The organism is Anabaena sp. EIM26 (genome assembly GCF_057568715.1).
This window is the reverse complement of sequence record NZ_CM172472.1, coordinates 2,816,544-2,874,214: the sequence shown is the minus strand read 5'-3', so window position 1 is coordinate 2,874,214 and position 57,671 is coordinate 2,816,544. Positions and strand designations below refer to the sequence as shown.

The window sequence follows — 57,671 nt, the reverse complement described above, 5'->3', positions numbered from 1 at the left end:
AAGATTGTATTGCTTTTTCGCCGTTCCCCTGATATCCACATCTCCCGGTTTAATAGGTAAAGTTGCCCGTAATTGCAGACATCCATTTGATTCTCGAATAGTTACTCTGGTCTTTGCAGACTTCAAACGCAGATTTACCTGTTCTAATTCCCATAATAGTTGTTGTTTCATAATCCTTAATGTTGCCGAGGAAGAAATTATTTCACGCAGAGACGCAGAGTCACAGAGAGTAAGAGTTTGGAATTTCATACTTTAATTCAGCAACGCCTATATTCTTTCTCCCCTTCCTTTGCGTGAGACTTAATCCTTTAGACTATATTTAGACTAAAAATAAATGAGTTAACTGCAAACATAGTTTATCGCTGACATTGCTCACCGCAAACATAGCGGGACTAAAAGCTATTAAACCAGAAATATAAATACTCCGGTCCTTATCACGGTTACGACGGATTCGCAATCTTTGCTCGTGACATGGATTTGGCGCTAAACAGCCCAACCTGGGGATTAATCGGCGCTCCCTGGAACAAAAAAGCTCAAGCTAAAGCTAAGGCTAAAGCTTCCGTCTAGAAACACCAGAGAGTAGGGGCAACCCTGCCCGTACAGGGATAGCCTGGGGTGTTCACCCCAGGGGGGAGTTGGAAATTCAAAATTCAAAATTAAAAATTCAAAGTTTCGGATTTTGGATTTTGCATTCTGAATTTTGAGCCAAATTCCCGACTTCCCCTAAAGGTAGAGAAACCCTGCCCCAACAGCAAACACAACACACAGCAATCTTGGAGATACACAAAATGCCTCAGAATCCAGAAAATATTAAGGATCACGTTGAGTTATTCCACCAGCCAGAATACAAACAACTGTTTGAAAACAAGAGACAGTTTGAGAACGGTCACACTCCCGAAGAAGTAACACGGGTTGCAGAATGGACAAAAAGCTGGGAATATCGTGAAAAGAACTTTGAACGTACAGCTTTAACTGTTAACCCAGCTAAGGGTTGCCAACCTTTAGGTGCTATGTTTGCGGCTGTAGGTTTTGAAGGTACTCTTCCCTTCGTTCAAGGTTCTCAAGGTTGCGTGGCTTACTTCCGTACCCACTTAACCCGTCACTACAAAGAACCATTCTCCGGCGTTTCTTCTTCTATGACTGAAGACGCTGCTGTGTTCGGTGGTCTGCAAAACATGATTGATGGCTTGGCTAACTCCTACAAGCTTTATAAGCCAAAAATGATTGCTGTCTGCACCACCTGTATGGCAGAAGTTATCGGTGATGACTTACAGTCATTCATTGGTAACGCGAAAGAAGCTGGTTCTGTTCCTCAAGATTTCCCAGTACCTTTTGCTCACACACCTAGCTTCGTTGGTTCCCACATCACTGGTTACGACAACATGATGAAGGGAATTCTTTCTACCTTGACCGAAGGTAAGAAGAAAGCTAAGAGCAATGGTAAAATCAACTTCATTCCTGGTTTTGATACCTACGTAGAAAACAACCGCGAAATTAAGCGGATTGCTAACTTGATGGGTATTGACTACACTGTTTTATCTGATAACAGTGACTATGTTGATTCACCTAACACTGGTGAATTCGATATGTACCCAGGTGGTACTAAGTTAGAAGATGCAGCAGATGCCATCAATGGTAAGGCTACTGTTGCTCTGCAAGCTTACTCCACTATTAAAACCCGTGAGTACATTGCTAAGGAATGGAAGCAAGATGTCTCCGTTTCTCGTCCTTGGGGTATCAAGGGAACTGATGAGTTCTTGATGAAACTCAGCGAATTGACTGGTAAGGCTATTCCTGAAGAGTTGGAAATTGAACGTGGTCGTGCTGTTGACGCAATGACCGATTCCCACTCATGGTTGCATGGTAAGCGCTTTGCTATCTACGGTGATCCTGACTTAGTTTACAGCGTAGTTGGTTTCATGTTGGAAATGGGTGCTGAACCTGTACATATCTTGGTTCACAACACCAACGACGTATTCGAGAAAGAATTGCAAGCGTTGTTAGATTCTAGCGTCTTCGGTAAGGGAGCTAAAATCTGGGGTGGTAAGGACTTGTGGCACATGAGATCATTGTTGTTCACAGAACCCGTAGATTTGTTAATTGGTAATTCCTACGGTAAGTACCTGTGGCGTGATTGTAAGGTTCCCCTGGTAAGAATTGGTTATCCTATCATGGATCGTCACCACTACCACCGTTATGCTACTGTTGGTTACAAAGGTATTATCAACCTCCTCAACTGGATTGTTAACACAATCTTTGAAGATATCGACCAACACACCAATATTCCTTCTAAGACAGATATTTCCTACGACTTGATTCGTTAAGAATGTCCTTGGGGATGGGGTTTCTCCCACCCCTGCAAAGAATTGTAGTAATTATCACTTGTCAATTAAGGGTCAGGAAAAGACAAATCAATTCAAATATCAAAATTCAAAGTTATGAGTTTTGCAAATTGAATTAATTCAAACTTTTCCTTTTCCCTTTTCTTTTTTTTCATTGCATTTACCTTCATTATGTATTATGGAAACAACTCACTCTCACACTCATCCACATCCTCAGCCTAATTACCATCCACCTAATTCTAAAGGTTCTGGTTCTTTCGGTATTCTTAAGCCTTTACGGCGATGGGTGGATGGAATTGAAGTTAAAAACTATCGTTTTGCTCATGTTCTTTGTCAAGTAATTCCTTGCTGTTGTCCTTTTGAGCGAGATGTTAATTTATTCGGGTGGATTTTACATATTCCGCCATTGTGCAAACTCAATCCGTTGTATGATGAGTTTGTTTATTTAAGATTTCGGGCTTTGTCTTACCTTGCTGATGAATGTGGTGAAGATATCACAAGGTACATTTGCTAGTATTGATTACTTATTTCATCTAAGAAAAATATCACGCAGAGGCGCAAAGAGAAATATGGAGTTTTTGTACTTACAGCAATTTTCATGAAAATGTGCCACATCTTGATGAATATTTCGCACCAAGGCAGAAATAAATTAATTCAGATTGTAGGTTAAATGCATGAAAACTGCTGTAAGTTCAGCAATGCCAATAATGATATAGGAAATTGTACTTGATGATTTCTTGTGAATTTAAGTTTATATGTTTATTGGCAATATTCAATGCCAGAAAAATTCGGCGACAGCTAAATAGATATCTTTTCTGAAACTTTATCTGTGTAAATATTGTGTAAAGAGGAATTTTGCGGGAAGTCTATTCAGGTTTGCTCACATTTCAATTAACAACTTCCATTCAACGCGAGACGAGAGATGAAAATTACCCAAGGCAAAATTAACGAGTTACTTAGTGAGTCAGGATGCGAACATAATCAAAAGAAACAAGAAAAGAAAAACAAGTCTTGTACACAACAAGCTCAACCAGGTGCGGCTCAAGGGGGTTGTGCTTTTGATGGGGCGATGATTGCTTTAGTACCTATTACTGATGCTGCTCATTTGGTTCACGGGCCTATTGCTTGTGCTGGTAATTCTTGGGGTAGTCGTGGTAGTCTCTCTTCTGGCCCTATGCTTTATAAGACTGGTTTTACCACTGATATTGGTGAAAATGATGTTATTTTCGGTGGTGAGAAAAAGCTCTATAAGGCAATTTTGGAATTAAAGGAACGCTATACACCAGCAGCAATTTTTGTTTATGCTACTTGCGTAACTGCTCTGATTGGTGATGATGTTGATGCAGTTTGTAAGGTTGCGGCTGAGAAGATTGGTATTCCTGTGATTCCTGTTATTGCTCCGGGTTTTATTGGTAGTAAAAATCTGGGTAATCGTTTTGGTGGTGAAGCTTTACTAGAATATGTAGTGGGAACTGCTGAACCAGAATATACTACTCCTTATGATATTAATTTAATTGGTGAGTACAATATTGCTGGCGAAATGTGGGGCGTTTTGCCTTTATTTGAAAAGTTAGGTATTCGCGTTTTATCGAAAATTACTGGTGATGCTCGTTATGAAGAAATTCGTTATGCTCACCGGGCTAAGTTAAATGTGATGATTTGCTCACGGGCGCTGTTAAATATGGCGCGGAAAATGGAGGAACGTTATAACATTCCTTTCATTGAAGAGTCTTTTTATGGTATTGATGATATTAACCGTTGTCTGAGAACTGTTGCTAAAAAATTAGGTGATGCTGATTTAATGGCACGGACAGAAAAGTTAATTGCTGAAGAGACTGCGGCTTTGGATATTGCACTTGCTCCTTATAGAGAACGCCTGAAAGGTAAACGGGTGGTTTTATATACTGGTGGTGTGAAAAGTTGGTCAATTATTTCGGCAGCTAATGATTTAGGAATTGAAGTTGTTGCTACTAGTACTCGCAAAAGTACAGAGGAAGATAAGGCCAAAATTAAGAAGTTGTTGGGCAATGATGGCATTATGCTAGAGAAAGGTAACGCCCAAGAATTATTAAAGTTGGTGCGAGATACTAACGCAGATATGCTTATTGCTGGGGGACGGAATCAGTATACGGCTTTGAAGGCGCGGATTCCTTTTCTGGATATTAACCAAGAACGTCATCATCCTTATGCGGGTTATGTGGGGATGGTGGAAATGGCGCGGGAGTTGTATGAGGCTTTATACAGTCCTGTCTGGGAACAAATACGTAAGCCGGCTCCTTGGGATGAAGAGGAAGTTTAATGGGGGTTTCCAGGAGGCTTTGCTTCTAAGGTAGATGAGGCAGAGCCTCACTCTAGGCATTCCCTGCCAGAGTCAGGGAACGAGAGGAAAGTTTAAAATTTATGAAAGAATAATTTATGGCAATTGTTAATACTCCAAACAAGTCTCTTACGGTTAATCCGCTGAAACAAAGTCAGGCTTTGGGTGCATCTTTGGCTTTTTTGGGGTTGAAGGGGGCTATGCCTCTGTTTCACGGTTCTCAAGGTTGTACTGCTTTTGCTAAGGTGGTTTTGGTGCGGCATTTTCGGGAAGCGATTCCTCTGGCTACTACGGCTATGACGGAAGTCACTACTATTTTGGGTGGTGAGGAAAATGTTGAGCAAGCTATTTTGACTTTGGTGGAAAAGGCTAAACCGGAAATTATCGGTTTGTGTACGACTGGGTTAACGGAAACGAGGGGGGATGATATTGAAGGTTTTTTGAAGGAAATCCGCAAACGTCATCCTGAACTTGACTATTTAGCGATCGCATTTGCACCTACTCCAGATTTTAAAGGTGCGCTACAAGATGGTTTTGCAGCAGCTGTAGAAAGCATTGTTAAGGAGATTCCCAAAGCTGGGGGAATTAAACCGGAACAAATCACCATTTTGGCTGGTTCTGCTTTCACTCCTGGAGATGTGCAGGAAGTTCGGGAAATTGTCACCGCTTTTGGATTTGAACCCATTTTTGTACCCGATTTGGGTGCTTCTCTAGATGGACATCTGGAGGATGAATATAGTGCGGTGACGGTTAGCGGGACAACTCTTAAACAGCTGCGTTCTTTGGGTAGTTCGGCTTTTACCTTAGCTTTGGGTGAAAGTATGCGGGGTGCTGCCAAGATTCTCCAAGAGCGTTTTGGCACAGATTACGAAGTATTTAAGGATTTGACGGGTTTAGAACCTGTGGATGAGTTCCTGCAAGCGTTGGCGGTTTTGAGTGGTAATCCCGTACCAGAAAAATATCGCCGTCAGCGTCGTCAGTTGCAAGATGCAATGTTGGATACTCACTTTTACTTCGGTGCAAAACGGATTTCTTTAGCGCTAGAACCGGATTTACTTTGGTCTATGGTGCATTTCTTGCAGTCAATGGGGACTTCTATTCACGCTGTCGTGACAACCACGCGATCGCATTTATTAGAACATCTCCCCGTCAAAAGCGTGACTATCGGCGACTTGGAAGACTTGGAAGAGTTAGCAGTAGGTTCAGATTTGCTGATTGGTAACTCCAACGTGAATGCGATCGCTAAACGTCTCAAAATCCCCTTCTACCGTCTCGGAATTCCCATCTATGACCGATTAGGAAATGGCTTATTCACCAAAGTAGGCTATCGCGGCACAATGGAAGTTTTATTTGGGATGGGAAACCTCTTTTTAGAACACGAAGAGTCATTAATGATCAATCATTGGTCATCAGTAATTAATAGGGAATAGGTGACAGGGAACAGGTGACAGGTGACAGTCAAGAAGTAAGTAGATAAAAGTTGATTGTTGACTTCTTCCTTCGTTCTTCCCTTCTTAACTCTTCACTGTAATTTGTCACCTATAACCTGTCATCTTCTTAACCATTCACTGTAACCTGTCACCTTCTTAGGAGTATGAACGTGAAAATTGCCTTCACCACAACAGACAGAATTCATGTTAATGCTCACTTTGGTTGGGCTAAAGAAATTGATGTTTATGAAATTTCAGATGATGGATATGAATTCCTCGAAACTCTGAAATTTGAAGGCGACCTCAAAGAAGATGGTAACGAAGATAAAATCACACTTAAACTTGAGGCATTAAATGATTGCACAATCGTTTATGTAGTCGCCATTGGTGGTAGCGCCGCCGCTCGTTTAATCAAAAAAGGTGTAACACCAGTCAAGGCTAAATCAGAAGAAGAAAAAATCGAAGAAATTCTGAGTAAATTAGTCACAACCCTCAAAGGCAACCCCCCACCTTGGTTGCGTAAAGCCTTGAATAAAACCAAGTCAAATTTTGCAGAAGAAGTAGAAAACGAAGCAGCCGTATGAGTGAAAATAACAGCGTCAATGGAACCGCTACAAGCACACCAATAACTTCACCATTTCTCAAAGCATTAGTTCAACAAATCCGGGCGCAAGATACCTATGGAACTTACCGTAACTGGGCTGATGAACTAATCCTTAAACCTTTTGTTGTCACCAAACAAAAGAAACGAGAAATTTCCATTGAAGGTGAAGTTGACCTAGCAACAATATCACGAATCAACGCCTTCTTCAGGGCTGTAGCCTCCAGCATCGAGAAAGAAACAGGATTAATTTCTCATGTTGTAGTTGATTTAGGTCATGAAGGATTCGGTTGGGCATTAGTCTTTTCAGGTCGTTTATTATTAACTGTAAAAACCTTACGCGATGCCCATCGCTATGGGTTTGATTCCCTAGAAAAACTGGAAGAAGAAGGAACATCATTTGTCAACAAAGGCATTGACTTAGCCAAACGTTTCCCCGAAGTAGGAAATATTTAACAAATTGGTCAGGAGTCAGGAGTCAGGAGAGAGAAGAAGAATATTTTTCTCTTCTGTTAAGAGTTCCCTGCTATATCAAACATTCTGTATCCTGAATCCTTACGAATTATCCTACTTCCTTCCTTCTTCCCTCTTACCTTCGCGTCCTATGCCTACGGCACACTTCGTGAACGCGCCTTAGCGGTTCAATAAATCCATATTCCTCCGTGGAAAGAAGTAGTATTCCCAATCAGCCATGACAATTGAGGAACTAACCACAAAAATCAGAAAGCTAAATAGCAAAGCAGGTCAAATGAAAATGGATCTGCACGACTTAGCAGAAGGACTACCAACAGACTACAAAACACTGATGGACGTTGCCGCCGAGACATACGAAATCTATCGACAACTAGATGAACTCAAGCAGCAACTAAAACAAATGGAGAGTGCCAAATGACCGGGACTATTCAAGAATTCAACAAACTAGTAGATGCAGAAGAATATTTTATCTTCTTTCAACTGCCCTACGACCAAAAATTTGTAAACGTAAATCGTCTCCATATATTGAAAAAATTCTCTCAATATATGCAAGAGATTGATAATAGTTCTCCTAACTTAAGTGATACCGAAAAATTAACTCAATATTCCTTAGCTTTGCAAAAAGCTTATGAAGTTTTTATTGAATCAACACCCCATGAACAAAAGCTGTTCAAAGTGTTTAACGATAAGCCAAAGAATGTAGTCACGCTGACAGAAATCACTTCTGATTAGGAGGTATAAATTGATCAACCTAACGCCTACCGAATTAGAACGCTATAGTCGCCAAATGATGCTCCCAAATTTTGGCGAAGCGGCTCAAAAGCGCCTCAAGTCAGCGACTGTTCTGGTATCGGGTGTGGGAGGATTAGGCGGTACGGCGGCGCTTTACTTAGCAGTAGCAGGCGTTGGGCGGCTAATTCTAGTCCGGGGTGGTGATTTGCGGCTGGATGATATGAATCGTCAGATTTTGATGACTGACGACTGGGTGGGTAAACCTAGAGTATTCAAAGCCCAAGAAACACTCAAAGCCATCAATCCTGATGTGGAAGTGGACGTAGTTCACGATTACATTACCGCAGAAAACGTGGATTCATTGGTGCAATCGGCGGATATGGCTTTGGATTGCGCTCACAATTTCACAGAACGCAATTTGTTAAATGAAGCTTGTGTGCGATCGCGTAAGCCAATGGTAGAGGCCGCTATGGACGGGATGGAGGCTTACCTCACCACGATTATTCCTGGTGTCACCCCTTGTTTATCCTGTCTGTTTCCAGAAAAGCCTGATTGGGATCGGCGCGGTTTTTCAGTTCTAGGGGCTGTGTCTGGGACTTTGGCTTGTTTAACGGCATTGGAAGCCGTGAAGCTAATTACCGGTTTTAGTCAACCGCTATTGTCAGAACTGCTGACGATTGACTTGAACAGAATGGAATTTGCTAAACGTCGTTCTCACCGCGATCGCAATTGTCCCGTCTGCGGTAACACTGCACCTTGGCGATACTCCCAATCCCAACCGTTAACGGTGTAAAGTTCCGTTCCGCCAAAAAAGCAATTTCCCACATCTCAAAATCAGAATAATCGCTACAGAACAGGAAACAAAATGGCTGTTACTTTAACAGAAAAAGCAGAATTTCGTCTGTGGGCATTTTTAAGAGGTTCAGCAACCGACGAATCTAATAAAGCCACAAAAGGTGTCCGCATCTCTGTCAAAGATGGGGGTTGTAGTGGCTATGAATATGGAATTGACATTACAAGTCAGCCTCAACCAGATGATATCGTAACCCAACAAGGAAATGTGTTGCTTTACGTAGACGCTAAAAGTGCGCCCTTATTAGAAGGTGTGGTAATTGATTTTGTTGAGGGAGTAATGGACAGCGGTTTCAAGTTCACTAATCCCAATGCAACTGATACCTGCGGTTGTGGAAAATCTTTTAAAGCAGGTGATTGTTCACCTGAAGGTGTACCTTGCAGCTAAGAAATTCAAAGTTCAAAAATTCGATCCTTTATTTTGAATTTTGAATTACACCAGGGAGACTTAAGCAAGTCAGCAAAACTAACTTTATTCACGTTTGAGGAGAATCGAACAATGGCTTATCAAGTACGATTGATGAACAAAAAGGACAACCTTGACACCACAATTGAATGTGATGAAGAAACTACAATTCTAGACGCAGCAGAAGAAGCCGGTATTGAATTGCCCTTCTCTTGTCATTCCGGTTCTTGCTCTAGCTGTGTAGGTAAGGTTGTAGAAGGTGAAGTTGATCAATCTGACCAAATCTTCCTAGATGACGATCAAATGGCCAAAGGATTCGCTCTATTGTGCGTTACATATCCTCGCTCTAACTGCACAATTAAAACCCATCAAGAGCCTTATCTAGTCTAAAATTTTAATGTCTTAGCTTTTACAAAGATGAAGGATGTTAATCATCCTTCATTCTTTATAATTTTAACCTTTCATTTTTATTCCGCAATGTTTACTCCTTTTAGTTTTACAGGTTGCTCTTTAGAATTGCTCAAGCCAGGAGAAAAAGGAATTATCATTTCCTGTAAAACTCAGGATGAAAGCATTCGTAAAAAAATTATTTCAATGGGTATATCAACAGGAAATAGTATAATTTTAGAACAGCAGTTTCCTTCCCTAATAGTTAAATTTAATAATATATCTATGACAATAGATCGGCAAACAGCCCGTGCTATTTATGTTCGTGTAGTCAATATTTAAGAAAATTCATATAACTAGTAGGATGCGTCAGACAAATAACCTAGTAATAAAATTATTAAATTAAAAATCTGACGCACCATTACCATTTGAGGGGATTATTCATATCCAATATGTATTTGCACTTTTACCCTTCTATTTCAAATCTAACGCCTTCATAAAGCATTTCAATAAACTATATACAGAAAAAGCGATACCTGCGGTGAACTACGCAATAGTGTATGGCGTGACCTAGGAATCGCATTACCCATCCTACACTTTAGAAGATGTTTGAAAAGTCTAATTTATTACTAGCCCTGGCGACTAGAAGTCACCGGAAACTTTTCAAACATCCTCTTACAAGTCGCTGAATTTTTTAGTCAACAGCAACAAGTACATCCGATGACTTAATCACAGCATAAGCTTCTTTACCTTCAACTAAACCCAGCTTTTCTGCTGATGATTTAGTGATGACAGATACTACTTCCACACCAGGTGCTAATTCTAAAGTTACCTCTGTATTAATTGAACCAGGAGTAACTTTTTTCACAGTTGCTTTAAAGGTATTTCTGGCGCTGATTTCCATTATTTTTATTTTCCTTTTAGTTATTTACACTGAATAAACTAACAAACTTTATATATCAATGGTAAATTTTTAGATTTTTTTAACAAGCTCGTTGAGTAGAATAACACAATATTCAGAAAATTGTAGGCTGAGTTAAGCGACAGCGCAACCCAACAAAGTTTTAGGAATGTTGCATTTCCTTATGTCAATCCAACCTACACAATAAAATTTTTGGATCTTTATAAATGATTTATAATTCAACTTTATCAAAGTGATAATATATAAATAAGCTAAATTGTTGGTGGTGAACCAAATTTCCACTAAAAGCGATTACAGAGTTATCAAAGATGTTCTTACTTTATTCTTGTTGCAACTAAAACAAAGGTAGATAGAAAGCAAGTTAGAGAAAAATATAGAAAAACTGCGTAAATATTAATCTTCAACAAATTATTTTTTGCAAACGATTTGCTGCTGATCTATAAACTATAAATTGTTCATCAGCTACTAATCGTTCGTGAAAATTGAAATAGTGTTTTTAGATATGGTGAGCATTGCTCACCATTACATTTTTAGTTGTGTTCATTGTTCATAGTCATAATTATGAGTCAAACAAATCAGCCAAAATTGAGCTTGGAAACTAGCCATTGGTTAATAGCAAATGGTTACAATGCTGAAGATTTAAATCAGCATGGTGAAAACGGTGATACAGCTTTAATGAAAGCCACAAGAGAGGGAGTCTACCCAGTTGTCAAAGAACTGATAGATGCGGGTGCAGATATCAACGCTAGAAACAATGATCGCAATAATGCTTTATGGTTCGCTTGTTTTGGTAATCACTACGATTTAATGAATTTGTTGTTGTCAGTCAACATTGATATTAACAATCAAAATGATAATGGCGCAACTGTCCTGATGTATGGTGCATCGGCTGGAAAGACAGAAGTAGTGAGGTTGCTATTACAACATAATCCTAACATGAATTTACAAAATTTGGACGATTATAAAGCAATTGACTTTGCCAGCAATGTAGAAGTTTTAAGGTTACTGAAAAATGCCACACAGTAAGCTTTCTAAAGAAGCCTGTCACGAGTCTACCAAGCATTCTTACCTATCAGTGCAGATGAATCCCAATTATGTGGATGCATCAACTCAACCTCGCACCTTTAAAGTTTATCCAAAATTTTATCGGCGAGTGAAATTAATTGTCGATAATCCAATTCATGCTTTTATCAGGTTAACAAGCGCCATTACTTTTGAGAAGATTTATAAGGATGGCGCTTATAAACTCCGGGTAAATCCCTCAGCAGGCGCGTTATACCCGACGGAGGTTTATGTTCAAATACGTGGTGTTGAGGGATTTATAGATGGTATCTATCATCTGGAAGTTGAGAATAATTGTCTAACACTGATCTATGAATTAATTGATGATGGGTTGGAGAGTTATGTTATACCAAATAAACGTATCAATGGATTCATTTTTTTAGTTAGTTGTGTTTATTATAGGTCTAGCTGGAAATATCAAGACAGGAGCATGAGGTATTGCTTTTTGGATAGCGGACACCATTTGGGTGCGATCGCATCTTCAGCATATCTTCACGAAAAAAACATCCAATTAATCTTTGACTTTGATAAACTCTCTCTCAATGCTGATTTAGGATTTGAGAATAAGGAGTTTATTACTAGTTGTGTGATATCGGGAGAAACGCAAGAAAAGTCAGTCAGACGCTTAAGACTACCAATTCCTTTTGTTTGTGGTACTGATTATTTTCAAGCTAATCAATTCATTGAAGATGCCTATCAAGCAACATCATGGCAACCTAGTCACCAGCAACATCTAGAACATCCTCAATTTAATTTTCACCGAGAAAGGTTTTCTGAGAACGTTTGGAATAGGCGTTCTATTCGACGTTTTCAAAAGCAATCTATTTCCCAACAAACCTATTGGCAAATTTTGCAAGATGTTCAACAACCAATACCAAGTGAGAATTTTGAGGAAATAGAAATTTACTCGGTGGTGCATCGTGTCGAGGGAATGACACCCGGTTTATATAACGGTAGGAATCTCATAAATTCGGGTGATTTTAGCGAAAAAACAGGTTACTTGTGTATTAATCAGGCGCTGGCTAAAGACTGCGCTGTAACTTTGTTTTTTGTGTCCGATTATCTCAGCTATCAAACTGCGATGCAATTAGCTGGTTTTGTCGGACAAAGAGTGTATCTATTTAGCAATTATTGGGGCATAGATTGTAGTGGAATTGGTGCTTTTTATGATGATGAAGCCCAAGAGTTTCTAGGAACCAATAAGGATGTGCTTTATGTAATGGCAATTGGTAAATAAAATAGGAAAATCAAGAGAAATGGCTAGAAGACAATTTGATTCCCATGCTGATGATAAGCACCCTATGCAGCCAACATCAGCAGATATTATTTTGCGGCAACAATTAGAGTATTCTATTAGTAGGTACTTTTATGACGGGTGCGATCGCACTATTCAAGGTCTACTATCCGATTGTCGTTGGTATGTGACAACCCATGCTAGTGCTTTGACATTAGTAATTGAATGCCCTGATCAAGTTACTAACTGGCGAGTTTTGCAAAAAATCGTGCCAATGGGAAGTTTACTCTACAGCATTGTCAGCAGTGCTAAAATTCGCGTATGTCCCCCAGAAACTAATGGCATACCATTTGAAATGAGGGTAGATGAATTATCAGTTTATCGTGATTGGGCATAAGCTAAATTTGGGACTTTGGATTATTAATTAAGCCATAACATTCTGGCTGAGAATTGTGATTAGTTCTGCAAAAACTAAATCGGCTGAATGTTGGACAACTGGACTTAATTCTAAGCCTAAATCAAGGTTAGCAGCTTCAATTAAATAAACTGTCACCTGTTGAGGAAAATCATCTGCAAAGATTTTTCTCCCGGCTGCTAAAGCATGATCCCAACGAAAATCATGCAGGTTGTAACTAGGTTCTGGCAGTGCTTCTAGTTCTTTACCTGGGACTTTAAATATAGCACCTGGTTCGGAACCTGTGCAACTGGCATCCAAAATAATTAATTTTTCACTTCCTCTCGCTTGAAACATCACTTCCATTCCCGCAGTACCACAATCAAAAACGCGGATGTTGGGGTGAGGGTTTTGGGCGAGATATTGCTGTAAACGTTGGGCGATGATTACGCCTACAGCATCGTCATTACGATTGAGATTTCCACATCCAATGATAGTTAGCATGGGATATTTATAATAACATGATTTTTATTATATCGGCGCGGAAAAATTAATATTTACGGAAATTTTGACTATATCTTTGATTATTAACTTTATAGTGGCTATAGCAGCCGTAAATCATGCACTAAAATCTTTATTCTCTCTGCGTTTGGCGTGATTAGTCCTACACAATATTTTTCACCCATCAGACAGAATTGTATATGCTAGTATTTCGTGATACAGACTCTAAAGGTAGAGGTATATTTGCTCAGAAGAGTTTTGCTAAAGGAGAGGTAATTGAAAAAGCAGCGGTGATAGTTATCCCTAAGCAACAAGTTAAATTAATTGTCAAAACGGTTTTATTAAATTATTATTTTGGTTGGCATGGGGAAAGTGGCGCTATAGCTTTGGGCTTTGCGTCACTTTTTAATCATTCTTATCATCCCAATGCGCTTTATGTTAAGAATTTTTCTAAAAATGTAATTGAAATTATTGCTCATAAAGATATTCGAGCAGGTGAGGAAATTACTGTTAATTATAATGGGCAAGTTGATGATTTATCGCCTGTTTGGTTTGATGTGGTGGAATGAGTCTCACGCAAAGGCGCAGAAGCGCAAAGAGCAAGAAACTGGAGGGAGTTATTGTTCAAGTAAAGTAGGTTGGGTTGACGAAAGGAAACCCAACAGGTACATTTATAAATGTTGGGTTGCAACTGTCTATACCAAACTAAAATCACTCATTATTATTTATAATATTTAAACCAAGGATAGTACACAAAGCTATTTCTAACTCAACTAAATAATTATCATCTAACTGACCAATCAATTTGATAATTCTTGATTTATCAACAACTCGAATTTGCTCGCAAAGTACTACAGAGTCTTGGCTTAAACCACCAATACCAGAAGGCACAAATACATGAGATGCTAAAATAGCACGTCTAATTTTAGAGGTGAATGGTGCAATAATGGTATGAGGGCTAACTGCATTTGCTCGATCAATTTGCACCACTAAAACAGGTCTAATTCCTGCTTGTTCTGTACCAATAACAGGATTAAGATCACATAAAACCACATCTCCCCTTTTGAGATTTACCACTTAATTTCTCCATTTGCCAAGCGTTCTTCATATTTTTCTAAATTAGATAAGTAATCAGAAAAATCAGATTCTGACATATCTAGCGATTCACTAAACTGAAGCCACAAGTCTCCGTTATCACTGCTATGTTTCATGAATAGAAAGTCTATAAAATCACTGACTTCCTGAAGTAAAGAAGGTGGCATTTGCTGTATTTGAGCAATGGTTTTCTCTTGTAGATTCATACTAATATTTTCGCTGGGTTGCTTGTGTCTCTGTTCTGATTTTAACCTGTCAGTGGGTTGAATTGAGCATTTTCCTGTTCCCTAAAATGAAAAAACTTTGTACCTCACGAGCATGGGAACGGCTATATCTTAGAGGTTGTTTGAAAAGTCTCCTTCCATGTCATGCTGAGGAACGTAGCATCTCAGTATGTGGGCTAAACTCCAGATTCTTCGTTGCGTAAGACTCCACATGGCTAACGCCACGCTATGCCTACGGCACACTACGTGAACGCGAACAGAATGACAAATTATACGTCCCTAAACTTTTAAAACATCCTCTTAGAGATATCTTACAACTGAGTTAAAAGTTTCCTTCTAATAATGATTTATTGGTAACTTTGACTACTTTCATTATTTTTTCAAGTGTTCTAAATAAACGGCAAAATATATTATGATTTTGTTACATTCTTGTTAAGAAAGGTTACAGGAATCTTAACAAAAGGAAATATGTCTTATGGTAGCACTGGAGAAAAAGCCATTACATCAAGTTGTCATTGTTGGTGGTGGCTTTGGTGGACTGTATACAGCAAAGACTCTTGCTAATGCAAATGTAGATGTTACTCTCATTGATAAACGGAATTTTCACTTATTTCAGCCGCTTTTATATCAAGTTGCGACAGGTACGTTATCACCTGCTGATATTTCTGCACCATTGCGATCTGTATTCAGCAAAAGCAAGAATACAAAAGTATTGCTGGGAGAAGTAAGTGTTATTGATCCAAAAGCGCAACAAGTTATTTTGGGTGATCAAATAGTACCTTACGATACATTAATTGTGGCCACAGGTGCTAACCATTCCTATTTTGGTAAAGATAGCTGGAAAGAAACTGCCCCTGGTTTGAAAACTGTTGAAGATGCCATAGAAATGCGTCGGCGGATATTTTCGGCATTTGAAGCGGCAGAACAAGAAACCGATCCTGTAAAACGCCGTGCTTTTTTGACTTTTGTGATTGTGGGCGGTGGCCCTACCGGTGTAGAATTGGCAGGTGCGATCGCAGAATTGGCATACAAAACTCTCAAAGAAGATTTTCGCAACATCAACACCTCAGAAGCGAAAATTTTGCTATTGCAAGGGGGCGATCGCATTCTCCCACACATTGCGCCAGAATTATCCAAAGTAGCAGCAGAATCTTTGCAAAAGTTGGGAGTTGTTATTCACACTCTTACCAGGGTGACAAATATTGAAAATGACATAGTTACTTTCAAGCAAAACGATGAACTGACAGACATTGCCTCAAAAACTATATTGTGGGCAGCAGGTGTTCAAGGTTCGGCACTGGGGAAAGTCTTAGCAGAACGAACAGATGTAGAATGCGATTTCTCTGGAAGAGTAATTGTCGAACCAGATTTGACTATTAAGGGTTATAAAAACATTTTCGTAATTGGAGATCTAGCAAATTTCTCCCATCAAAATGGTAAACCCTTACCTGGTGTTGCACCTGTAGCTAAACAACAAGGAGAATATGTCGGTGGACTGATTCAACTACGGCTTCATGGTCATACTTTGCCACAATTTCATTACACCGATGTTGGTAGTTTGGCAATGATTGGGCAAAATTTAGCTGTGGTAGATTTAGGGTTCATCAAACTCACCGGTTTCCTAGCTTGGGTATTTTGGCTAATAATTCACATCTACTTCTTAATTGAGTTTGACACTAAATTAGTAGTAGTATTTCAGTGGGCATGGAATTATATTACTCGTAATCGTCGCTCTAGATTGATTACAGGTAAAGAAGCTTTTTTAGCAGTAACACCTGTTAACAATAGCAGTAATTCCCAGACTACAGAACAGAAGCAGCCAGTTAAGCTTTAGGATTTTTGGCCAGTTGTACTCCGAACTCCTGACTCTTAACTCTTAACTCTTAACTCCTGATTCCGAACTCCGTTCGCGTAGCGTCTCCGTTCGGCGAAGACGTGCCGTAGGCATAGGAGAAACTCCGAACTCCTGCTGTATATTTCTTGAACATCTAATCGGTTAAGATTGCATTCCCTGTGGTACGCTATCTGCTTTAGATAGTGTCGAGGTACAGAAGATGTCTAAGCTGCGGGTGGGATTGCTGTTTGGTGGACGTTCTGGAGAACATGAAGTTTCAATAATTTCTGCACGAGCGATCGCTAATGCTTTAAGTGCAGAGGAAAATAGTCATAAGTACGAAATTGTGCCTTTCTACATCCAAAAGGATGGTTTTTGGCAAGCTGGGGAAGTTGCACAGCAAGTTTTATCATCTGGTGTGGCTAGAGAAAATCTAGCCGTAACCCCTAATTTATGGGAGTTTCCACCGCAAACAGCAGAAATTGATTTGTGGTTTCCTATTCTCCACGGCCCCAATGGTGAAGATGGTACAATTCAAGGTTTACTCACTTTAATGCAAGTCCCTTATGTGGGTTCTGGGGTGTTAGGTTCGGCTACGGGAATGGATAAAATCGGCATGAAAACCGCTTTTGCTCAGGCTGGACTACCCCAGGTAAAATATAAAGCGATAACTAGGGCGCAAGTTTGGTCAAATCCTTGTATTTTTCCGAAATTATGCGATGAAATTGAAGCAACACTAGGTTATCCCTGTTTCGTTAAACCTGCTAATTTGGGTTCATCGGTGGGAATTGCGAAAGTGCGATCGCGCCAAGAGTTAGAATCAGCTTTAGATAATGCCGCAACCTATGATAGACGCATCATTGTCGAAGCCGGAGTTGTCGCTAGAGAAGTAGAATGTGCCGTTTTAGGTAACGATAACCCCAAAGCATCTGTTATTGGTGAGATTACGTTTGATAGTGATTTTTACGATTACGAAACTAAATATACCCAAGGTAAAGCCGATTTATTTATTCCCGCACATCTATCTGAGTCAGTAGTTCAGCAAATTCAAGAAATGGCATTAAAAGCCTTTTTAGCAGTTGACGCTGCTGGTTTAGCACGGGTAGATTTTTTCTATATCGAAGCTACCGGAGAAATTTTAATTAACGAAATTAATACTTTACCAGGGTTCACAGCCACAAGTATGTATCCTCAACTTTGGGCGAATACTGGTATTTCTTTTCCCAAATTAGTAGACGAATTAATTCAATTAGCTATTGAAAGACATTTAAAGAGTAACGACGGTTGAGTGAAAAGGAGCATCTTTCTTAGGACTCACGCAAGATGTAGCTGAAAATCTTATGATTACGTAGCGGTAATTCATGAATTACTGCTACTTTTTGTTTTGCTTAAGTCCTGTTTCTGTAAAGTTTGGGTAAAAACTATTTTTGCCAATACAAAACTGTATTACGAATTAAAATAATGGCAACGGACAACTAAAGAGTAGTGAGTGCTGAGTAACGAGTGCTGAGTAAATCTGACTCCTGCCATAACACTTGTGTCTTCTAGTACAATAATTTACTAGAGCATACAAGCGTGATATTAATTATGGACAATAGTGACGGTGTAAAGCAAAAGCCAAACCAATCAACAGAAACTAGTTTAGAAGCATCAAAAAATACACCTCCAGCTAAAAACCTGTTGCTAAAGCATTCTTGGCTTTTGTTTGTAGGGTTGTTTGGAATTTCTGTAGGAGTCTCAATTTTTGGTTATTATCAACTAAGTTATATTGGGGATGTGCCAAAAAAAGAAGCAGAAAAACCATTAAAAGTAGTCAGTGCGGAACTAATCACACAATTCACTGATACCAGTAATGCTACACCTTCATGGTTAATAATTGCGATCGCCCTGACTTGTGCTGCTGGTTGCTGGGTAATCTTCCGCTTACTCAAACTTCCATAACGGGTTTGAAGAAGAGTATAGGGTGTAAGGTTTTGAGAATAATCAGAATACTTGAATAACATCCTCTCAAATTGATAACCGATAAAAAGTGCCAACTTGGCAACCAATCTGTAAAGAACCCAGTTAAATTAATAAAAGATAAACGACTTAAAGGGTGTTGTTATCAGGGGCAACTACTATTAATAAATCAGTCTGATAAAGGCTTTTTAAAAAAGTCTTTCTTGGGGATAAAAAGCAATCTACTTACAATTTTCTGGACTATGAGTTCAGCAAAAAAAATAATAATCAAGTTTAACATTTGCTGCAAGGGAATATTCACAGCATACAGGCGCTGTCGTTGACGTACAATTTAGCCCCCCTAAATAACGGGCAGCGTCTATACATATTCCTGAACGCTCCAGCAGCAAATGCAGAGTGGGAGATTAAAGGCGATTGGTATGCCTTCTCCCACTCTTATTTTATGGATAATTGGGATCACCTGAGTTCGGTGTTAGGAGTTTCTCCTATGCCTACGGCACGGCTTCGCCGAACGGAGTTATGATTTTTAAGAGCGAGAGAATAAGGCTTTGAGACTCCTACTGGGGACGAGTTTTCCACAAATTATCTTATGTCGAACTCAGGTGGGATCAACTTAATTAAACATAAAAAATCTATATAGCGGTATGCAATTGAGTGAGATACAGTCATTCAATCGCAAAACCTTTAGGGGCTGGGTTTTCCTGCCCTCGATTAACAAAAATCTGTATCCTGCAAAAATTTAATAATCTCTGAATTCACTACCTGAGAAGCACCAGTTGAGGCATCATGATAGCAGTTATGCAAAACTTGAAACCGTGAATTAGGGATATGTTGATGTAATTTCTCTCCATGACTAAGAGGAAACCAACTATCTTGATCACCCCATAAAATTAGTGTAGGACATTCAATATTGCTAAGATTACTTTGAATCTGACTAAGCATATTGGGCTTTTTAGCTTGGAAATTTTCAATTTCTTGCACTGCTATTTGTAACTCTTCTGCCACCTTTACCAAAGTTCCTGGAATTTCAATAAACGGATAAGTTATCCAATAAACATCTTCTTCTGTGAGAATAGAAGGATCGAATAACACTTTACGTCTTTCTATACCCATTACCTCTCTAACTATAGGTGCAAACCAATATGCTAAACGTAAAAAGTCAATTGTATGTATGATTTCCAGCGGTGTTTGGGCAAGTAATCCCATAGCCCAATGGGGTAACTGTTCAACAAAGATTGGCGCGTTAATAACTACCAAACGCCCAATTAATAGAGGATTTTTTGCAGCTAATGCTAAAGCAACTAATGCACCTAAAGATTCTGCGACGATAACAGGTGGTTCATCGCATAAAGCCTGAATAATTCTTTCTAATTCAATTACTTGATGACCAGTTTTTTCTCGGCAGAATAGATTTTTTTCAGAAAAACCATAGCCCTTAGCATCAAAACAAATTACCCGAAAATCTTTAGATAATGGTTTGATACTATGCCGCCAATTATAACTCCAACTGCCCAGACCATGTAATAAAATTAGCGGCTTACCTGTACCTTTTTCGCCATAAGCGATTTGTGCGGTATATCCATTAGCATCTTGAATAATCAGACTTTGTTGTCCTTTAGGAAAGTTAACTTGCCACCAGTTTTGCATTGTGTAATTAATAATTAATTTAACCGCCAGTTAAGGCACTCCATAGCATTCTTATTAATATCACGGGTAATGCTATTAAGACAATGGCAAGTAAAAATAATCCAGCAAAAAGGGTAATAATAAATACCTGGTCAACTTTCTTTTTTTCACCAGGAGATTCTAAGTAATCTTCTAATAACTTGATGTTATAATTATTTGCTTTCCAGGCAAAATCAAATAAGTCTCCCAACATGGGGATAGCACCTACTAAAGCATCAATAATGATATTTGCAACCATTCGGATTAATGTAGCTCTAGGCACACCCATCTGTGCTGATTCAATGATAATGTAGATAGAAACTATCAATGACAACACATCACCACCAACAGGTATTAATCCGAGAATTGGATCTAACCCAATCCCAACCTGAGTTCCAGGAATTGTAATAGCATTATCTAAGAGTCTACTAATTTGACGTATACGCTTTAATCTAGGTGCATATCCATCAGGTTCAATGGAAAAGCGATTAGGAGGATTAGACATTTTTAATAATTGGTGATTGGTGATTAGTAATTGGTAATTGGTGATTGGTAATTGGTAATTGGTAATTGGTAATTGGTAATTGGTAATTGGTAAACTTCCTCTGTTTTTAGTAGTTTGTCAAAGACATTTTGACGGATTCAAGACTTAGCCAATTGGCTTGCTTTGTAGGGTGCATCAGACTTGATAATTTACCAACAATCAATAGACATTTAAGAGGATGTTTGAAAAGTTTAGGGACGTATAATTTGTCATTCTGTTCGCGTTCACGTAGTGTGCCGTAGGCATAGCGTGGCGTTAGCCATGTGGAGTCTTACGCAACGAAGAATCTGGAGTTTAGCCCACATACTGAGATGCTACGTTCCTCAGCATGACATGGAAGGAGACTTTTCAAACACCCTCTAATATCTGACGCTTCTAACTCCTAACTCCGAACTCCTGACTCCGAACTCCTTACCTAATACCTATATTGACTGATTTATATTATTTGTTTTGTCAAATTGCTCCCTTTTTGTCTGTATAAATTCGCCAACAGTGACATTTAATTGGTTGCCAACAAGGAGAACAAAGGCACTCATCCACAACCACAACATTAATACTATAAAAGTTCCTACTGTACCATAAACTTTATTATAATTTCCGAAATTGCTAACATAAAGCCGGAATAGTGCAGAAACTAGCGCCCAAAATATAGCTGCTAAAACTGCCCCTGGCATCAATGGTATGCCTGGTTTCCACACGCTCGGCCCATAACGATAGACTAAACTAAAAGTGGCAGAAACAATAACTAAGGCTAAAGGCCACTGTAACAGTTTCCAAAGAGGTAATAAGAATGCTAAATAAGGATTGCTATTTACCACTATTCCTAAAAGTAAATCACTAATAAATACTAAAAAAGAAGCCAGAATTAAAAGTAATATTGTACCAATTGTTAATCCCAGAGAAATGAGTTTAGCTTTCCAAAAAGGGCGTATATTTTCTGGGGAAATTTGCTCAATTTGATCAAAAGCAGTCATAGCTGTACTAACGGCACCAGAAGCTGTCCAAATAGCGATCGCAAAACTGACAGAAAACAAACCCCTATTTTGAGACTCAGCAATCTCTGTACTCGCAAAGTCGCTAATTAAAATCCACGCATCTTCGGGTACAATCTGACTCAGTTGCACTGTTAGTTGAATAAAGGTGTTTTGCAATGATTTCCCTGCTAATCCAATAGCTGTTAGCACGGCCAGAACAGCCGGAAACAGCGATAACATGGCGTTAAAGGCAATTTCTGAAGCTAGTCCTAAAAGCCTTCTCTCCATAGTCTTGGCAAAGGTTTTCTTCAGTGTTCGGCCATTGAGGTGGCGAAAAAATCTGATAAAACGAGGGTTAATCATATTAGCGCGGTTCTGGCAGAGTTTCCAGTGGTGGCTTCTTCTGTGATTCTACTGTAATTTGGAGTTTGGCATTTGGTTTAGGTTCTGTACCTATTTGTGTATCTATCCTGTAGTCAGTGATTTGCCATTTTAATTGTAGGTATTCTAGAATGGCTTGCGATCGCGCTTGAATAATATCTTGTGACTCAGTTAGTTCCTGGTTAACTATCACCTCTAGGCTTAAATTAGGCTGTTGCTGTAAAATTTCACCAGCACGATCTAACAACTTAGCATTAGCTGGTGTCACTACTGATTGATCTTTTTCAAAAGAAATAATTCCTAAATTAGTTTCTATTCTCTGCATCGTCACTTTCGCAGATTGGTAATTAAGCTTACTTCTAATATTATCTGCCAAGAGTATTTGAGCATCTCTATCAATATCTCTTTCACTCAGATAGATTAATCGGATACTTAATAGTTGTAGAGGACTACTAATTAATTCGTAATTAATTAATTTTGCTGGTTGAGGAAGTTGTATATCACTTAAAGAAAATTGCATTTCTTGGAAAAGATTAGCTTGCAACTGAGCAATATTAACAACTTGTTCAGCAGGGTTTTCTACAGTTAATTGGCGGACAAGTTCATTTGATGCTGTCGGAATTTCAATCAGTTTCAATGCTAATAATTCTGGTGATTTTTGCAAACGAGAAGCCAATATTTGAATATAATTATTTTTTTCTTCATTCGTGTATTCTTTACTGCTAAATACCTGAAGTTGAATTGTTAGTTTATTATTTTTTTCTGAAGTTGATATATTACTAATATAAGAACGTGTTTCACCACTAGGGAAATTTTCAAATTTCTGCTGCCATACTTCAGTCGCTGTTCTCCGAATTTTATTTTCCTGTTGCTGTAAAGCGATTTCACGCCTGAGTTGGCTGAGAGATTGATTGAGTGGGAAACTAATTATGCCAATGGTAGTAAAAATCAACAAAAATCTGCCAGGAAGACCTCCAACTTTTTTCAGTTTATTGTATGCAGGTAATTTTTCTAAAATATTCTGCATCCACAAACTTTCTTTATCTGTTGTTCTCCATGCTTTTACTGTTTTTTTTACCTGATCATTATCAATATGTAAACTTAGAAAAACCAGCATGGCAGTGAATGTAATTGCTACTAAGTTGGTCAAAAATAGTAATCCCCCACCACTAGCTACCTGTAGTCCTTTGACAGAATCCACGCTAATTGCTACACCAATACCATAACCCACAACGCATAAAGGCGGCATTAAGGCCACTGCAATAGCCACTCCAGGGACAGAAGTTGCTACTCCTTTTGCTTCTTTACAAATTGCCACTGAACCAACTGCACCGGAAAATAAAGCAACTACTAAATCTAAGATATTGGGGCGAATTCTAGCTGCAATCTCAGTCGTCATTTCCTTAAATGGTAATACTGACACTAGGAAGACAGCAAAGGAAATGGCAACTATACAACTGAGGATAAGATTAAAAAGCGATCGCATAGCAAGGATGACATCACCGGCAGCCAATGCTAGTCCATTTGCCAGAATACTCCCCATTAGTGGAGAAATTAGCATTGCGCCAATAATTACAGCGGCGCTGTTTAAGACTAATCCTAGTGTAGCAATGCCCGCAGCAAATAAAACCTGAATCCAATAACTAACATCTTCCAGAGTTACTGATCTACATAGATCCAGGTATACTTGTTCCTTCCGAGCTTGACTAATTCCCAAGTTATCAGCAAACCACTGTCTAAACATAATTTAACTGCTAACTAGATTTGAGTATCAGTAACAATATACAGCAGAAGTCAGGAGTAGGGGTTTAACACTGCGCTTTACCTCTACAGAAATGAAAGCGGCTTGATGCTTGATAGTTCAGCACGGCGTATTTTTATCTTATTTACCTACAATGTGCTGTAATAGCAGTAGCAATTTTTTCTCTAGTCTACTAATCTATTGGTTGTAAGGATTCAGGATACAGAATATTTGATATGGCAGGGAACAGGGAACTCTTAACAGAAGAGAAAAATATTCTTCTTCCCCCTGACTCCGAACTCCTGACTCCTGACTCCTGACTCCTGACACCGAACTCCGAACTCCGAACTCCGAACTCCGAACTCCTGACTCCTGACTCCTGACTCCTGACTCCGAACTCCTGACTCCTGAATTCTTACTATTGGTTGTATTAAAAACATTAAATACAATTACTACAAAAACCTTCTATGACTCAAGATTTAACACAAAAATGGTTAGCGGAAATTCAAGCCCTGAAACAGCAAATGGCTGAACTTCAACAAAAACGTGATGAGGCTTGGGAGAGTTCACAAAAATGGCGACAACTATATAATACTGAATCAGAACAACGTCGTGCAGATGCCAAAATGCACCAACAAGCCATAACATCTATAAAGGCTGAACTTCAGAAATTGCAAGGTATAAACGCTGATACCATTGCTGAAACTCCGACAACGACGATTGAGTCAGAATTGGCAGCACCAAAATCTGTAGAGGAATTACAAGCCAAATTCATCGCTGTGACTAAAGAGCGCGATCGCTTAATTCAAGCTTTGAAAATTGAGCAAGACAACCACGCTCAAACCCGCAACAGCCTAACCACAGCCTTGGGTGATGCTATTGATAGTTTGACAAAGTTGAGAGGAGCAGATAAGGAAACTAAGAGTTAATGATTCGACTTTATTTGTGATTAAACCGGTTTCCCACAGCCATAACACCCCACCCCTAACCCCTCCCCGCAAGCGAGGAGGGGAACTAGATTTCTCAATTGAGTTGTAACTAATGAGCAATGCTATGTCCCTACAAGTGTTTTAATCTTGCAGGTTATTTGATTCACGATCCTAACTAATCACAAAATTATTCACATTCAATGTTCCTGTTAATCCTGTAACTTCAATAATGGCATCAGTGGAAGCATTAAACCCTGCTGTTGCATCATTAATTGCGACAAAGGTTTTTTGTCCAAGGCTGAATTGGGCTGCAAAATTAGATTTAAAGGCTGTGGCTGTTAATTTTGTTCCGATATCTGCTGCATTTAGGGTATTTACTACTCCGACTTTGACAAATCCGGATCGTGCTGTGGAAACACGGAATAAATCATTACCAGTTGTAGCGTTGAAGTCTGTGATGATATCAAATCCATTTAATAAAGAATCGGTTAATTTGGAATAATCAAAACGGTCTTTTCCTAAACCACCAGTGAGAGTATCTTTCCCACTGTCACCTTTGAGGATGTCATCTCCCGCACCACCTTTAAGGATGTCATTATTAGCACCCCCGTAGATATCATCATTTGCTAATGTGCCAGTAATGATGAATTTCTCAATGCCACTAAAATTCACACTGTCACGAGTATTGCTATCTTTATACGCAGAGAAATAGCCACTGTAACTACCATTAGTATTAGCATAAGAATTGTTGTAAGTTGTTATGCCAGAGGAAGACCCCGTATAAGTGTTGCTAGAATAATCAACTATTAAGGTGTCAGTTCCCGTACCACCTGTGACGTGATCCTGTCCTACGCCCGTGGTAATTGTATCATTCCCTGCACCTGCATCTACAGTATCAGATCCTAAACCTGTGGTAATTGTGTCATTTCCTGCACCTGCATCAAAATTGTCATCTCCTGCACCACCTTTGAAAATTTCACTAAAAGCAGTACCTATGATAGTGAAAGCTTCAATACTGGTGTAATTAATGAGTGCAGTTCCCTGAGCAGTAATTGTGCCATTATTACCACCACTCATTGTCAGAGCTTGAGTAGCTGTGCGAAAATCAACTACTAACCGATCATTACCTGTACCACCATCTATAGTGTCATTTCCAGCCAGTGCATTTAAAGTATCATCTCCCGCACCACCTTTAAGGATGTCATTACTAGCACCCCCGTAGATATCATCATTTGCTAATGTGCCAGTAATGATGAATTTCTCAATGCCACTAAAATTCACACTGTCACGAGTATTGCTATCTTTATACCAATACTGTAGCCAAAAAAAGAGTATAAAAAGAGGGCTGATGTAGTAGAGTTATAGTCTTCCACAACGACAACTCGAAAGCCACATACAGCCCATGTTTGACATACTAGCACTGTTGCAATGCCTACTACCAGAAATAAAAGTGACGACGATGCGGCAGTTAAGCCAGATCATCACGGCCATGTTAGCCATGAGCGGGCGAGTCACAATGTTGGGAATATCGCGTTGGACGCTTAGTGGTGGTAGTTATCGGACGGTAATCAGATTTTTTCGTACAGTCATACCGTGGACAACGGTGTTCTGGGTGTTTTTTCGGCGGCATTTGTTCTGCCCAAATGATGTTTATTTGTTGGCAGGAGACGAAGTAGTAATAAGCAAAGCCGGGAAAAAAACCTATGGATTAGATAGGTTCTTTTCCAGTCTAATAAGTAAACCAATATTGGGACTATCTTTCTTTACATTATCATTAGTAAGTGTTCAACAAAGACACTCATTTCCGATTCAGATAGAACAGGTAATAAAAAGCGATGTAGAAAAAAGTAGTGTCTCGCCAAGTCCAGAAGTAAAACCTCAAGAAAAACGTGGACGGGGACGACCAAAAGGAAGTAAAAACAAAAATAAAAAGGAGGTGACTTTTACACCTGAATTGCTAAGAATTAAGAAGATGATTAATGAGCTATTTAAGTTAATAGCTAACTTTATTCCCCTCACTTACTTGGTCGTAGATGGTCACTTTGGGAACAATAATGCTTTGCAGATGGCTAGGCAGGTAAAGTTACACATAATTTCCAAGTTACGTCACGATTCGGCATTATATATACCTTACCACAATCCTGACCCTAATCATCGTTCCCGTCGTAAATACGGAGAGAAGTTGGACTGGCGTAATATTCCTGGGGCATATTTGCGTCAAAGTAGTCTTGAAGAAGATATTAAAACTGATACTTATCAAGCTACTCTACTGCACAAAGAATTTGGCCAACCACTGAATGTAGTTATTTTGGTGAAAACCAATCTCAAAACTAATGCTCGCAGTCACGTAATTCTGTTTTCTAGTGACTTAACTTTATCATCTGAAAAAATAATTGACTACTATAAGTTGCGCTTCCAAATCGAATTTAATTTCCGAGATGCCAAACAGTTTTGGGGATTGGAAGATTTTATGAACAGAGGTCAAACTGCTGTGACTAATGCTGTTAATCTTTCTTTTTTTATGGTCAATTTGTCTCATTATCTTCTAGCTCAGTTTCGTGAAGATAATCCCGGTGCTGGCATTGTTGATCTTCAGGCTTATTGTCGGGGTTTTCGATATGTTCGGGAAATATTAAAAATGCTTCCGCAACAGCCTGAGCCTATTTTATTATCCCAGATTTTTGCCAAGCTTACCTCTCTTGGTCGTATTCACAATGCTTCTACAGCCGTTGAACCCTCGTAATTTGGCTACAGTATTGTTATACGCAGAGAAATAGCCACTGTAACTACCATTAGTATTAGCATAAGAATTGTTGTAAGTTGTTATGCCAGAGGAAGACCCCGTATAAGTGTTGCTAGAATAATCAACTATCAAGGTGTCAGTTCCCGTACCACCTGTGACGTGATCCTGTCCTACGCCCGTGGTAATTGTATCATTCCCTGCACCTGCATCTACAGTATCAGATCCTAAACCTGTGGTAATTGTGTCATTTCCTGCACCTGCATCAAAATTGTCATCTCCTGCACCACCTTTGAAAATTTCACTAAAAGCAGTACCTATGATAGTGAAAGCTTCAATACTGGTGTAATTAATGAGTGCAGTTCCCTGAGCAGTAATTGTGCCATTATTACCACCACTCATTGTCAGAGCTTGAGTAGCTGTGCGAAAATCAACTACTAACCGATCATTACCTGTACCACCATCTATAGTGTCATTTCCAGCCAGTGCATTTAAAGTATCATCTCCTGCACCACCTTTGAGAATGTCATTACTAGCACCCCCGTAGATATCATCATTTGCTAATGTGCCAGTAATGATGAATTTCTCAATGCCACTAAAATTCACACTGTCACGAGTATTGCTATCTTTATACGCAGAGAAATAGCCACTGTAACTACCATTAGTATTAGCATAAGAATTGTTGTAAGTTGTTATGCCAGAGGAAGACCCCGTATAAGTGTTGCTAGAATAATCAACTATCAAGGTGTCAGTTTCCGTACCACCTGTGACGTGATCCTGTCCTAAACCTATAGTAATTGTGTCATTTCCTGCACCTGCATCAAAAGTGTCAGCTAAATTCCCACCTTTAAAAATGTCATTAAAAGCAGTACCAGTGACAGAGAAAGCTTCAATACTTGTGTAATTAATGAGTGCAGTTCCCGGAGCGGTAATTGTGCCATTATTACCACCACTCATTGTCAGAGCTTTAGTAGCTGTATGAACATCAACTACTACCCGGTCATTACCTGTATAACCAGCTATCGTGTAATTTCCTGCAAGTGTATTTAAAGTGTCATCTCCTACACCACCGTTTAGAATATAGTTATTTGCTGTACCAATAATGGCTTTGCCCATCCCAGCTAGAAAGAAGGCAAAACCCTGAACCTCGATATTACCTTGTTGCTGTAAGGCAGCTAATACTTGTTGCCCAAGCTCACCACCAATAGTTTTGAGGTTGTTACCAAAATCTAGCATCCAGGCAGTACCAGCAGTTGTGTCTGCTGTGTACTTGGTTTGCAACGCAGTGATGGTAGCACTGACATCAAAATCAAACTGATTTGTAGTGCTGTTCCAACTCAGGTTGATGCTGTTGTATAGGCTTTTGAGATCAGTTTGCGCCAATAATTGGGAGTATACCATTTCAGATAAATTGCTATAAGCACTTTGTAAAACACTGGCAGCACCTGGATCGATGCCAGCATTTGTTCCAGGGTTTTCCCAGGCATAACTCCAAGATTCACCGATAAATTTTTCTAATACAGAAACTTTTCGAGCGTCTATCATTACACCACGACTCGCCGGATCAATCCCTTCACTTCCTGTCCATTTGAATAATATTTGATCCAGTAAAGATTGTCTTTGTTCTGCATTAGTAGTTGTAGCAAATGACTTAACCAAATTTTTCAGAGTACCGCTTGTATCTCTGACCATTGCTTGATGTAAATCATAGACATTGCCATAACCAGTTAAATCAGGAAGGTCCGCAATATCAGAGGGTACATCTAGCCATGTTTCCGCTATAGTGTAAGTCTTTTCAGACTGAAACCAAACATCTGTAGCTTTACCTGTTGTGCCATTCGTGCGGGTGAAACTTCCCACTTGGCGATGTTCATTTCCTTGAGCATCAATGTAGCTTGAATTGGTATAACTGACATTGATAGATTTTACTCCAGCAATACCCAAACTGATTAATTCATCGGGTGTGCTGTAACCATCTTCATTAGAGTCTTTCCATACTTTCAGATTTGTCCAATTGCTGTCTTTGGCATCAATTTTACCGTCGCCATTGGAATCAAGTTCTGCTAAAGCTTGAAAACCATTTGCAGCACGATTGCCATTTTTCAAGATAGTTTGATCGCCGAATAATTCCTTACCATCATTAATGCGACTATCTCCATTTCTATCCCAAACGAGTAAGCCATCATCTTTACCTACCCATGCTGTTTGTTCAGCAAAACCGTTACCATCATGATCGAAGTATGCGCCATCGTTTAATCTAGTAGTTTCTACACCATCACCGTCAAAATCAAAAATGATTGGGCTGCCGACGCTTTTGGCGGCGTTAAATTGGTCTTTAACTTCTTGTAAAGGTTTACCAGGATTCAGAATACTTTGTGCTGCACGATGTCCAGTATCATGGTCTCCAGATATCCTATCAGCCATAGTCAGATATTCAATTGGAGGTAAAAGTCCACGAAACGATGGTAAAGCTGGATAAAGCGGCACATACTTCTCAACGGACTTGAAAACAGCAGCATTGTAGTCTAGAACAGCATTAATTAATGCTATGTTATTCTCTGCTCTTTTGCTTGGATCATCATATTCTCGTAAAAATTTTGCATCTAGCCCCTGAACGTTTTTATAAGCCTGATCAACATCATGTAAAGCATCAATAACTTCACGTCCCTTATTTGCTTTTTTTCCATAGCTAAACAAATCAAAGAAAGATATAGACATAATTTATTCCTACAAAATTAGAACTGTTGATTTTTCTATGACTCTCAAATAATTTCTGCTGGTCAGCTTTCATTGTTGAGATTTTACGCAAATCGCCCCTGCTGCATAAAAAATTACAAATCAGGAGCGATCGCCACTTTTATACTACATATATCAGCACTAAGAAGTGATTTTATACAAATCATACTTGCTTCATAAAGATTTTATAAAAACTTTAAATATCAGTAGCGACCCTTAGCCGTAGTTTAGTATCGGCTTCGCAAACACTGATAACTACATTACTAGTTTCGTGATAGTTAAAATTACTTTTATCAGAATATACCAGAAATAATTCAAGGTGTAGTGATAAATCTCATATAAAACAGCATCTATGATCACAAGTCAGACAAGGAGTTTATGATGTATGTAGTGATAGTTAAGATAGTGAGGTACATTAATTCAAAAAACCTTGTCCTCACCTTTGCATAACATTCCATAGAAAAAGCGAAGATCAGAAACCAGGTTTTTTACCTCATGATCTGTTGATGAGCGATTCGCTATCGCTTGGCTAAAATATAGTTTAGTAAGGAGAAATGGTTATGCTGCAAACAACAATTTTTCAAGATATTGAAGAGAGCCTCAAGAAACTTCCTGAATCTTTACAAATTGAGGTGTTTCACTACATAGAGTATCTGAGAAATAATTACGCAAAGCAAAGTAATGAAAATATTACTGATTTGCCTGTAAAGGATACTGTAGAAGATTTAGAAGAGAAGCAACCTAAAAAGCGCGATGGTTTTGGCATTTGGAAAAGCAAAATTTCGATATCAGAAGATTTTGATGCACCAATGGAAGAGTTTGAGGAGTATATGTAAATATGGATATACTTTTAGATACTCATACATTTATTTGGTACATAGAAGGAAACGCAAAGTTAACGAACAAAGCTAGAAGCACTATTGAATTGTCAGAAGACAAAGTATATCTAAGTATTGTTAGTCTTTGGGAGATGGCAATTAAGACTGGCAAGAAACAACTTGATCTCCAAAATCCGTTTGAAGATTTATTGGAAGTTCTAAATTTGTTGAAAATTGAAATTTTATCAATGACATTCGCAGATATACAAGTCTATAAAAATCTGCCCTTATATCATAGCGATCCTTTTGATCGGATGCTAATTTCTCAGGCAATCAATAATAATTTAACTATTATTGGCTGCGATCAATTTTTTAACAATTATCCAGTGAAGATGTTGTGGAAATAACTATTGCCTTACAGCTTTAATTACTACTAATAAAATTTTACAAATCAGGAGCAATAGGCAATGTGATAAAAAATTTGTCTATAATAAGAACAAAAGAGGTATGATTGTGCAATTTGTTTCAGATATGGAATTATATTTATGGTTCAAACTCCTCAAGTACCAGTCAATTATTTTTCCTTTGAAGATTACTATGCCTATGATGATGGCACTGAAAATCGCTATGAATTAGTGGATGGAGAATTAGTTTTAATACCACCAGAATCAATTTTTAATTCTGATATATCAATGCGATTATTATTGGAGTTGGGTAAGATAGTCCCTCTCCATTTATTACGATATAAAGAAATTATGATTGAGGTAAGTGGACGTAGAGCTAAGGTAAGAATCCCTGATTTATTAATCTTGGGTGAAGAATGTCGCGCTGCTTTAGAAACTACGAACAGAGGAACAATTACCCATGATATGCCACCACCATTAATAGCGATTGAGGTGGTATCACCTGGTACTGAAAATGAAGTTAGAGACTATCGTTTCAAGCGTTCTGAGTATGCAGCTAGGGGAATTGCTGAATATTGGATTGTCGATCCTGTACAGAACAAAATTACGGTTTTATCTTTAGTAGAAGGTTTTTATGAAGAATTTATCTATAGAGGTGATGATTTGATTAAAAGTGAAGTATTTCCAGAAATTGAAATTAAGGTAAGTGATATTCTTGTTCAATAAATAGCAATTAAAAGTATTGTATATCTCGTGAAAATTAAATATGCTTAACCTGAAAACCTTGGTAGGGAAAATTTATGAATTGTCCCTACACCTTGTTTATCAGAGGTCTATTATGGTTGGGAGATCGCGTAACAATTAGTTTTTGGCATGAAAGCCAATGGGTATCAATCCTAATCAAATATTATATGTTCGCACAGGATTTGAATTGAGCGATCGCCCTTGATTTCTTCAAACAGAGTAAGCGATCGCTTATTTGAGTAATTAAAACCCTCAAATTCGTTCAAAATCCCATAGCTTCAGCTACAGCTTTGATATCCGCTGCGATACCTTGTTTAAACTGAGCATGACTGTGTTTAATCGCTGTATCTGGGTCTTTTAAACCATTACCAGTTAAGACACAAACCACTGTTGCACCTGTGGGAACTTGGTCTTTGACCTTTAACAACCCTGCCACAGAAGCCGCGCTGGCTGGTTCACAGAAAATTCCTTCTGATGAGGCTAAAAGACGATAAGCGTCGAGAATTTCTTCGTCTGTGACAGCGTTGAAGCTGCCTTGACTGGCAGATTGAGCAGCGATCGCTTTATCCCAACTAGCAGGATTACCAATTCTAATTGCTGTGGCTAGGGTTTCAGGATTCGCTACAGGTTGACCATTTACCAAAGGTGCAGCACCAGCAGCTTGGAAACCCATCATTTTCGGCAAGCGATCGCACTTCCCATCTTGATGATATTGGCAAAAACCCATCCAATATGCTGTGATATTCCCCGCATTTCCCACCGGAATACACAACCAATCGGGAGCATTACCCAAGGCATCCACCACTTCAAACGCTCCTGTTTTCTGACCTTCCAAACGGTAGGGGTTGACAGAATTCACCAAAGTGATGGGATAACTATCTGCCATTTCCCGGACAATTTCCAGCGCTCGGTCAAAATTCCCTTTAATTGCTAATACCTCTGCACCATAAAGTAAGGCTTGCGCTAACTTACCCAAAGCCACATAGCCATCAGGAATCAACACAAAAGGTTTCATTCCCCCACGTCGAGCATAGGCAGCCGCAGCAGCGGAAGTGTTACCCGTACTAGCACAAATTACCGCCTCAGCCCCTGCTTCCTTGGCTTTAGAAATTGCCATTGTCATCCCCCGGTCTTTGAAGCTGCCGGTGGGGTTAAGACCATCATATTTAACAAATACCTTGACCTGTTTTCCAATGCGTTCTGCGATCGCTGGCACTGGGATTAAAGGTGTGTTACCTTCCAATAGAGTAATAACTGGAGTGCTTTCGCTGACAGGCAAATATTCACGATAGGCTTCTATCAGTCCGGGCCAAGGTTGGCGATGAGATTTAGCAATAGACAAGCTCAAAGTCACAGGATTCTAAACTTCTTAACTAAGGATTTGGGATTGGAAAAATGGGATTTTATCAAACAGAATACAGGAGTCAGGAGTCAGAATTCAGAATTCAGTTGGCTATTCTATACGACTGGCAGATGTATAAGTGGGTTTAAACCACCCACCAAATCTATGATTTAGTGATATTGAATTTAGTAGGAGATACCCTGCGGAAAGCAAGCTACAGACTCGCCACTAATTAATTCTGACTCCTGGCTACTGACTCCTGACTCCTTCTTTAATTATTGTGTCAATAACTTTACCATGCTGAGGGCGCTGTTATCTCTGGAATGGAGTTACTATCATCGTAGTCTCTTATGACTAAACAGCAAACCTATCAGACTATGTGATGGAAAGTATACAATGTTTTAAGAAAGATTAAGATGACATTATTATAGAATTACTCGGTAAGCGGGTAAGCGTAAAACTCAATTCCTTTAGGGCTGAGATATAAGCGACGCTTACAACTCTAATTTACCTAATTTTTGGTGAATGTGTGAGTGCGAGAATAAGTCTAAAAATTAAGTATAACTAAACGACGTAAAAACTTAACTAAATTGGTTGAGTGCGTAGTCACACCTAACGGTGTAGCAGTTTAGGAAAGCTAGATTTTGATCAGACTTAAAATACAAAAAAACTAATTGAGTACGGTAGGGCATACCGGAATTTACGCTTTAGGAGAATTAACCTCTACTCCGGTTGGAGTCATCCAGCAGTAGCAAGTTAGCTCGTTGATTAAAGAATCGAGGGTGTCTTTATACCTGAGAGTGTCAATATAATATATCCAATGGTGTGAGTTTAAGTTTGCAAATGAGTATAACTATGTCCACTTTGTCATCCAGTGTTGCCAGTTGTGAATCCCATAGCGAACTAGTCAAAAAGCTTACCAAAGCTTACTATAGAGACGATCAGCAAGAGAAATTTATGGATTTGCAAGCCGAAGTAGATTCCCTGCTCGAACAGTTACAGAACCTGAAGAGCCAAAAGACAGAATCTTCCAGCCACGAATAATAAACTAAGTATTGAGTAACGAGTACCGAGTATCGAGTGCTGAGTAACCCTAAATAGCTAAATGAGGGATGGTTAGTGAAACTTGCCGAAGTTAAGTTCTATTGATTTTACTCATTACTCATTACTCGGTACTATTCAAAGCGTTGATTAGTTTCTGACCAGCGCTTTAATGTATATGTATTAGCACTTTCCACCAATAAAGCCAGAGATTGATCACTAGACAGTTTAGCGATTGCAGTCAGATTTTGCTTTGAATTGGGGATAAAATCGGTATATATAATCTTGCCATTAGCTCTAAAAATCAGAGTCCGGGGGAGAATCTGATCATCCTTATTCCCCAAGTTTTCATTTTTTGGCTGAGTCAAAGAAGCGATCGCAGAACCAGAAATAGTCAATACCACATCAAGATTACCATCATTAGTGACATCAACCATCTGTACAGGCCAACTACCCATTTGTGCTTTCATCTTCTCCAAGCTAGGAACCTGACCAGAAGGAATATCCCCAGACTGCTGTAAAGCACGCCATACATTCGGTAAAATTGCTTGTAATCCTTGAGGATTCTGTCGATTCAGTTCTTGAATAGCGATCGGAGCAGGTTGCACCCATTCTAATGCTGCCGAAGTCAAAGCTAGAGGTTTGGGTTGAATAGAACTACTTTCATTTTGGGCAATAGAATCACCAACCGCTAAAAGTCGCAACACCCCGCCCCGCATTTGTACAGCTTTGATAGTAGCCGTGTTGATTTGTTGTTCTCCATTGTTACCCCAAACAACTATCTGAATAGAGTTATCAGTCCTCATTCCTAAAACTCTCGTCCAAAATTGGCTAGTCTGAGTTTTTGGTAATCGCAAATCAGAAAACGGGTAACTTAACCAACTTGTACCATTATGAAATGCGCTCACTTCCACCTGATACCATACTTGGTTATCCGTAATTTTAAAATCGGTTTGAGGATCTATTGATAGCCAATCAGCATTATTAACTTGGGTAATTTTTTTTACCCCACCAATCATCTGACTAACATGAGGATTATTTACCTGCTCATCGAGTTGAGCGAACAGACCTTGAAGATAGAGTAGAGTTTCCTGAGAAATATTTGCTTGTCCTTCTATCCACGAATCAGCACGATCTTCTCCCCTTTGCACAGCGAAGATCAGATATGCCCAAGCTAACACAGCACGTCTAGTAGGATTGAGCCGCAACGCTACCGTTGTCCGATTCCATAACTTACCTTTATCTGTTTTGAGTAGGGTATAAATTTCTTTACCTTTTTCAGGCGATTCTATCAATATCTGTAAAGCTTGCTCCCAGCGACCATCAAGTAAATATGTCAGCACTTGTTGACTAGGACTAGCCCAACTTTGATCAGCTTGAATTTTGGTAAATTGAGAATGCAGGCGAATGAAATCTATTTGCGCCTGTGCCGCTTCTGGATAAGGCTTTTTGCGCTCTTTTGCCAGAGATGTCAACCAAGCATCAGCAGGTGTCCACAGTCCATTGCGGGCTAGTAACAGAGAGTTTTTATAACCAAAATCTTCACTTTCTGGTTTTTTGAGGTTAATTGCTTCCAGTAACAGGGAATTACTAACTAATTTGCCAGATTTAACTTGATAAACTTGCAAATGCGGCTCTAAACCTACTGTCTGATCTATCACTAACTCTTTAGCACCACCACCAGTCACTTCCTGCCATTTAGGTAGTTTTCCATTAGGGTTTTTCCACGATAAGATCTGCTGTAAACTGCGATTTTGTGGATTGTAGTGAACAATTCGACCATAAGCAGTTTTATTATCATTGTCTTGTGTGCTATTGCCCCGCAAATAAAACCAGAAACCTGGTGATGTCGAATTTTCTAAAGCTTTTATTTCCGTTAAAGGCAAGTTAATACCTCCCTCCTCAGTTTCTGACTCTGCAACATTGTCACCCAACGCAGACTCCACAAAAGACTCCTTCAGACCAGTCACAGACAGTTGCGTAACTAGGTGGTAGTATTTTTGTGGTTGAAATTGAAACTCCAGGTCTTTTGATAGCTCATAAACCCTCAGTTCCACAAGTTCTTGACAATCAGACTGACAATTGTTCCGTTTTTGAAAAACTGGTAGGATGAATAAATTTTTTTGCTGATTATCTAAAGATAGACTTTCCCCAGCTATACGCTTTTGTTTACTTAAGGTGAGTTGAATTTCCGGGAGTGTGTAGGAGACATCTTTCTTACCCAAAGGGATTTGCGCCCATTTTGGTAAAACTTCATTTAGCCAACTAATCTGTTCTGGATTCAGTATGTAGAGAATGCTAATCCAGCCAACACCCACAATCATACCAGTACTGCTCAACAAAATTGTCAGCGCTAAAGTTGATATTAACCAACTGCGCCATCGAGGCTGTTTGTGAGATATTTGATTCGTCTTTTTCAATGCCTCATCTGCACGGTGCTGATTAGTTCGAGCAGCTTTTGGCTTCAGCTTACGCCTTTTGTGTGCCATGTTAATTTTCAGTCAATGCGGAGAGTCTTTTCAGACTGAGTATTTTTACTTTGATACTCGTACTTTGGGTAATTGCCCACAATGATTAGGACTTACGCTAGATTAACGTATTTTCGTTATAACGACGGTCAGGAATCAATTGCAAGTTAATATCTAACTTTGTTACGCCACGATCCAGCATTATTAGGACTTACGCACAACACACCGAAAGTAGCGGTAATTCATGAATTACCGCTACGGAAGAATCAGGTTTTCGATCACATTTTGCGTAAGTCCTGATTATATATGCCTTAAAATCTCTAATCTCAGCAATTAGGTGCTTGGAAAGAGATTTACTTCAATGTTTCAATATATTAGAGAATTGCAATTATAAATGATGGAAAATACATTAGTTGATAAAACCTTCCGTGACAGCAATGGCAAAATTGTTTTAGCTCAGATGCCAAACCTACCGCTGATTGTTTGGGCAGTAGCTAGTTTACTAACTCTAATTTTTACAAATGGCAAAATTAATACAGTGTTAGGCGTACTGGCAAATGGCTCGTTGTTTACTTGGGCATGGATGGAATTATTTCAAGGCGTTAATTATTTTCGCAGATCACTAGGTCTTGCGGTATTCATTGGTATTATCGCCTCAAAAATCATGTAGTTTACGGCGTTTGAGTAGCATCCATACAGATGAAAGCTATCTGTATGAATGCTCAATTGAGTTGTTACAGGGTTTGATAGTCTGTGTAGCCATGTTCACTACCACCATAGAACGCCCTCACATCAGCTTCGGTCAGGGAAGCATTGAGCCGTAGCCGAGCCACTAAGTCAGGGTTAGAGATGAACAGCCGCCCGAAAACTATGGCATCAGCCCGCCCGTTTATAATTGCTTCATCACCTCGTTGTCGATCAAACCCACCGACAGCCAGCAGTGTTCCTTGGTAAACGGGACGTAGGAGATCAATGGGGTTGAAGTTCGGTGCAGTCCCTCTGGCGTAACCTCGGTCATACCCGACGTGCAAGTATGCCAAACCCAGTGGATTAAGTACTTTGGCGACATAGGTATAAGTTTCGGCAGGATCGTCATCAAATGTGTCGTTGACTGTGAAGCCGGGGGCGATCTTGACCCCTATCCGCCCCGCTCCCGGACGCTACAGAGAGCATTGACTATTTCAAGGGTGAAGCGAGTTCGATTCTCTAATGTGCCACCATAGGCATCCGTGCGTTGGTTGGAGCCACTGACTTGGAACTGGTTGGGTAGATATCCAGTTGCTGCATGAAGTTCCACACCATCGAAACCTGCTTCTATAGAGAGTTCTGCTCCTCTGCGGTACTCTTCCACTATGGAGGGTATTTCGTCCAACTCTAACGGACGGGGTGTCTCGAAAGGGACTTTACCATCCCAAACGTGAACTTCTTCAGATACCACTGGGACTGCCGAAGGTGCGATCGGTCGGGCATGATTAGGTAATAGGGAGGAGTGTGACACTCGTCCTGCGTGCATCAGTTGCACAAATATCCGACCTCCAGCAGCATGAACGGCATCTGTTACTTTTCTCCAGCCTCTAACCTGCTCCTCGTTGTGCAGCCCAGGACAGGTTGTGTAACCCCGCCCCATCGGAGAAGGATGTGTTCCTTCCGTAATGATGAGTCCCGCCGAAGCTCGCTGGGTGTAGTATTCGACCATTAGGGGGGTAGGTACACAGTTAGTAGTAGCCCTCAGACGTGACATCGGAGACATGATGATGCGGTTGGGGAGGTCAAGCGAACCTAGTCTAACTGGCGTGAACAGTCCTGATTTTTCTGGCATTGGCATTTTTCCTCTTCTAGAACTAGTACCGCAGGGCGGAAGTCAAAACGAAGACAGCATCAGCTTTTTGGAGATTTAGAATGGTTGGTTTATTTCTGCCGTGCTGTACTATAACGGTTCTCGGTTGAGTGAGATACAAGAACCCTACCTCACAAGGGGAGGTTTTTAATATTAACTGTGAAGGCAGGACTAGGAAGACAAGGAGGTATGTCAAAAATGCTCTTAATTCGTAATTCGTAATTAAGTTTTGCAACTGGGATTTAGACCCCGACACAAAACTTGCTGCTTGTAGAGGCAGGGGAATTAAACCCCCAAAATTAGTTAAAGATAAATATTAAATAAATATTAAATATAAATGTAAAAAAGGTTTGGCTAATCACCAAACCTTGCTATAAATCCAGTGCATAACAACATCCCAAATCAATTTAGCTTGTCCTGATTTATTAAGGCATCTTCCTAGAGGATGTATGCAAATAGGCTAAAAACTGATAAGAGAGGATATTATTTTTGATAATAGAAGTCGGGGATCTAAGTCATCGGTTGACAAATCAGCGATGGCGCTATTGTACTCGTCGCTAATTCAATGATTATCTTAACCCTATACCAAAAATAAAGGACGGGGGGTTATTCCGTCCGCACTAATAGCTTGAAAGTGGCAATACACCTTGGAATATGAAAGAAAATAGTACAAATAAAATTCAATAGGTTTTCAGGATTGCAAATGAAACAAACAATAAGAATGGGAATTCAGCCCATGCTATTTGTTTTCATCATTATTAATTCCTGCCATTGATAATAATCTAACATAGATATTTTTTCATTTTCTGCCAAAATGCCAATTGGTAAATAGCAAAAAAGACGGGGTTCAACCCGTCTGCGGTATAATTAGTAAAAACATCTTGGTAATCTCTGTAATGTATCAAGTCGCTATTGTAAACGAGTGCCAAAATGCCAAATTTTTATATAAATAATACTTTGCTGAAAATCCTCTTAGTTATGAAACGGTATCAAAGAATCACAACTAGCGTACCAATTAAAATTAAAGATGTTCCCAAGAATATTTTCAGCGTTAGCGGTTCCTGGAGAAAAAGTACTGAAAAAACCAGTACTAAAACTAAACTCGATTTGTCCAAAGGTGCTACTAAAGAAGCTTTTCCCACTTGTAAAGCGCGAAAGTAAAACAACCACGATAAACCTGTTGACAAGCCAGAGAAGACTAAAAACAACAACGTTTTGGGTGTGATTGCCAAAAATGTATCGAATTCTCCTCTAATTAAAACCCAACTCCAAACCATCACAAGAATAACTACTGTGCGGATTGCGGTTGCTAAATTGGGGTTAATCGCTTCGACTCCAATTTTGGCAAAAATGGTCGTCAAGGCTGCAAAAAATGCCGATAACAACGCATAAAAAACACTCTTGCTTGCATCATCCAACATTTATAATTTATGTAGATAAGTATTTATTGAGAAATAATATCATTATTTGTCTATTCTTAAATCTGTGCATTTATAAGTAAAGGTAGGTATAATTTTTTGCATATCCTGCGATTGAGGACAAAAAATCCACACAGGGTATTTTCAGAATTTACTGTCAGGGAACACCAAAAAATAAATTACCCCAAAATTTTAGGATGGGTTATGCGCTAATCCAACCTACAAACAGGGGATTTTATTTTTTGGAAGTCCCTAATGCTGTCTACATGAAATGGGTAATCTTGTTTACATTATAATTCAGTAATGCAATTCGTAATTACGAATTACACAGTTGCTTTTAATGCAAAAATTTTCTCAATAATATCTTCCACTACTTTATCGGGGGTGGAAGCACCGGAAGTGATGCCTACAACAATTTCTCCTACTGGTAGCCAGTTTTCGGTAATTACCAAATCTCCTGTTAGTTGCCTGTGTTCAATGGCGTTAGTAGATTGAATACGCTCAACACAATCTATGTGATAAGAAGGAATAGTACGGTCAAAAGCTATTTGTTGTAGTTGAGTAGTATTTGATGAATTAAAACCACCTATTACTACCATTAAATCTAGATTTTGTTCTACTAATTCTAACATAGCATCTTGACGTTCTTGAGTAGCATCACAGATGGTATTGAAGTTTTGGAAATGCTGAGTTAATTCTGTAGGACTATATTTTTGCATCATAGTTCGCTCAAACATTTTACCAATTTTCTCGGTGTCATCTTTGAGCATGGTTGTTTGGTTAGCGATACCTACTCGTTCTAAATCTTTGTCGGGATCAAATCCCGCAGAACAAGCTTTAGCAAACTTCGCTAAAAATTCTTCACGGTTGCCACCATTGAGGATGTAGTCTGTTACATATTCTGCTTCTTGTAAATTTAAGACTATCAGATATTTACCTGCAAAGGAACTGGTGGCGACGGTTTCTTCGTGCTTGTATTTACCGTGAATGATGGAGGTGTATTCGCCTTTTTTGTGTTTTTCAACTGTGTTCCAGACTTTGGAAACCCAAGGACAAGTTGTATCAACAATTTGGCAGCCTTTATCATTTAAAATCTGCATTTCTTGGATGCTGGCACCAAAGGCGGGTAGGATGACTACATCCCCGGTATCAACAACAGAGAAGTCTTTTTTATTCGCTTCCACAGGGATAAATTTGACTTCCATCTCTTGCATTCGTTGATTCACAGAGGGATTGTGAATAATTTCGTTGGTAATCCAGATGCGTTCTGTGGGGAAGTGCTGACGGGTTTCGTAGGCCATGGCTACTGCACGTTCTACACCCCAGCAAAAACCAAATGCCTGTGCTAGTCGGATGGTAACATTGCCTCTTTGGAGGGTGTAATTGCGATCGCGTATTTGTTGAATTAAGTTACTTTGATACTCAGACTGCAACTGGTTAGCGACTTCTGCTTTATGTCCAAACCCTTTACGGTTGTAATTTTCTGAATGTTGGAGGCTGCGTTTAAATGCTTTCGTATCCATTTTGGTTTTGTGGCTAAAATCACTATTAATCATTTTCTCGTGCGAAGTCACGATTTCGATGGCTAACTTTCTTTATTAAATCCGATCTAGACTTGGTTTGTTTTGCCTTTCTTGAAACTGGGCTGCTAATTCTCTGTTGCTATAAATCTGCAATGCAGTCCGCCAAATTATGTAGCCTTGAGGATTGAGGTGTAAGCCATCGGTGGTAAATTCCCGACGGAGATTACCTTGTTTGTCGGTAAACAAGGGATGTAAGTTGAGGTATCTGATACCTTGTTGAGTGGCTATCCCCTGTAGTTCGTCATTCAAATTGCGAATGCGACTATTGGGAATAGCCAGGAGTTTTTCCCGTCCTTCCCAGGTTGCTTCCTCTCCCCCATGAGGTAAAATTGATTGCGCTACAATTTTTGCTTGGGGGTGCTTTCTACGCAAATAACGGAGAATTTGCCGTTGATTGGCTAAAATTTCTTCATCGCTGACCCCACGAATGAGATCATTAATCCCTATCATCACAAAAACTATTTCTGGCTGGGTACGGTCAAATAAATCTAATCTTTTCAATAATCCATCGCTAGTTTCCCCAGATATTCCCTGATTCAGCCAATTTCTATCTTCGGGTAATAAATCAGGTGGAAACCACAAACTCAGAGAATCTCCGGCGAGGACAGTTAATTTCTGGGGTTGTTGTTCTGCTGATGCTTCGGCTTCTTGTCTGAGGACATCTAGCCATTGTCGGTAACTAAGTTTATGGCGAGGGCCTAACTCTGGTGCTAAAGGTTGGGTTTGTGGGACGAGGTTAACTTGTTCTGGGGGAGTTGTGGTTGCAAATGCGGTAGTTAGTTTCTGCTGTCGCCAAATCAGCAGGATGACGGCTAACATCAGGATACCGTTGGTGACAAGCAAGAAAAATCCCCAGATCGGAAATGTTTTGGTTGGAGTGGACACAACTAAAAAATTAAAAGTCCTAAATTAAAAATTTAAATGAATTCTATAGTTAATCTCATGGCGAGTAAATTAAATGTACATCAGTCCCACAAATTTTAGCAATATAAAAAAAACAGCGGTAATAAAAGCTGTTCCGCTGTTACTTCGGTTGTAGTACTGAGTGCTGAGTACTGAGTACCGAGTTAAGAGTTAAGAGTTAGGAAACGTTTATGCGATCGCCAAATTCGGAGTTATAACCTTCTTCACCGTGTTCGTTGATATCCAAACCTTGGTTTTCGGTTTCCTCTTTCACCCGTAGTCCGATTGTGGCATCAATAAATTTGAGGATTAGCCATGTACCAACAGCGGCAATGATATAAGCTATAGCGATCGCTGTTAGTTCTACGAATAATTCCCCGAAATTACCACGCAATACCCCATCTTTCCCAGTTGAGTTGACTTCTGTCGTCGCAAATATGGCGGTTAAAATTGCCCCTAGGGTTCCGCCTACACCATGTACTGGATAGGTATCTAAGGCATCATCAACATTCAGCTTGTGCTTGAAACTCACCGCATAGAAGCAAACGACGGCGGTGATAAAACCAATGAAAATTGCTGCTAAAGGGGTGACAAATCCTGCTGCTGGGGTGATACCAACTAAACCAGCTACCGCACCTGTGGCTGCACCAACGGCGGTGGGTTTGCCCCTTAAACGTGCTTCTAGAATTAGCCACATTAAAGCACCTGCGGCGGCTGAGGTATTAGTGGCTACAAATGCTACTGTGGCAATGCTGCCGGCAGATAAGGCGCTACCAGCATTAAAACCGAACCAGCCAAACCAGAGTAAGCCTGCACCTAGCAATATGAAGGGTACGTTGTGGGGAGGACTAAGGCGATCTGGATGGTTTTTTCGGGGGCCAAGGACGATCGCTGCGACAAGGGCAGAAACCCCAGAACTAATATGTACTACTGTACCTCCAGCAAAGTCAAGAGCGCCTATACCACCGTATAAACCTAAAAATCCACCTTTTGCCCAAACCATGTGCGCTAAGGGTGTATAGACAAAGGTTGACCACATTAGCACAAATAGGCAATAAGCGCGGAAACTCATTCGTTCGGCGATCGCACCAGAAATTAAAGCTGGGGTGATGATTGCAAACATGGCTTGGTAGATCATGAATGCTTGATGCGGAATTGTCCCTGCATAGGAAACAACATCTTCAGGGTCTAAACCTTCCAAATAACCGGTTGTTTCTAAACCGACACCATTCAACCCTAACCACTGTAAGCCACCAATGAAGGGTAAACCAGGGGCAAAGGATAGGCTATAACCCCACAGAATCCAGGTGACTCCCACAATCGCCATCAACACGAAACTCATCATTAAGGTGTTGAGGATGTTGCGCGATCGCACAAATCCACCATAAAAAAAAGCTAATCCTGGTGTCATCAACAATACCAGCGCTGACGAAATCAGCATAAATGCCGTATCTCCAGTATCAGGTGGTGGAGTTGTTGCTGCTTGGGCCAAAGCATTACCCATCGGTGGAACTCCCAACAGCAAAAGGGTAAAAACCCCAATCATGAAAAATTTCTTCAGCACTTGTTTTTGTTCCTATGCACCAATTGCTTGACGTTATTTAAGTAGTTTCCGTATTCCTTGATACTATTTCTGTCTTTAAAGTTACTCAACTTTAAGTTTGCGGGAAACCTTAACAAAAAAATAATCCTGATCATAGCTGCTAATGGCACAACTAATTATTTGCCTATGCAATATTCACATAATCTATTTTCATAAAATACATATAATGATGGCGAAGTGATTGTTAATGACTAATAGACATCGGGTGAAAAAAGATTGTAGGGTAAGAATTCAGGAGTCAGGAGTCAGGAGTCAGGAGTCAGGAGAAGGAAAGAAGAAGAAGGAAAGAAGGAGAAGGAAAGAAGAAGAAGGAAGAAGAATATTTTTCTCTTCTGTTAAGAGTTCCCTGCTATATAGGGTTTGCTTAATAAACCAAAAATGGTGCAAGAAATAAGCGATGAAAGCATCAAAAACCGTTCATTTACCCAGATTTGAGAATATTCTGATCTCCTTCTAATTCTTCTTCCTGACTCCGAACTCCTGACTCCTGACTCCTGACTCCTGACTCCGAACTCCGAACTCCTGACTCCGAACTCCGAACTCCGAACTCCTTACAATGATTTTAAATCTTGAAGAACAGCAGTAGCAGATTGATAGCGATCGCTAAAATGGTAGCAAACCATCTTCTCTAAAATAGCTGCTAACTCAGTGCTGACGGTAGTTGTGTGTTGCCACATAATATTACCAGTCTCTGGATTTGGTTGTAATTCCTGCGGTGAAATGCCAGTGATAGCTTGAATAGCAATCATACCCAAAGCGTAAATATCACTAGATAAGCGGGGATGACCTGCAAATTGTTCTGGTGGTGAATAGCCTCTTGTCCCAATAGCTACTGTGGCTAATTCTGTTTCCTCATTTATTCTGGGTTGGATTAATTTAACCGCACCAAAATCTATCAAAACCAGTTTATTATTTTCAGCACATCTCATAATATTTGTTGGTTTAATATCCCGATGAATGACATGATATTGATGTATAAATACTAGAATTTCTAAAATTTCTTTGAGCATATCAACTACAAAAACTTCGCTTTTAACACCTTGGTGGGGTAGTAATTCTTCACTCAAAGTTTGACCAGAAATATATTCTTGCACCAAATAAAACTCTTGATTATCTTCAAAATAAGCAAATAATTCGGGAATCTGAGGATGTTTACCCAAAACAGCTAAAATTTCAGCTTCAGTATTAAATAATCTACGGGCAACTTGTAAAAATTTGGTATCCTGACGGGCAGGCATTAACTGCTTAACGACACAAATAGGATTACCCTGTCGTTGGGTATCTGCTGCTAAATAAGTACGACCGAAACCACCAGAACCAAGAGATTTAGAGATTTTGTAGCGTCCAGCCAAAAGTGCAGCATCGTTTTTAGGTATGGATATATCCGAGATAGTCAGGTAATTAAACTGGGATGGGAATGCTGTTTCTTGATCAAATAATAGGCTTAATTGTGCGATCGCTTCTTGTTGTTTTTCTACTTGCAACAAAATCGCCTGATTTTCCTGCTGAGTTCGGTAACTCGTGTAAAGCATCATAGTAATACTACTTAAAACTACCGCTAAAGAAGGTGCAAATAATGGTATCCATATTCCTTGTAGATAAAGACCAGCAGCAACTCCCAACAAACTGAAAAGAATAAAACTCGCCACTAATAATAACAACAAAGGATGTCGCCATTGCCATGCCAAAACCGCACCCACCAAGGCACAAACCCAAATCCACAAAAATTCAGCCCAGTCAGTCCAATAATAAATTAGAGGTCTTCCATCTAGAACTGTACTGAGAATTTGACTAGCTAGTTGAGCATGAATTAGAACACGAGGCATTCTCGCCGGTTGGTCTGGCAAACCGCTATAAGGCGTATAGTAACCAGGATGCACACTAGCCGCAGTAGTCCCAATAATTACCAAGCGATCTTTTACCCAATTGGGGTTAATTTGATTTGATAGAACTTGTGTGAGAGTAACTTGTTGAACAAAATTATGTGGGTGACGGTAATTTAATAGAATTTGATAGCCATCTGCATCTGTATGCTGATAACTGCCGGCATTGTGATCTAAACGCGGAAATAAAGTTTTACCTATTTGCAGTTCTTTATTTTTATTAAAATTATATGTAATTCCTTCTTTTTCTAGGTATTTAATCGCTAACAGAACCGGAAAAGAAAACTGTGTTTGACATTTATAATCTGTATTTGTAGCTTCGGTAAATAATAAACTACGCCGAATAACTTGGTCATTAAAGTTATCAGTTACTACATCGTCAAAGCCAATGTTTTCAATAAGAAAGTTAGGTGGTGGCGGTACTTCCGATCTACCGAAATTACTTAACAAACAAGTACCAATAATGTTATCTTGCTTTTGGAGATTAGTACCTAAATTTGTTTGTTCGTTGCGGTAAATATTTAACCCGATTATACGGGGTTGATAAGATTCTAACTTTTCTAATAATTTGTTGATAGTTTGGTCTGACAAAGGCCATTTTTCGCGTGTCAGATCTTCTTGAGTAATTGTAACTAATAAAATTCGCCTTTCAAGTGGTTCTGGAAAAGGAGATTTCTGGGATTGTGAAGTATCTCGCAGCATTTGGTCATAAATGCTTAACTCCCCAGCTTGTAACCATTTCAGTCCCCGCATTCCCCATACTGAAACCGTCACTCCCACGCTAGTCAGGAGAATAATTGACAGCCAATTATAGGAAGTAAAAACTGGACGTGAAACCTTATCTGTGACGAAAACTGCACGAAATCTTGCTAAAAGTCCATTAATCACTGTATTGCGGCAGTAGCCTGGATGTGGTAGATGATAATATTTGCAATATACAGCAGATTTCACATACATGAAATACAGAATCTAAATTCCAAGCCAAACACCAAGCCAGTTTGACTCTTGATTTTAGAATTGTGCTGTAAGTGTTTTTTATTCCTCTTGAGTTTTTTGAACCTCTTCAATGGAATTTAGCATTGATAAAGAAATTGGTGTTGATGAATCTAATTTAGGTGGTTCAGGTAATAATTCAGCCATAGCATTACTGAAATAAGAACCGACAATTTTATCGTAGTTGGAAGCAACCGCTAAAAATGCTCCTCCTAAAATATATATCGGTAAGGGTAGCGATAATTCTTTCACCCAGTCAAAAAATTCCGCTAAGGCAAATAATACAAAAAAACAGGCAAGCCAAACCCTCATCTTTTTTCCCCTGTATGGAAGCAACTCTATTTATAGGTTAAACAGCTTGCATGATACTGGATGTACGCCACAATCACAAATTTTTGGTTAAATCCTGTATCACCTGATGGTAAACTTCTTGGACATCTTTGCGATCTTGTAGTTCTGGCAAGGTTTCCAGGCTGCCACGCTCAATCATATCAGCATGATGACGCAGAACTGCATGGTATTGGGGATTGTGGGTAAAATTGGCAATAATAGCGATCGCTTTTAGTAAATGCATCGTCACCGCTTTTTCAGAACGGGAATTTTGACGAATTTGGTCAAAAGCATCATTAACCACCTCCTCAAAAGTCACAGGTTCGGCAATGACTCGCAATTTATGATCCTCATCGTAGCAGTAAGCTGAGGGAATTTCTCTCTGCACTAACTGGCACAGTCCCGCACAAAGTCTATCAATAGAGTAAATTGCTGTAAATGGATCGTTCACAGATGGAGAAATAGCACGCAAAGCAATTTCAACTAATTGCAAAATAGGAAATTCTATATCTTGTTGTTCAGTCCTGGTTTTCCCTAGAATAAAAACCTGTTTAATTTTTTTTGTGAGTTTATGATTTAATTTCTCACCAGGATAAACCATTGCCAATTGATGACCTTTGATAATAAAATTACCTGGTCGATATTGAATATGGATTAAGATATTATATTCACGAGCTATTTTAATCAAGGCATGATTATCAATTAATTGTAAATAACCATCTTGATCAGATGGAACTGATTCAGCTTGTAAATCGAAATCAACAGGAATTTCTTCTAAATGTGGATAATTTAAATTTTTACTTTGTCCAATTTTTTCTGGAAATATTCTATCAATAGCTTTGTGTAGATCCTTACTAACACTTTCTAGGACGTGGGATGTTTGAATAATAGTTGATGCATGATGAATAAAGTAAATTAGCACCCCAATGCTCATAATTGCCAGCGCAATACTGACTGTCACCGATAAATGGGGGACAAATAGGTTATAGTTTTCTCCGTAAATACTTCTAAGAACTAGTAAAGAATAGATAAACGTAGAGAGAAAAATACCCAGGACAATCTGATTGCCAGTATCGCGCATAAAATTCCGCAACAGTCGTGGGCCGAAGTTAGCGGAAGCTAGTTGTAAAGCTACAATAGTGATAGAGAAGGCTGTAGCGGCAACACTTACCATTGAACTAGCGATCGCAGATAATACCTCTCTAGCACCATCAGGGCCACCTGTATAAATCCAACCGAGGTCTTTAAATCCTATTTCACTATCAAGGGTCAGCATTGCGATCGCTAAACCCACCCCCAATAATGTCATCACACCAGGCAAAAACCAGTAACTAGAATGTAGTGCATCCCAAAGCTTGTTTAACTTGATATTATTCATGATTTACCAGCTTAGTGAGCATCTACTTTGTAAGTAAAGAAATAGGGACTGCTTCTCTTGCTTCTGACTCCTTAAAAGGGTGTTTGCAAAGTCTACGCTTGTATCAATATCCCCCCTAACCCCCCAAGGGAGGAACTAAAGTTTTTAATACATCAATCACCACTTTTCAAACATCCTCTAACGCATTTCCACAGCACTTATATTCCTCATTTTCAAAAATCTTTGTTCATAACTTTAATTATATAGCCTTTCCCACTCTAGTTAGATACAAAATTACCCCTCCCCAACCCTCCCCTTGGTAAGGGGAGGGTGCGCGATAGCGCGGGTGGGGTGTATTTCATGAGCTTGGGAATTGCTATATACAAAGCCATATTGATATTCCCACATTAATATTACACATTAACAACATAGAAACTTATCCATTTAATTGGCATCAGACTTGAGAAGTAATTATATATTTAATATTTAATTAAATAGGTATAAAATATTTATGAAATCAATTGCAAAAATCAGTCTTTCAAAAGTTTTATTTTTAATAAAAAAACAGTATGCTCGATCAAGAGGTAGAAACTCACCAACAAATTTGAAATTATGGAGGCAACACTGTGCGTTTTGGGCAATGGCTAGGCTTACTCGCACTTGTTATATCTCTTTATATTCTTTGGCAAATTCGGCAAATAATTTTAATCGCATTTGCATCTGTAGCTTTAGCAACTGTATTAAACCAACAAGTGCGATTTTTACAGAAATTTAGGATGCGGAGAAGCCTTGCTGTTAGTATTTCTATTGGATTGTTATTAGTAATAATAGTAATTTTTTCCTTATTGATTGTTCCTGCTATTCTTGAACAATTGCAACAATTTAGTAATCTAATGCCAATAGCATTAGAAAGAATTCATTCTTGGAATAATTGGTTAATTCGTGTTATCCCAGATAATATTTTAGAAAATATTCAAGGACTACAATATTTAACTCAAAATATTCAAACTTGGGCGAATCAAATACTTAGAAACTTTTTTGTTTTACTCAATAGCTCTTTCACAATTGTTTTAGGATCACTGCTTTTCTTTGTATTAACTATTATGCTTCTAGTCAACCCTGGCGAATATCGACAGGGTTTTATTATGCTATTTCCTGCCTTTTATCGTCCACGAGTTGATGATATTTTGAGCAAGTGTGCTAATTCTTTAGTTGGTTGGATTAGAGGCACACTTCTAACCATGTTAATAATAGCTATGATGAGCTATATTGGGCTATTGATTTTAGGAATACCATTACCGTTAATCAATGCACTTTTGGCAGGATTATTAGAGTTTATTCCTAATGTTGGGCCAACTTTGAGTGTAATTCCACCTGCGCTACTTGCTCTCAATGAATCTCCTTGGAAAGCAGTTGGAGTGATAATTTTATATTTTGGTATTCAACAGGTAGAAAGTCTAATTTTACTACCTTTAATCATGAAAAGTCAAGTCTCACTATTACCAGCAATTACAATATTAGCAGTAGTTATTTTTGGTAGTTTTTTCGGTTTTCTAGGTGTATTTTTAGCCGTTCCCTTAGTAATTATTTTCCAAATTTTGATCAAAGAAATTTTAGTTAAAGATATACTAGACCACTGGCATAGTCAGTAGATAAAATTACATACATTATAGCCCCCTCATCGCTTGCAGGGAGGGGGTTGGGGGTGGGGTTCTTGTATCTCACTCAACCGAGAACCGCTATCAGATTTCCCTCTGAACTACTATTCATGATTTTCTCTTTGAGAATCTACTTTGCTATTACCATTTTGCATTTCCATCAATTTTCTGAGAGAACTGATACTTTGAGGTTTAGGAACTTCCGCTTTTCCTGCTGGCCAACCTTCTCTTTGACGGGATCTATCCCCATCTGTTTCTTCTGTTTGATCATGAAATAAAACTTGTGTGGTTGGATAAGGTAAATCTATGCCATTTTCCACATATAGCTTTTGCTTAATTGCAGATATTACTTTATCCCTTGAATCCAAAGCATCTGACCACAGCGGAGGGTTAATCCACCAGCGAACACGGATATTCACAGCGCTATCAGCTAGTTCCATTACTAAAACATCAGGTGCGGGGTCTTCTAACACTACATCTACACTATATAATGCTTCCATCATTAACTGCTTTGTCCACTCAATATCATCACCATAACCAATACCAATATCATACTCTAGACGGCGGTTTTCAAAAGCAGTATTCACGGTTACAGAATTAGTAAATAATTCAGAATTAGGAATGACAATTCGCCGACCATCGTAGGTTTTAATAGTTGTAGCTCTTGTTTGAATATTTTCTACTGTGCCTTCAAAACTTTTAAAAACAATTTGGTCACCAATTTGAAAAGGTTCAGTTAATAAAATTAAAATACCAGCTAAGAAATTTTGCAAAATATCCCGAAAAGCAAAACCAATTGCTACTCCACTAATTCCTAATAACTGTACTAAATCTCCTGCTTTTAATGATGGAATAACTATCGAAAGAGATACAAATAAACCCATTAATATAGTAGTACCTTGTGCTAATCTTCCCAACACCATCCCTAAATTACGTGCATAGCGGTAATGACGAGTTAAACGTTTAACTAATCGCTTGATTGCTCTACCAACATAAACAAAAATGGTAAAAACAATCAACGCCAAAATGATATTAGGTAGCAGTACTATAAATCCATCGATCATTGCTTGCGATTTATCCCAAAGTATAGATAACTCTGCTTTCATGTAGTCGCCTTACTTATTAGTCGCTACTGATAATAGTTAAAAAGTTATGCCATTCAAATCTGACTAAGGGTGAAAGATTAGTTGACTAATAGGTAGACAAAGCCAATTTTTGGGTCAGTTTTGGTAAAATGTGACAACTTTGTGAAATTTTCTACTTAGGGAAACGATAGGATTAATAATATACAATTGACTGGAATAAAATTTTATGTCTTTAACTGAAGAGATTCTTTCCCCACTACCAGGTGATGTTTTAGGTGGTTTACGTCGTACTGACCGCATATTAACATCCCTAAGAGCAGATAATGCAACTATCCCAAATGTAGTTAAAGAAAACCAGCAGCCTTTAGACTCTGTAGACTGGGATGTGATTATCTGCGGTGGAACTTTGGGAATTCTGATTGGTTGCACTTTAGCAGTGCGGGGTGTGCGTGTAGCGTTGCTAGAAAGAGGTTTTTTGCGAGGGAGGGAACAGGAATGGAATATTTCCCGCAAAGAGTTGGAAGTGTTTCGAGAATTGGACTTGCTGACAGAGATGGAATTAGAAAGAGCGATCGCAACTCAATATAACCCAGCACGAGTTAGCTTTCAAGGTGGCACAGAGGTTTGGGTAGAAGATGTCCTCAACATTGGTGTAGATCCTGTTTATTTATTAGAAACCTTAAAAACCCGCTTTCTCGCTGCCGGAGGTCAGTTATTTGAAAATACACCCTTCAACGCAGCAGTAGTTCACCCCAACGGAATCACTGTAAACAATAAATTCACAGCCAGATTATTACTTGACGCAATGGGAAATCTTTCACCAATATGTCAACAAGCGCGTCAAGGAAAAAAACCAGATGCACTATGTTTAGTTGTGGGAAGTTGTGCTGAAGGATTTCCGGAAAATGATGCAGGTGATTTGTTGTTATCTTTCACGGCTTTGCAAAATCAATGCCAATACTTTTGGGAAGCATTTCCCGCTAAAGATGGGAGAACAACCTATTTATTTACCTATATGGATGCAAATTCCCAACGCTTAAGTTTAGAAACTTTGTTTGATGAATATCTCCGTCTTTTACCAGAATATCAAGGCGTGGAAATTAGTCAACTCAACTTTAAAAGAGCGTTATTTGGTTTTTTTCCCAGTTATCGTCAAAGTCCTCTCAAAACCCCTTGGCATCGCATTTTACCAGTGGGAGATAGTAGCGGAAATCAATCACCTTTAAGTTTTGGTGGTTTTGGGGCTATGGTGCGTCATTTACAAAGATTAACTTATGGTATTGATGAAGCACTAAAAACTGATCAATTATCTGCCTTATCTTTAGCACTTCTGCAACCATATCAACCTAGTTTGAGTGTAACTTGGTTGTTTCAGAAAGCCATGAGTGTGGGTATAAATCAAAAAATTGCCCCCAATCAAATTAATCAATTACTCGCTGCCGTTTTTCAAGAAATGCAACAGCTAGGTACACCTGTTTTAAAACCATTTTTACAAGATATAGTCCAGTGTGGGGCATTAACACAAACTTTGTTAAAAACTGGTTTATCACATCCTGTATTAGTCGCCAAAATAATTCCGCAAGTTGGTTTAGATAGTTTACTTGATTGGATATTACATTATATTAATTTAGGTGTGTATACTGGCTTGTTTTCTATAAATCCCATCTTTAAATCATTAGTTGATGTATTACCAGAAAAACAACAATATTATTGGCATCGTTTGGTTGATGCTTGGAAATTTGGTTCCGGTAGTGATTATTGTGAATAATATCTGAGGATAAGATGATTGAACGTAAATCTATTAGAATAAAATACTTTGCCGTCTTGATTAAATTACTGCGAGAACGTCAAGTATTTCTCGAAGAAATTCGTCAAGGTGTAAGATTACCAAGCAAAATTATTTCTCTGTTAGTTTGTAGTTCCCTATTTATAGCAATGTATGGTGGAATAATTGGTGCATATCATAGCTGGATGCAAGCTTTATCTTCAGCAGTAAAATTACCAGCACTCTACTTAATAACTCTGTTAATTTGTCTGCCAACTTTGTTTTTTTCTAATATTATTTTTGGTTCAAAGCGCACCTTTGGTCAATATTTCGCCTTAGTGTTAACAGCGGTTGCAGTTACGAGTGTTCTACTATTTAGTTTTGCACCAATTGCCTTGTTTTTTTTAATGACTACAAATAATTATCAATTTTTGATTTTGTTAAATGTCATTATTTTTTCCCTAACTGGATTTATTGGTATTTCTTCTTTATATAATGCTACTAGTGTAGTTTTAGAACAAGAAGATGAAGGTAGTCAAACACGCAAAAAAATTATCCAAGGTTGGTTATTTCTTTATGCCTTCGTGGGTAGTCAATTAGGATGGACTCTCAGACCTTTTTTTGGCACACCAGATTCTGTATTTCAATTGTTCCGCCAAAGAGAAGGGAACTTTTATTTGAGTGTGCTGCAATCTCTTGGTCATATCTTAGGAATTCGTTAATTACTCAGGGGAAATTAAAATGATAGAACAACAATCTTATGTGAAAAAACACTTTGGTGTTTTACTAAGTTTATTAAGAAATCGCCAAGGTTTTTTAGAAGAAATTAGCCAAGAAGTCAGATTACCATATAAAATCAGTTCTTTGTTTGTTACCAGTTCTATATTTTTTGCAATTTATGGAGCAATTATCGGTGCATCTCACAGTTGGCCGCAATCATTATCCGGTGCGATTAAACTCCCAATTTTCTATTTATTAACACTGATTATTTGTTTCCCTACATTGTTCTTTTTTAATGTTTTATTTGGTTCTCGTAGTAGCTTCAAACAGCATTTTGTCATCTTACTCACAGCAGTATCAGTAATTAGTGTGCTGTTATTTAGTTTGGCACCAGTGACGCTGTTTTTTATGATTACAGCACCTGATTCATATCAGTTTTTCAAACTATTAAATGTCTTAATTTTTGCAATCACAGGTGTTTTTGGTGTCAAGTTTCTTTATGAAGGAATGCAGTTACTGTCTCAACAAGATGAAGTTGGACAAAAAACTCGGACTACAATTTTAAAATCATGGTTATTGCTATATGGTTTTGTGGGTGTGCAATTAGGATGGTTTCTTCGTCCCTTTTTTGGTGCGCCAGGTACTAAATTTGAGTTATTTCGGGCAGTCAAAGGTAACTTTTATCTAGATATTATGAATGCAATATCAACAATTTTTAAGTAGAATTAGTTTAAGTTAAGACAGAATTTTGTATTTTGGTATTTAAGAACTGCAACTGTTGATATAAACAACGAATCTGCGGTAAATTTACACCTGCTGCTTCTGCTTTATTTAATGAGTTGCCAAAAATTGCTTCTACTTCCAAAGGACGACATTCATCAAAATCAATTTTCATGCTGGTGCGGTATGGTGTCATTTTTACTGTATAATCAAGCATTGTTTGAATAAAACTATCAGGAATCATTCTTCCTGTACTTTTTGCACCTGCGACTACTTCAAACATTAATTGTTTAACTAACTCACGGGTGTGAATATCTGCCATTAATTCGTCGGTTGTAGCATTGAGAATCACAGATAATCCGTTGTAGGGAATATTCCAAACCAATTTTTTCCAACGTCCTAATAGTAAATCTTCTGCTAGTTCTATTGATATCCCCGCATTTTGAAAATCTTCTGAAATTTCCCGCATTCTATCTGTAATTCCAGTGGGGAGATAGTTAGATGCATATTCACCAAGGGTAATTTGTCCATAGTCTAGATGATGAATATGTCCTGGACTTACTTTGTTGGAACAAAGAAAACATAAACCACCTAAAATATGAGTGTTGCTGACAATTTGGGAAATTTCTGCTTCTATACCAATTCCATTTTGTAATACTAAGACTACCCCATCATGCTTGACGACAGATGGTAATATTTGTGGTAGCAAGTGGTTTTGAGTTGTTTTTAGTGCTACTACCACCACATCACATCGAGGCATTTTCTCTGCGTCGTTGTAGGCGTTGACTTGGGGTAGGATAAAATCACCGTCTTTAGATTCAATCAATAAACCATGTTGCTTTACTTGTAGATAATCACTTTTGAGTAAAAAGTGGACATTATTGCCAGCTTTTTGCAGTTTAGCGCCATAAAAACCGCCTAATGCACCAGTCCCGATAATTGCGTATGTGCGTTTACCCATTTCATCTATAGAAAAATCTTAGGAAAATCATAGAAGGATATTGTAGCAAGATGTGAGTTAATAAAAGTTAAACATGATTTACTATTCTTTAGAACTTTTGGCAGAGATAAGGTGACATAAATGGCTGATATTGTTGATATTGCAGTTAGTAATAATTCGTTTCAAACTTTGGTAGCAGCTGTGCAAGCGGCTGGTTTAGTGGAAACGTTGAAAAGTCCAGGCCCATTCACAGTTTTTGCTCCAACTGATGAGGCGTTTGCGAAGTTACCCCCAGGTACAATTACAACTTTATTACAAAATATTCCCCAGTTAGCAAGAATTTTAACATATCATGTTGTTCCCGGAAAGCTAACTCAAGCTGATTTAAGTAAACTGGGTACGGTGACTTCTGTGGAAGGTTCCCCCATAAAAATTAATTGTGAAGATGGTTTTGAAGTAAAAAATGCCCAAGTTTTAGCAGCAGATATTGATGCAGATAATGGTGTAATTCATGTTATTGATACTGTGATTTTAATGGGTTAATTTAGTTAGGGCTAAAGCTGAATTTAACAATCAATATCTTTTGTAGGTTGCGTCAGAATCCATAATTTGGCAACAATCACAGATTTTCGGGATCTGATGCACTCTACTAAACTAAATATTCCAGTTGAGTAAGTCCTGTTGGTAATGGCGAGCATTTTCCGTCATATCTCAATATCTAGTTAAGGATTTTAGGTTGCTTAATTCTTTAAAGAATGTAAAATAATTGATGTGAATACTCACTCCTATGCTATTGTTTAGTTTGGGTAAATAAATAAATGTTAACCTTATAAATAAGTCAATTCTTAATTACCATAACTTAATGCTCGATTTCAACACTTTAGCTGAATTATCTCGTGCCAACTGTGCAGGTATTTGTGCGTTTCTTATACCAGCAAATATTTTGTCCACATTGTTGACAATTACCCTCACAGCACTAAACCGTCCCACAATTCAAGTATGGCAATCTGCTGGCTTTGCTAGTATTTTCGCTTGTGTGATGATGCTACACGTTTATACTTGGTTAATGATTGGCGTGGTGATGCTACCAACTTATATTTTATTGGGTCTAGCAATTACTTGTTTACTAACTAATTTAGCTGCTGTTCTCTGGCGGTTTAATGCGCTACCATTGCTTGCTCACTGGAAGTATAATAAACAATCTGAATAAGTTCAAAAGATTGGTTTATATCAATTTTCCAGATTAACCAGATTAAATATATATCAATAAAGTGGGAGGGTAATTATATTACTCTCCCGTATTATTTAATTAGTTAATTACCACCAGCCGCCAGAGTAGCCAGAATGGTTTCTGTAGGAGTGGTCTTTGTAGGAGTGGTCTTTGTAAGAATGGTTGTGGCCGTGGTATTTACCATGACAAGAATGACCACCGCCTGCAACAGCTAGAGTTTCCTGAGTAGCTAGTTCGTTGAGAAAGCTGGCAGAATCATTGAATAATTCATAACCAGTAGGAAGTAGTTTGGAAATATGGATATTAGCCATGAGAATTTCTCCTTTATCTCGATGTAAGTTCTCTGCAATTT

Annotated in this window: 58 protein-coding genes and 1 pseudogene (1 of these 59 only partly in view); 33 read left to right on the top strand and 26 right to left on the bottom strand. The window is 38.8% G+C overall.

All coding sequences use genetic code 11. The features are described 5' to 3' along the window. Positions 1 to 171, bottom strand: partial view of a site-specific integrase gene (locus AC012T_RS12540; RefSeq protein ID WP_487066179.1) — the 5' portion only. The gene continues 1,131 nt to the left of window position 1, outside the view; 171 of the gene's 1,302 nt are visible here — the first part of the coding sequence; its start codon is at positions 169 to 171; the stop codon falls past the left edge of the window. A gap of 243 nt (positions 172 to 414) precedes the next feature. On the opposite strand from AC012T_RS12540, the pseudogene AC012T_RS12535 reads away from it, so the two are divergent. The 13 genes and pseudogenes from AC012T_RS12535 to AC012T_RS12475 form a co-directional block, all read left to right on the top strand. After that, positions 415 to 567, top strand: a pseudogene (locus AC012T_RS12535) (nitrogenase molybdenum-iron protein alpha chain); the annotation flags it as partial. A 221-nt stretch (positions 568 to 788) separates the two neighbouring features. Then, on the top strand, positions 789 to 2,324 hold the full coding sequence (gene nifK, locus AC012T_RS12530) for a nitrogenase molybdenum-iron protein subunit beta (RefSeq protein ID WP_487066177.1): 1,536 nt from the start codon (positions 789 to 791) through the stop codon (positions 2,322 to 2,324). A 196-nt stretch (positions 2,325 to 2,520) separates the two neighbouring features. Beyond that, positions 2,521 to 2,856, top strand: coding sequence for a Mo-dependent nitrogenase C-terminal domain-containing protein (locus AC012T_RS12525; protein ID WP_487066175.1), 336 nt, complete (start codon positions 2,521 to 2,523; stop codon positions 2,854 to 2,856). Positions 2,857 to 3,264: 408 nt separating this feature from the next. Beyond that, positions 3,265 to 4,641, top strand: coding sequence for a nitrogenase iron-molybdenum cofactor biosynthesis protein NifE (gene nifE / locus AC012T_RS12520; protein ID WP_487066173.1), 1,377 nt, complete (start codon positions 3,265 to 3,267; stop codon positions 4,639 to 4,641). 116 nt (positions 4,642 to 4,757) lie between these two features. Next, complete coding sequence (gene nifN / locus AC012T_RS12515; protein ID WP_487066171.1) at positions 4,758 to 6,089, top strand: nitrogenase iron-molybdenum cofactor biosynthesis protein NifN; 1,332 nt, start codon at positions 4,758 to 4,760, stop codon at positions 6,087 to 6,089. A 164-nt stretch (positions 6,090 to 6,253) separates the two neighbouring features. Further along, a complete protein-coding gene (nifX, locus tag AC012T_RS12510) occupies positions 6,254 to 6,673 on the top strand; it encodes a nitrogen fixation protein NifX (RefSeq protein WP_487066169.1) in 420 nt (139 codons plus the stop codon). Beyond that, complete coding sequence (locus tag AC012T_RS12505) at positions 6,670 to 7,146, top strand: NifX-associated nitrogen fixation protein (protein WP_487066167.1); 477 nt, start codon at positions 6,670 to 6,672, stop codon at positions 7,144 to 7,146. The genes nifX and AC012T_RS12505 overlap by 4 nt, the downstream gene beginning before the upstream one ends. 235 nt (positions 7,147 to 7,381) lie before the next feature. Further along, entirely contained in the window at positions 7,382 to 7,582 is a 201-nt protein-coding gene (locus AC012T_RS12500; RefSeq protein WP_071190752.1) for a CCE_0567 family metalloprotein, read from the top strand. Next, positions 7,579 to 7,896, top strand: coding sequence for a nitrogenase-stabilizing/protective protein NifW (nifW, locus tag AC012T_RS12495; RefSeq protein ID WP_487066165.1), 318 nt, complete (start codon positions 7,579 to 7,581; stop codon positions 7,894 to 7,896). The genes AC012T_RS12500 and nifW overlap by 4 nt, the downstream gene beginning before the upstream one ends. 10 nt (positions 7,897 to 7,906) lie before the next feature. Then, positions 7,907 to 8,689, top strand: a complete 783-nt coding sequence (locus AC012T_RS12490; protein WP_015214320.1) for a HesA/MoeB/ThiF family protein — start codon at positions 7,907 to 7,909, stop codon at positions 8,687 to 8,689. Between the two features lie 72 nt (positions 8,690 to 8,761). Then, positions 8,762 to 9,136 carry a HesB/IscA family protein gene (locus AC012T_RS12485; RefSeq protein ID WP_015214321.1) on the top strand — a complete coding sequence of 125 codons (375 nt, stop codon included), beginning with the start codon at positions 8,762 to 8,764 and terminating at the stop codon, positions 9,134 to 9,136. Between the two features lie 111 nt (positions 9,137 to 9,247). Next, complete coding sequence (locus tag AC012T_RS12480; RefSeq protein ID WP_487066162.1) at positions 9,248 to 9,544, top strand: 2Fe-2S iron-sulfur cluster-binding protein; 297 nt, start codon at positions 9,248 to 9,250, stop codon at positions 9,542 to 9,544. A gap of 87 nt (positions 9,545 to 9,631) precedes the next feature. After that, positions 9,632 to 9,883 (top strand): FeoA family protein, encoded by a 252-nt coding sequence (locus AC012T_RS12475; RefSeq protein ID WP_487066565.1) that lies wholly within the window; start codon positions 9,632 to 9,634, stop codon positions 9,881 to 9,883. A gap of 352 nt (positions 9,884 to 10,235) precedes the next feature. On the opposite strand, the gene AC012T_RS12470 is transcribed toward AC012T_RS12475, so the two are convergent. Then, positions 10,236 to 10,445: a TOBE domain-containing protein gene (locus tag AC012T_RS12470; RefSeq protein ID WP_438890086.1), complete on the bottom strand. Its 210-nt coding sequence runs from the start codon at positions 10,443 to 10,445 to the stop codon at positions 10,236 to 10,238. 579 nt (positions 10,446 to 11,024) lie between these two features. Between AC012T_RS12470 and AC012T_RS12465 the strand changes: the two genes are divergently transcribed. The 3 genes from AC012T_RS12465 to AC012T_RS12455 are packed head-to-tail and all read left to right on the top strand — an operon-like array spanning position 11,025 to position 13,156. After that, positions 11,025 to 11,489, top strand: coding sequence for an ankyrin repeat domain-containing protein (locus AC012T_RS12465; RefSeq protein ID WP_487066160.1), 465 nt, complete (start codon positions 11,025 to 11,027; stop codon positions 11,487 to 11,489). Next, positions 11,476 to 12,762, top strand: a complete 1,287-nt coding sequence (locus tag AC012T_RS12460) for a SagB/ThcOx family dehydrogenase (protein WP_487066158.1) — start codon at positions 11,476 to 11,478, stop codon at positions 12,760 to 12,762. The genes AC012T_RS12465 and AC012T_RS12460 overlap by 14 nt, the downstream gene beginning before the upstream one ends. 19 nt (positions 12,763 to 12,781) lie before the next feature. Next, positions 12,782 to 13,156: a hypothetical protein gene (locus AC012T_RS12455; RefSeq protein ID WP_438890089.1), complete on the top strand. Its 375-nt coding sequence runs from the start codon at positions 12,782 to 12,784 to the stop codon at positions 13,154 to 13,156. A 27-nt stretch (positions 13,157 to 13,183) separates the two neighbouring features. On the opposite strand, the gene AC012T_RS12450 is transcribed toward AC012T_RS12455, so the two are convergent. Further along, entirely contained in the window at positions 13,184 to 13,657 is a 474-nt protein-coding gene (locus AC012T_RS12450; protein WP_487066156.1) for a hydrogenase maturation protease, read from the bottom strand. 197 nt (positions 13,658 to 13,854) lie between these two features. Here AC012T_RS12450 and AC012T_RS12445 point away from each other — a divergent pair, with 197 nt between their 5' ends. Further along, the gene (locus AC012T_RS12445) at positions 13,855 to 14,223 is read left to right on the top strand and encodes an SET domain-containing protein (protein WP_015214333.1); all 369 of its coding nucleotides are present in this window, start codon (positions 13,855 to 13,857) and stop codon (positions 14,221 to 14,223) included. 142 nt (positions 14,224 to 14,365) lie between these two features. On the opposite strand, the gene AC012T_RS12440 is transcribed toward AC012T_RS12445, so the two are convergent. After that, the gene (locus tag AC012T_RS12440; RefSeq protein WP_487066154.1) at positions 14,366 to 14,731 is read right to left on the bottom strand and encodes a type II toxin-antitoxin system PemK/MazF family toxin; all 366 of its coding nucleotides are present in this window, start codon (positions 14,729 to 14,731) and stop codon (positions 14,366 to 14,368) included. Continuing rightward, on the bottom strand, positions 14,725 to 14,955 hold the full coding sequence (locus AC012T_RS12435; protein WP_487066152.1) for a DUF2281 domain-containing protein: 231 nt from the start codon (positions 14,953 to 14,955) through the stop codon (positions 14,725 to 14,727). Before AC012T_RS12435 ends, AC012T_RS12440 begins: the two co-directional genes overlap by 7 nt. 493 nt (positions 14,956 to 15,448) lie before the next feature. Here AC012T_RS12435 and AC012T_RS12430 point away from each other — a divergent pair, with 493 nt between their 5' ends. The 3 genes from AC012T_RS12430 (at position 15,449) to AC012T_RS12420 (ending at position 18,748) form a co-directional block, all read left to right on the top strand. Next, positions 15,449 to 16,807, top strand: coding sequence for an NAD(P)/FAD-dependent oxidoreductase (locus AC012T_RS12430; RefSeq protein WP_487066150.1), 1,359 nt, complete (start codon positions 15,449 to 15,451; stop codon positions 16,805 to 16,807). Between the two features lie 220 nt (positions 16,808 to 17,027). Continuing rightward, positions 17,028 to 18,095 carry a D-alanine--D-alanine ligase family protein gene (locus AC012T_RS12425; RefSeq protein WP_487066148.1) on the top strand — a complete coding sequence of 356 codons (1,068 nt, stop codon included), beginning with the start codon at positions 17,028 to 17,030 and terminating at the stop codon, positions 18,093 to 18,095. Between the two features lie 299 nt (positions 18,096 to 18,394). Beyond that, a complete protein-coding gene (locus AC012T_RS12420) occupies positions 18,395 to 18,748 on the top strand; it encodes a hypothetical protein (protein ID WP_487066146.1) in 354 nt (117 codons plus the stop codon). A gap of 729 nt (positions 18,749 to 19,477) precedes the next feature. On the opposite strand, the gene AC012T_RS12415 is transcribed toward AC012T_RS12420, so the two are convergent. The 5 genes from AC012T_RS12415 to AC012T_RS12395 form a co-directional block, all read right to left on the bottom strand. Next, positions 19,478 to 20,413 carry an alpha/beta fold hydrolase gene (locus tag AC012T_RS12415; RefSeq protein ID WP_487066144.1) on the bottom strand — a complete coding sequence of 312 codons (936 nt, stop codon included), beginning with the start codon at positions 20,411 to 20,413 and terminating at the stop codon, positions 19,478 to 19,480. 19 nt (positions 20,414 to 20,432) lie between these two features. Then, complete coding sequence (locus tag AC012T_RS12410) at positions 20,433 to 20,936, bottom strand: DUF4112 domain-containing protein (RefSeq protein ID WP_487066142.1); 504 nt, start codon at positions 20,934 to 20,936, stop codon at positions 20,433 to 20,435. A gap of 461 nt (positions 20,937 to 21,397) precedes the next feature. Next, positions 21,398 to 22,312 carry a YihY/virulence factor BrkB family protein gene (locus AC012T_RS12405; protein WP_487066140.1) on the bottom strand — a complete coding sequence of 305 codons (915 nt, stop codon included), beginning with the start codon at positions 22,310 to 22,312 and terminating at the stop codon, positions 21,398 to 21,400. 1 nt (position 22,313) lies between these two features. Continuing rightward, positions 22,314 to 24,074 (bottom strand): DUF389 domain-containing protein, encoded by a 1,761-nt coding sequence (locus AC012T_RS12400; RefSeq protein WP_487066138.1) that lies wholly within the window; start codon positions 24,072 to 24,074, stop codon positions 22,314 to 22,316. 254 nt (positions 24,075 to 24,328) lie between these two features. After that, positions 24,329 to 24,511: a hypothetical protein gene (locus AC012T_RS12395; protein ID WP_487066136.1), complete on the bottom strand. Its 183-nt coding sequence runs from the start codon at positions 24,509 to 24,511 to the stop codon at positions 24,329 to 24,331. A 27-nt stretch (positions 24,512 to 24,538) separates the two neighbouring features. Between AC012T_RS12395 and AC012T_RS12390 the strand changes: the two genes are divergently transcribed. Next, positions 24,539 to 25,000: a hypothetical protein gene (locus tag AC012T_RS12390; RefSeq protein WP_487066134.1), complete on the top strand. Its 462-nt coding sequence runs from the start codon at positions 24,539 to 24,541 to the stop codon at positions 24,998 to 25,000. Positions 25,001 to 25,171: 171 nt separating this feature from the next. Here AC012T_RS12390 and AC012T_RS12385 read toward each other — a convergent pair whose 3' ends face one another. Beyond that, positions 25,172 to 26,281 carry a bluetail domain-containing putative surface protein gene (locus AC012T_RS12385; RefSeq protein ID WP_487066132.1) on the bottom strand — a complete coding sequence of 370 codons (1,110 nt, stop codon included), beginning with the start codon at positions 26,279 to 26,281 and terminating at the stop codon, positions 25,172 to 25,174. A gap of 121 nt (positions 26,282 to 26,402) precedes the next feature. Here AC012T_RS12385 and AC012T_RS12380 point away from each other — a divergent pair, with 121 nt between their 5' ends. After that, positions 26,403 to 27,743 carry a transposase gene (locus AC012T_RS12380; protein WP_487059178.1) on the top strand — a complete coding sequence of 447 codons (1,341 nt, stop codon included), beginning with the start codon at positions 26,403 to 26,405 and terminating at the stop codon, positions 27,741 to 27,743. On the opposite strand, the gene AC012T_RS12375 is transcribed toward AC012T_RS12380, so the two are convergent. Continuing rightward, a complete protein-coding gene (locus tag AC012T_RS12375; RefSeq protein ID WP_487066130.1) occupies positions 27,669 to 30,458 on the bottom strand; it encodes an autotransporter outer membrane beta-barrel domain-containing protein in 2,790 nt (929 codons plus the stop codon). The genes AC012T_RS12380 and AC012T_RS12375 overlap by 75 nt on opposite strands. A gap of 578 nt (positions 30,459 to 31,036) precedes the next feature. Here AC012T_RS12375 and vapB point away from each other — a divergent pair. The 3 genes from vapB (at position 31,037) to AC012T_RS12360 (ending at position 32,424) form a co-directional block, all read left to right on the top strand. Further along, on the top strand, positions 31,037 to 31,312 hold the full coding sequence (vapB, locus tag AC012T_RS12370; RefSeq protein WP_487066128.1) for a type II toxin-antitoxin system VapB family antitoxin: 276 nt from the start codon (positions 31,037 to 31,039) through the stop codon (positions 31,310 to 31,312). Between the two features lie 2 nt (positions 31,313 to 31,314). After that, the gene (locus AC012T_RS12365) at positions 31,315 to 31,701 is read left to right on the top strand and encodes a type II toxin-antitoxin system VapC family toxin (protein ID WP_487066126.1); all 387 of its coding nucleotides are present in this window, start codon (positions 31,315 to 31,317) and stop codon (positions 31,699 to 31,701) included. Between the two features lie 138 nt (positions 31,702 to 31,839). Beyond that, complete coding sequence (locus AC012T_RS12360; protein WP_487066124.1) at positions 31,840 to 32,424, top strand: Uma2 family endonuclease; 585 nt, start codon at positions 31,840 to 31,842, stop codon at positions 32,422 to 32,424. A 280-nt stretch (positions 32,425 to 32,704) separates the two neighbouring features. Here AC012T_RS12360 and thrC read toward each other — a convergent pair whose 3' ends face one another. Further along, entirely contained in the window at positions 32,705 to 33,796 is a 1,092-nt protein-coding gene (gene thrC, locus AC012T_RS12355; RefSeq protein ID WP_487066122.1) for a threonine synthase, read from the bottom strand. 843 nt (positions 33,797 to 34,639) lie between these two features. Here thrC and AC012T_RS12350 point away from each other — a divergent pair. Further along, entirely contained in the window at positions 34,640 to 34,828 is a 189-nt protein-coding gene (locus tag AC012T_RS12350; protein WP_015214348.1) for a hypothetical protein, read from the top strand. 131 nt (positions 34,829 to 34,959) lie between these two features. Here the strand turns inward: AC012T_RS12350 and AC012T_RS12345 are convergent, their stop codons facing one another. Next, the gene (locus AC012T_RS12345; RefSeq protein ID WP_487066120.1) at positions 34,960 to 37,314 is read right to left on the bottom strand and encodes a hypothetical protein; all 2,355 of its coding nucleotides are present in this window, start codon (positions 37,312 to 37,314) and stop codon (positions 34,960 to 34,962) included. Positions 37,315 to 37,690: 376 nt separating this feature from the next. On the opposite strand from AC012T_RS12345, the gene AC012T_RS12340 reads away from it, so the two are divergent. Continuing rightward, positions 37,691 to 37,963 (top strand): hypothetical protein, encoded by a 273-nt coding sequence (locus AC012T_RS12340; protein ID WP_487066563.1) that lies wholly within the window; start codon positions 37,691 to 37,693, stop codon positions 37,961 to 37,963. Between the two features lie 64 nt (positions 37,964 to 38,027). Here AC012T_RS12340 and AC012T_RS12335 read toward each other — a convergent pair whose 3' ends face one another. From AC012T_RS12335 to AC012T_RS12295, 9 genes are all read right to left on the bottom strand, one after another. After that, entirely contained in the window at positions 38,028 to 38,423 is a 396-nt protein-coding gene (locus AC012T_RS12335; protein WP_487066561.1) for an oxidoreductase, read from the bottom strand. A gap of 8 nt (positions 38,424 to 38,431) precedes the next feature. After that, entirely contained in the window at positions 38,432 to 39,112 is a 681-nt protein-coding gene (locus AC012T_RS12330; protein WP_487066118.1) for an oxidoreductase, read from the bottom strand. 1,007 nt (positions 39,113 to 40,119) lie between these two features. Beyond that, positions 40,120 to 40,551 (bottom strand): EamA family transporter, encoded by a 432-nt coding sequence (locus AC012T_RS12325; protein WP_487066116.1) that lies wholly within the window; start codon positions 40,549 to 40,551, stop codon positions 40,120 to 40,122. Positions 40,552 to 40,871: 320 nt separating this feature from the next. After that, on the bottom strand, positions 40,872 to 42,071 hold the full coding sequence (locus tag AC012T_RS12320) for a 4-hydroxy-3-methylbut-2-enyl diphosphate reductase (RefSeq protein ID WP_487066114.1): 1,200 nt from the start codon (positions 42,069 to 42,071) through the stop codon (positions 40,872 to 40,874). Between the two features lie 75 nt (positions 42,072 to 42,146). Then, complete coding sequence (locus AC012T_RS12315) at positions 42,147 to 43,016, bottom strand: SGNH/GDSL hydrolase family protein (RefSeq protein ID WP_487066112.1); 870 nt, start codon at positions 43,014 to 43,016, stop codon at positions 42,147 to 42,149. 196 nt (positions 43,017 to 43,212) lie between these two features. Next, complete coding sequence (locus AC012T_RS12310) at positions 43,213 to 44,598, bottom strand: ammonium transporter (RefSeq protein WP_487066110.1); 1,386 nt, start codon at positions 44,596 to 44,598, stop codon at positions 43,213 to 43,215. Between the two features lie 590 nt (positions 44,599 to 45,188). Then, a complete protein-coding gene (locus tag AC012T_RS12305; protein WP_487066559.1) occupies positions 45,189 to 47,408 on the bottom strand; it encodes a CHASE2 domain-containing protein in 2,220 nt (739 codons plus the stop codon). 147 nt (positions 47,409 to 47,555) lie between these two features. Then, entirely contained in the window at positions 47,556 to 47,825 is a 270-nt protein-coding gene (locus AC012T_RS12300) for a hypothetical protein (RefSeq protein WP_487066108.1), read from the bottom strand. Between the two features lie 73 nt (positions 47,826 to 47,898). Next, positions 47,899 to 49,221 carry a DUF2254 domain-containing protein gene (locus AC012T_RS12295; RefSeq protein WP_487066106.1) on the bottom strand — a complete coding sequence of 441 codons (1,323 nt, stop codon included), beginning with the start codon at positions 49,219 to 49,221 and terminating at the stop codon, positions 47,899 to 47,901. 605 nt (positions 49,222 to 49,826) lie between these two features. On the opposite strand from AC012T_RS12295, the gene AC012T_RS12290 reads away from it, so the two are divergent. After that, entirely contained in the window at positions 49,827 to 50,852 is a 1,026-nt protein-coding gene (locus tag AC012T_RS12290) for an AI-2E family transporter (RefSeq protein WP_487066104.1), read from the top strand. A 110-nt stretch (positions 50,853 to 50,962) separates the two neighbouring features. Here AC012T_RS12290 and AC012T_RS12285 read toward each other — a convergent pair whose 3' ends face one another. Then, the gene (locus AC012T_RS12285; RefSeq protein ID WP_487066102.1) at positions 50,963 to 51,964 is read right to left on the bottom strand and encodes a mechanosensitive ion channel family protein; all 1,002 of its coding nucleotides are present in this window, start codon (positions 51,962 to 51,964) and stop codon (positions 50,963 to 50,965) included. A 205-nt stretch (positions 51,965 to 52,169) separates the two neighbouring features. Between AC012T_RS12285 and AC012T_RS12280 the strand changes: the two genes are divergently transcribed. From AC012T_RS12280 to AC012T_RS12270, 3 genes are read left to right on the top strand one after another with little or no spacing between them, the layout of a single operon-like run. Next, on the top strand, positions 52,170 to 53,711 hold the full coding sequence (locus tag AC012T_RS12280; RefSeq protein WP_487066100.1) for an FAD-dependent oxidoreductase: 1,542 nt from the start codon (positions 52,170 to 52,172) through the stop codon (positions 53,709 to 53,711). 14 nt (positions 53,712 to 53,725) lie between these two features. Continuing rightward, positions 53,726 to 54,430, top strand: coding sequence for an actin-binding WH2 domain-containing protein (locus AC012T_RS12275; protein WP_487066098.1), 705 nt, complete (start codon positions 53,726 to 53,728; stop codon positions 54,428 to 54,430). Positions 54,431 to 54,449: 19 nt separating this feature from the next. After that, the gene (locus AC012T_RS12270) at positions 54,450 to 55,151 is read left to right on the top strand and encodes an actin-binding WH2 domain-containing protein (protein ID WP_487066096.1); all 702 of its coding nucleotides are present in this window, start codon (positions 54,450 to 54,452) and stop codon (positions 55,149 to 55,151) included. 7 nt (positions 55,152 to 55,158) lie between these two features. Here the strand turns inward: AC012T_RS12270 and AC012T_RS12265 are convergent, their stop codons facing one another. After that, positions 55,159 to 56,109: a putative 2-dehydropantoate 2-reductase gene (locus tag AC012T_RS12265; RefSeq protein ID WP_487066094.1), complete on the bottom strand. Its 951-nt coding sequence runs from the start codon at positions 56,107 to 56,109 to the stop codon at positions 55,159 to 55,161. A 120-nt stretch (positions 56,110 to 56,229) separates the two neighbouring features. On the opposite strand from AC012T_RS12265, the gene AC012T_RS12260 reads away from it, so the two are divergent. Both AC012T_RS12260 and AC012T_RS12255 read left to right on the top strand, forming a co-directional pair. After that, complete coding sequence (locus AC012T_RS12260; RefSeq protein WP_487066092.1) at positions 56,230 to 56,631, top strand: fasciclin domain-containing protein; 402 nt, start codon at positions 56,230 to 56,232, stop codon at positions 56,629 to 56,631. A 319-nt stretch (positions 56,632 to 56,950) separates the two neighbouring features. Further along, on the top strand, positions 56,951 to 57,298 hold the full coding sequence (locus AC012T_RS12255) for a hypothetical protein (protein WP_487066090.1): 348 nt from the start codon (positions 56,951 to 56,953) through the stop codon (positions 57,296 to 57,298). A 107-nt stretch (positions 57,299 to 57,405) separates the two neighbouring features. On the opposite strand, the gene AC012T_RS12250 is transcribed toward AC012T_RS12255, so the two are convergent. Then, positions 57,406 to 57,630 carry a hypothetical protein gene (locus AC012T_RS12250; protein WP_487066088.1) on the bottom strand — a complete coding sequence of 75 codons (225 nt, stop codon included), beginning with the start codon at positions 57,628 to 57,630 and terminating at the stop codon, positions 57,406 to 57,408. Positions 57,631 to 57,671 lie beyond the last annotated feature (41 nt).

What these genes read in the sequence shown, in the direction of transcription:
- nifK (WP_487066177.1), top strand. Translation starts at nt 789, where the DNA reads ATGCCTCAGAATCCAGAAAATATTAAGGATCACGTTGAGTTATTCCAC.
- AC012T_RS12525 (WP_487066175.1), top strand. Translation starts at nt 2,521, where the DNA reads ATGGAAACAACTCACTCTCACACTCATCCACATCCTCAGCCTAATTAC.
- nifE (WP_487066173.1), top strand. Translation starts at nt 3,265, where the DNA reads ATGAAAATTACCCAAGGCAAAATTAACGAGTTACTTAGTGAGTCAGGA.
- nifN (WP_487066171.1), top strand. Translation starts at nt 4,758, where the DNA reads ATGGCAATTGTTAATACTCCAAACAAGTCTCTTACGGTTAATCCGCTG.
- nifX (WP_487066169.1), top strand. Translation starts at nt 6,254, where the DNA reads ATGAACGTGAAAATTGCCTTCACCACAACAGACAGAATTCATGTTAAT.
- AC012T_RS12505 (WP_487066167.1), top strand. Translation starts at nt 6,670, where the DNA reads ATGAGTGAAAATAACAGCGTCAATGGAACCGCTACAAGCACACCAATA.
- AC012T_RS12500 (WP_071190752.1), top strand. Translation starts at nt 7,382, where the DNA reads ATGACAATTGAGGAACTAACCACAAAAATCAGAAAGCTAAATAGCAAA.
- nifW (WP_487066165.1), top strand. Translation starts at nt 7,579, where the DNA reads ATGACCGGGACTATTCAAGAATTCAACAAACTAGTAGATGCAGAAGAA.
- AC012T_RS12485 (WP_015214321.1), top strand. Translation starts at nt 8,762, where the DNA reads ATGGCTGTTACTTTAACAGAAAAAGCAGAATTTCGTCTGTGGGCATTT.
- AC012T_RS12480 (WP_487066162.1), top strand. Translation starts at nt 9,248, where the DNA reads ATGGCTTATCAAGTACGATTGATGAACAAAAAGGACAACCTTGACACC.
- AC012T_RS12475 (WP_487066565.1), top strand. Translation starts at nt 9,632, where the DNA reads ATGTTTACTCCTTTTAGTTTTACAGGTTGCTCTTTAGAATTGCTCAAG.
- AC012T_RS12470 (WP_438890086.1), bottom strand. Translation starts at nt 10,445, where the DNA reads ATGGAAATCAGCGCCAGAAATACCTTTAAAGCAACTGTGAAAAAAGTT.
- AC012T_RS12465 (WP_487066160.1), top strand. Translation starts at nt 11,025, where the DNA reads ATGAGTCAAACAAATCAGCCAAAATTGAGCTTGGAAACTAGCCATTGG.
- AC012T_RS12460 (WP_487066158.1), top strand. Translation starts at nt 11,476, where the DNA reads ATGCCACACAGTAAGCTTTCTAAAGAAGCCTGTCACGAGTCTACCAAG.
- AC012T_RS12455 (WP_438890089.1), top strand. Translation starts at nt 12,782, where the DNA reads ATGGCTAGAAGACAATTTGATTCCCATGCTGATGATAAGCACCCTATG.
- AC012T_RS12450 (WP_487066156.1), bottom strand. Translation starts at nt 13,657, where the DNA reads ATGCTAACTATCATTGGATGTGGAAATCTCAATCGTAATGACGATGCT.
- AC012T_RS12445 (WP_015214333.1), top strand. Translation starts at nt 13,855, where the DNA reads ATGCTAGTATTTCGTGATACAGACTCTAAAGGTAGAGGTATATTTGCT.
- AC012T_RS12435 (WP_487066152.1), bottom strand. Translation starts at nt 14,955, where the DNA reads ATGAATCTACAAGAGAAAACCATTGCTCAAATACAGCAAATGCCACCT.
- AC012T_RS12430 (WP_487066150.1), top strand. Translation starts at nt 15,449, where the DNA reads ATGGTAGCACTGGAGAAAAAGCCATTACATCAAGTTGTCATTGTTGGT.
- AC012T_RS12425 (WP_487066148.1), top strand. Translation starts at nt 17,028, where the DNA reads ATGTCTAAGCTGCGGGTGGGATTGCTGTTTGGTGGACGTTCTGGAGAA.
- AC012T_RS12420 (WP_487066146.1), top strand. Translation starts at nt 18,395, where the DNA reads ATGGACAATAGTGACGGTGTAAAGCAAAAGCCAAACCAATCAACAGAA.
- AC012T_RS12415 (WP_487066144.1), bottom strand. Translation starts at nt 20,413, where the DNA reads ATGCAAAACTGGTGGCAAGTTAACTTTCCTAAAGGACAACAAAGTCTG.
- AC012T_RS12410 (WP_487066142.1), bottom strand. Translation starts at nt 20,936, where the DNA reads ATGTCTAATCCTCCTAATCGCTTTTCCATTGAACCTGATGGATATGCA.
- AC012T_RS12405 (WP_487066140.1), bottom strand. Translation starts at nt 22,312, where the DNA reads ATGATTAACCCTCGTTTTATCAGATTTTTTCGCCACCTCAATGGCCGA.
- AC012T_RS12400 (WP_487066138.1), bottom strand. Translation starts at nt 24,074, where the DNA reads ATGTTTAGACAGTGGTTTGCTGATAACTTGGGAATTAGTCAAGCTCGG.
- AC012T_RS12395 (WP_487066136.1), bottom strand. Translation starts at nt 24,511, where the DNA reads ATGTTTTTAATACAACCAATAGTAAGAATTCAGGAGTCAGGAGTTCGG.
- AC012T_RS12390 (WP_487066134.1), top strand. Translation starts at nt 24,539, where the DNA reads ATGACTCAAGATTTAACACAAAAATGGTTAGCGGAAATTCAAGCCCTG.
- AC012T_RS12380 (WP_487059178.1), top strand. Translation starts at nt 26,403, where the DNA reads ATGTTTGACATACTAGCACTGTTGCAATGCCTACTACCAGAAATAAAA.
- AC012T_RS12375 (WP_487066130.1), bottom strand. Translation starts at nt 30,458, where the DNA reads ATGTCTATATCTTTCTTTGATTTGTTTAGCTATGGAAAAAAAGCAAAT.
- vapB (WP_487066128.1), top strand. Translation starts at nt 31,037, where the DNA reads ATGCTGCAAACAACAATTTTTCAAGATATTGAAGAGAGCCTCAAGAAA.
- AC012T_RS12365 (WP_487066126.1), top strand. Translation starts at nt 31,315, where the DNA reads ATGGATATACTTTTAGATACTCATACATTTATTTGGTACATAGAAGGA.
- AC012T_RS12360 (WP_487066124.1), top strand. Translation starts at nt 31,840, where the DNA reads ATGGTTCAAACTCCTCAAGTACCAGTCAATTATTTTTCCTTTGAAGAT.
- AC012T_RS12350 (WP_015214348.1), top strand. Translation starts at nt 34,640, where the DNA reads ATGTCCACTTTGTCATCCAGTGTTGCCAGTTGTGAATCCCATAGCGAA.
- AC012T_RS12345 (WP_487066120.1), bottom strand. Translation starts at nt 37,314, where the DNA reads ATGGCACACAAAAGGCGTAAGCTGAAGCCAAAAGCTGCTCGAACTAAT.
- AC012T_RS12340 (WP_487066563.1), top strand. Translation starts at nt 37,691, where the DNA reads ATGGAAAATACATTAGTTGATAAAACCTTCCGTGACAGCAATGGCAAA.
- AC012T_RS12330 (WP_487066118.1), bottom strand. Translation starts at nt 39,112, where the DNA reads ATGCCAGAAAAATCAGGACTGTTCACGCCAGTTAGACTAGGTTCGCTT.
- AC012T_RS12325 (WP_487066116.1), bottom strand. Translation starts at nt 40,551, where the DNA reads ATGTTGGATGATGCAAGCAAGAGTGTTTTTTATGCGTTGTTATCGGCA.
- AC012T_RS12320 (WP_487066114.1), bottom strand. Translation starts at nt 42,071, where the DNA reads ATGGATACGAAAGCATTTAAACGCAGCCTCCAACATTCAGAAAATTAC.
- AC012T_RS12300 (WP_487066108.1), bottom strand. Translation starts at nt 47,825, where the DNA reads ATGAGGGTTTGGCTTGCCTGTTTTTTTGTATTATTTGCCTTAGCGGAA.
- AC012T_RS12295 (WP_487066106.1), bottom strand. Translation starts at nt 49,221, where the DNA reads ATGAATAATATCAAGTTAAACAAGCTTTGGGATGCACTACATTCTAGT.
- AC012T_RS12285 (WP_487066102.1), bottom strand. Translation starts at nt 51,964, where the DNA reads ATGAAAGCAGAGTTATCTATACTTTGGGATAAATCGCAAGCAATGATC.
- AC012T_RS12280 (WP_487066100.1), top strand. Translation starts at nt 52,170, where the DNA reads ATGTCTTTAACTGAAGAGATTCTTTCCCCACTACCAGGTGATGTTTTA.
- AC012T_RS12275 (WP_487066098.1), top strand. Translation starts at nt 53,726, where the DNA reads ATGATTGAACGTAAATCTATTAGAATAAAATACTTTGCCGTCTTGATT.
- AC012T_RS12270 (WP_487066096.1), top strand. Translation starts at nt 54,450, where the DNA reads ATGATAGAACAACAATCTTATGTGAAAAAACACTTTGGTGTTTTACTA.
- AC012T_RS12265 (WP_487066094.1), bottom strand. Translation starts at nt 56,109, where the DNA reads ATGGGTAAACGCACATACGCAATTATCGGGACTGGTGCATTAGGCGGT.
- AC012T_RS12260 (WP_487066092.1), top strand. Translation starts at nt 56,230, where the DNA reads ATGGCTGATATTGTTGATATTGCAGTTAGTAATAATTCGTTTCAAACT.
- AC012T_RS12255 (WP_487066090.1), top strand. Translation starts at nt 56,951, where the DNA reads ATGCTCGATTTCAACACTTTAGCTGAATTATCTCGTGCCAACTGTGCA.
- AC012T_RS12250 (WP_487066088.1), bottom strand. Translation starts at nt 57,630, where the DNA reads ATGGCTAATATCCATATTTCCAAACTACTTCCTACTGGTTATGAATTA.